Consider the following 57,671-nt stretch of genomic DNA (forward strand, 5'->3'; position numbering starts at 1 on the left):
TTGAACGTGCTGCCATTGCCCAGTGCCACGGTGCCGGTACTGCCGAGGCTGAGCTGGCCGACGTTGCTGTCACCGGTCATCAGCCAGGTGCTGTCGCCGTCGATCTCGGCACGGGTGACATTGATGAAACGGCCGTCGATCTGCGCCTTGTTGCGCAGGGCGACATTCAGCCAGCCATTGGTGACGGACACCGGATCGAAGCTGACGTTGCCGATGAGGCGCGCGTCGTCCACCGCAACGTTGACATCGGTGCGCGCACTGACAATGCCGCCCTCGCGGGCAACCAGCACAAGGTTTCCATCCCCGGCAATCAGATGTGCGCCGTTTGCCACGGTGATGTCGTAGGTATTGTCGGACCTCGGCCTTACCTGGATGGCTGCACCACGGCCCGATTGCAGGGTCGAGTTGTTGACTTCAAGCCTGAGCAGCCCATTGGTGTTGCTGTCGCCCCACAACATTGCGCCTACGTTGGAGGCGACGACGCGGGAACCATTGATGATGTCCATCTGGCCTGTCATCAAGCGGACACCCAGGCCACGGAGATGTGGTCGGTCCGAAACTATGCCGTCGTCAACCTGGATGAGCGTGCCATCGATGCTTGCATGAGGTGAGCTTACCAGCGCACCTTCCTGGCCTGGGTTGAGGTCGACGCCCACCAATTTGCCAGTGGTTGTGCCGTTGCTGCTGTTGACCAGCACAACGCTGTTTTCAAGCAACAACGACGTGCTGGCACCAAGCACCGCAACCTGGCCATTGATCCGTGAATTGCGTGCACTCAGCGATGCCTGGCGTGTGAGCCGGATCGCATCCGGTTGAGTGCCGACGCTGGTGACTTGGGCGCCCTCGAGTATCACCCGGGAAGTATCGCTTGCTTGGATGCGTTGGGTCTGCCCGCCGTTGACCGTCAACTGCGAGCCATTGATGAGACTCCAGGCCTCGATCGGGTCAGCTGCACCCACCTCGGCGGTCTGGTCATCCAGATCGCCTGCCAGTACAGCGCCGGCGGGGAGCGAAGCCAGGGCCAGCAGCAGGCTGCGGAACAGCCGGTGCGGCGTCGGCGGTCGAGGCGAGGAAACGACGGAGCTGAGCTTCATGGGGGGATCCTTGTGTCGGGAATGTGGGAGGCACGCGTCACCACGTAGGCATTCGGATCGGCTCCCGTGTCACGCGGCTTTGCTTGAGTGGCCGTGATGGGGGCTGGATGCGAAGGAACGCGTCTCCTTTGGCCGCAGTCTGTGTGCGCAGGCGCGGCCGTCCCATGCAAAAAGTTGTAAAGCGCACTGGACACCCCGGGTGCCTTCAGCTGGCAGCCAGTAAGGCTCCAACTTCGAAAGCGCTGCAGAATTGCGGCGCGTGCAATATGCGAGGCCAGACGCGCATCAGCACGGCAGGTGCGATATTTCTCGTGGAGCCCAGCCTGTGCTCGGCGCTACAGAAGGCAGAAAGCAGAACGGCGCCGGATCTCACCGGCGCCGTTCGTGCTTACATCACCACTTGTAGGCGACACTCACGTTGGCCGTGGCCTCGCGGCAACCGTGGTCACCGCGCATCACGCCAAACCCACTCGACGCACTCAGCCCGGTGCGGAAGTCAACCCGCGCACCTGCATTCAATTCGTAGCGATTGCGCGGCACGCTGGCGTTCAGTGCTTCCTCGTCAAACGCCATGCCGTTGCTGGCGCCATCGCGGTACCAGTTCGCCACCACGTACGGGCTGACCGAGGCACCGGCGGCGCTGCGGCCTTCACCCTGCAGGCGCAGGCCTGCACGGCCGGACAAACCGCTGTCACCCAGTGCGCGCACCACGGTGCCGTTGGCTTCGCTGTGCACATCCGTGTTCGCATCGGTGTAGACCAGCTGCAGCTCCGGCTGCAGGGTCAGCGCCGTGCTGCCGATCTGGCCGATGTTGAAGCGATAACCCGCTTCCAGTGACGATTGCCAGAGATCCGAGTCATAGCGTTCCTCGGCCAGGCCGTCGCCCTGCACGCGATTGCGGAACTGGCCGCGTTGCGCGCTGGCATCCATATACAGCGCATCGGTGCTCCAGTTGCCGTACACACCCAGCGCGCCGCCTTCCACCTTGCCGCGTGCGCTGTAGCCGGTCAGCTCCGAGTGCGAGGTAGCGCTGGACTGCGCAACGGTACCCATCACACCCACGCGGCCACGGCCGTTGTCGAACACGCCCACGTCTGCACCCAGCTGCAGGCGCGAGCGGTCTACGCGCAGGTACAGCTGGTCTTCCACCGCCGACAGCCTGCTCTGCGTGGCATCCACGCGGGTCCAGCCTCGCACGCCATCGGCGGCGGTGGCGCTACCGCCCTGGCGGTCGCGCAAGCCGTGGCGCAGCAGCTGGTCCAGCGCGAACTGGTTGGCCAGGTACGCGCCTGCTTCCGGGCGCAGCACCGGGCCTGGGTTGATCGGATCGATCGGGTCGATCGGATTGACGGGGTCCACCGGATCGATCGGCCTGCACTCCGGCAGCGTGGGATCGACCACGCACGGGTCCGGCGCGCCGGCCAGCGCCGAGCGCAGGTACCAACCGCCGTCGCTGGCATCCTTGAACAGGAAGTACTCGTACTGCCCGCCCACCGCGCGGCCCTGCAGGTCGAACTGCGCATTGGACGCACCGCCCACGCGGATCAGCTCGATGCCCTTGTCGGTCTTCGCACCGGCGCCACCGGCATTGAGCACGCGCACGTTCGCCTGGCCGTTGGCGTCGCCGTTGATCACCAGCTTGTCGGTCAATGAGCTGTCATCGCCGAGCATGGTGTTGAACAGCAGGGTGCCGCCATTGCCGGTGAAGGTGTCGGCAGTGAGGGTATTGAACGTGCTGCCATTGCCCAGTGCCACGGTGCCGGTACTGCCGAGGCTGAGCCGGCCGACGTTGCTGTCACCGGTCATCAGCCAGTTGCTGTCGCCGTCGATTTCGGCACGGGTGACATTGATGAAACGGCCGTCGATCTGCGCCTTGTTGCGCAGGGCGACATTCAGCGAACCCATGGTGGCGAACAGGGAATCAAGGCGGACATCACCCGACAAGCGCGCATCATCCACGGTGAAGTTCACGTCGGTGAACGAGCCGGAAACGGCGCCATCGCGGCCTACGCGCAGCAGGTTGCCGTCACCTGCAATCAGGTGTGAGCCATTCGCTACGGTGATGTTGTAGGTGCTCGCGAACCGTGGGATGACCTGGATGGCAGCACCGCGGCCGGACTGCAGGGTGGAGTCATTTATGTCGAGCCGCAGCGCGCCGGAGTCAACACGCTCACCCATCAGCAATGCACCCACATTGGCCGCCACCACCTGTGAACCATTGAGGATATCCATCTGGCCCACCACAAGGCGGGCGCCGATCCCTGTGGTGAAGGGACGGGGCGGTGAGTGGAGGTCATCGACGCGAACATATGTGCCATCCAGCACGACCGAGGGAGTGAACTGCGAGTCCCAGGTCGACAGGATCGAGGCATCCACGCCGATGCTCGAATTTGCACCGGGCACCAGCTGGGCAGCGTCAACCACCACGATGCTGTCCTTCAGCGTTACCGAGGTGTTGCCACTGTCAATAAAGACGCTGCCGTCGATCCGGCTTGAGTTGGCCACAAGCGTGGCTTCACCGTACAGATAGATGGCCTCGCGTTCCAAACCGGTGCGGACGACCCGCGCGTTCTGCAGGTTCACCACGGACGTATCCCCCGCGCGAATGTGCTGGGTCTGCCCGCCGTTGACCGTCAACTGCGAGCCATTGATGAGACTCCAGGCCTCGATCGGGTCAGCTGCACCCACCTCGGCGGTCTGGTCATCCAGATCGCCTGCCAGTACAGCGCCGGCGGGGAGCGAAGCCAGGGCCAGCAGCAGGCTGCGGAACAGCCGGTGCGGCGTCGGCGGTCGAGGCGAGGAAACGACGGAGCTGAGCTTCATGGGGGGATCCTTGTGTCGGAAATGTGGGAGGCACGCGGTACCACGTAGGACATTCGGATCGGCTCCCGTGTCAGTCGGCTTTGCTTGAGCGGCCGTGATGGGGGCTGGATGCGAAGGAACGCGTCTCCTTTGGCCGCAGTCTGTGTGCGCAGGCGCGGCCGTCCCATGCAAAAAGTTGTAAAGCGCACTGGACACCCCGGGTGCCTTCAGCTGCCAGCCAGCCCTGCGGCAGCGTCCCGCGGGCGTTTTGCAATGTGTTCGATGGTGCCGGCCGGTAGCAGCGCTGAGCATGGCCCCTCCATTCAGGAGTGCTTTCCATGCAGAGTTCCACCCCGGCGCCCCAGCTGCTGGCTGTTGCCCTGGCCGCTGGCCTGTTCACCAGTGGTCACGCCAGCGCACAGCAGGTCGTGGCCGACGGCGATGACCAGACGCCCCCGCCAGGCGACTACCACACCACCGAGCCGGTACTGCCGGGAGATACCTCGGGGTACGCGTTCCATGCCCTCAACGGCGGCCGCATTCTGCCAACAGGCCCAGTGAATCTATCCACGGAAGGACGTTCAGCGCACGCGGTGCATGTCGAGGGCGCCGGAAGCCTGGTTTCGCTGGAAGGGGGGAAACTGACCACGACGGGCATATCCGCCGCAGGGGCATCGGTCGCCGCAGGCGCGAGCCTGCGCGCCAAGGGAGTGCTCATCGAAACCACCGGCAACAGCGCGCATGGCGTGCAGGTGCAGGATGCCCATGCCGAACTGCAGGATGTGCGGGTGCACAGCAGCGGAGGTGATGCCTTGCGGCTGATGGGTGGCACTTTGCAGGTGCAGGGGGGGCAACTGCAGGTGAGCCGCGCCGGTGCTTCAGGCCTGCATGCAAATGCCGGTACTGCGACGTTGGGCGGTGTCCACATCGAGATGGACGGCAACGGACAGAGCGGTGTGCTGGCGACCGGCTCAGCGGATGTAGTGCTGCGGGATTCGAGTATCCGTCTCGTTGGTAATGCGGGTTACGCCGCTCGGGTGCAACCTGGTGCGACACTGTCAATGCACGCGGTTGACGTCGACGTGCAGGGTGGATCGGTAACCGGCCTGGGACTGGGCGGTACTGCTCATGTCGTCGACAGCAGGATCGCCGTTCAGGGTGCACACGGCATCGCGGTGGAGATGTCCGGTGGCACCCTGGCTGTACAGGGCAGCGTGTTGTCCGGCACCTATGGGCTGAGACTCATGCAGGATAGCGAAGCCGTCCTGCGCGACAGCAGCGTGCGCAGCGAGATATGGGCCTTGGACATCAACGGGCGCGGCAATACGGTGACGGTGGAACGCAGCTCGCTTGCGGCCTCTGCCGGCACTGCCATCTGGATGCCGAACCAGTCCACGCTGGTGCTGCGTGATTCGTCGGTGGCGGCCGAGGGGGATCGCGGGCTCGGGCTGGATGTGCGTGGCGGCGTAGCACAGATTTTCAGCACGACGCTGAGTACAAAGGGCAGCTCTGCCCATGGCCTGTACGCGCAGGACGATGCAAACCGCCGCCCGCGCATCGAGGCGATCGACACCGATGTGCTGACCCAGGGTGATGGATCTGCTGCAGCGATTGCCCGTACTGGTGGCACCGTCACGCTGGCCGACAGCCGTTTGCGCACCTTGGGCCGCTCCTCGCATGGTGTCATTTCGGGTGGACCGGGGCAGATGATCCTGACCAACACCCACGTCCGCACCGAAGGCGAAGACGCGTGGGCAGCGGTGGTCAATGACAACGGCCGCATGAGCATCGACGGTGGCTCGCTGGTCAGCGCACAGCATGGTGGTGTGTGGCTGCGCAGCAGCCGTGACGCGGGCCTGACACTGTCCAACGGAGCGCTGGTATCCGGTGGCAACGGCATCGGCCTGGCACTGGATGCGGCGGTGGCCGGGCGCTTCGACGTGGTGCTGGAAGGGCATTCGCAGATGGTGGGCGACATCGTCACCACGCCCGAGGACGAGAACGCCGGACTGGTGCCACAGTCCGATGTGCATGTGCGTTTGGCCGGCGGCTCGCTGTGGCAGGGGGCTTCCGATCTGGTGCGGACGATGACGATCGAAAACGGCAGCCAGTGGACGTTGGCCGCCGATGCCACGATCAGTGGGCTGCAGGTGCTCAGCAGTGGATTGGCGTTGTCCGACGGCAGCGGCCGCTTCAACACGCTCACCGTGGACGGCGACCTGCACAGCGAAGGTGCCACCTTCCTGTTCCAGGGCGCACTGGCGGGCGATGACAGTGCGATCGATCGCCTGCATGTGCGGGGGAATACCTCGGGTGATGCGAGCATCGTGGTCAACAACATTGGTGGAGTGGGCGCACCTACGGCGGACGGCATCCAGCTGATCGAAGTGGACGGTGCATCGCTGGCGCGCTATGCGCTGGCAGGCCGTGCGGTGGGCGGCTCGTACGAGTACTTCCTGTTCCACGGCGGCCTGGCCGATCCTTCCGATGGCAACTGGTACCTGCGTTCGCAGTGGTTCGATGTGTGCGAGGACGATCCGGCTGCGCCGGGCTGTGCCGTGAATCCCGGCCCGGGGCCAGACCCGGGAGACGGCGGGGAAGGTGGCGTGGGGCCGGTGGACCCGATCCGGCCGCCGCCGGTGCTGCGTCCCGAGGCAGGTGTCTACCTGGCCAACCAGTCGGCCGCCATCAACATGTTTGCCCACCGCATGCATGAGCGCACCGGCGCCATCGGCACCGAGCGCACTGCGTGGGCGCGCGTAGGCCGCAGCAATGCCGATTTCACTGCGGTGGGTGGTCAGCTGTCGGTGGACGGCACTACCTCGGTGCTGCAGGTCGGCAGTGATCTGCTGCGTCGGGGCAACGCCGCCTTCGGGGTGATGTTGGGCAGTGGCCGCGCCGACAACCGCGTCGTTTCGGATCTGACCGGCTACACCGCTACCGGCCGCGTGCGTGGCACTGCGCTGGGTGTTTATGGCACCTGGCTGCAGGACGCCGAGGGCAGTCACGGCGCCTATGTGGATGCGAACGTGCAGTACGGCCGTTTCGACAACCGGGTGCGGGGCGTGGGCCTGGAGCCGGAGCAGTACGATTCGCGCACGACCAGCGCGTCGCTGGAGGCGGGTTACACCTTCAGCGTCTGGCAGGGGGCGTCGAGCCAGCTGTACCTGCAGCCGCAGCTGCAATTGTCGTACGCGGAGTTCCGCGCCGATCGTCATGTGGAGCACAACGGCACGGTGATCGATCGTGCCGATGCCGGTGGCCTGAACGGACGCGTGGGCGTGCGCGTGTTCGGTGGCGGCATCGCGGCGGACAGCGTGGTGCAGCCCTACCTGGGCGTGAACTGGCTACGTGGCAGCGGCACCAGCGCGTTGCAGTTCAACGGCGACACGCTGGGCGCGGATGTGCCGCGCAACCGCTACGAAGTGCAGGCCGGTGCCGAGCTGAAGCTGGACCAGCGCTGGAACGCATGGGGCGGCCTGAGCGTGCAGCGCGGTGACCACGGTTACCGCAACGCGGGTGGCCAGGTGGGCCTGCGCATGGCCTGGTAAACAACGACGCCAGGGCCGATGCCGGGGTCGGAGCCCATTGCCTGGCAATGGGCTCTGACCCCAAGCGATCTGACTGCAGAACAGCCGAGCATGGCTCGGCTTCACCATCGTGCTGAGTTGGGATCGGACATGAACGATGTCCACGTCTGTCGCGATTGTCCATTGAATGACTGCGCCAGCTCTGGCCATGCTGCCGGATCGCTCGCTGACGGTCGCCCGCATGCTTCACCCCGAACGCTCCCACAACGCTGCCATCGATGGCCTGCGTGCACTGGCCGTGCTGGCCGTCATCGTCTTCCATGCGAACGCGGCGTGGCTGCCCGGTGGTTTCACCGGCGTGGACCTGTTCTTCGTGGTCTCCGGCTTCGTGATCAGCCAATCGCTGGCTGCGCGTGCAGGCATGCCACTGGGCGCGCTGCTGCTCGATTTCTACCGGCGCCGCGTACTGCGCCTGTTGCCGGCGCTGCTGGTGATGCTGATGGCCACCTTCGTGCTGTCGGCGCTGTTCATTCCCCGCGCCTGGCGCAACGAGCAGTTCGACCAGACCGGCTGGGCGGCGCTGGTGGGTTTCAGCAACGTGGTACTGGCCGGCCAGCAGGATGACTACTTCTCGCCCGGCGCGGAGCTCAATCCGTTCCTGCACACCTGGACACTGGGCGTGGAGGAGCAGTTCTACCTGGTGTTCCCGCTGCTGTTCTTCGTCTGGTTGCGCGGCCGCGACCGCTGGCCGTGGTCGCGTGTGCTGTTGCCGGCGCTCACGGTGCTGTCGCTGGCGTGGGCGGCCTGGCAGGCGCAGACGGCCCCGGCGGCGGCGTTCTATCTGCTGCCGTCGCGGTTCTGGGAACTGGCGGCCGGTGCGCTGTTGTACCAGTGGATGAGCACGCGCGGTCCCGGCAAGCGCGGGGACGCGCTCGCACTGTCCGGCCTGGCCCTGCTGCTGGCGGGCGTACTTGTCGCGCCGCAACTGGCGATGCCGGTGCCGGGTGTGCTGGCCACGGTGGTCGGCACCCTGCTGCTGTTGGCGGCGGTAGCCGGGCATGGCCAATCGCGGGTCGGCCGCGCCCTGGGCTGGGCACCGCTGTCCTACTTGGGGCGCCTGTCGTATTCGCTGTACCTGTGGCATTGGCCACTGCTGGTGCTGCTGCGCTGGACCTACGGGCTGCAGGGCGCTGCGCTGTGGCTGTATCCGGTGCTGCTGCTGGCCGTGTCGGCCGCTTCCTACCATTGCGTGGAACGTCCGCTGCGCAGTGCCCTGCCGCTGTTGCGGCTGGCGCCGGCGAAGGTGCTGGCAATGGCGCTGCCGGTGGTAGCGCTGTGCGGCGCCGGCGCCTGGGCGACGGTGGAGTACCACGAGCAGATCTCGCTCAGCGTCACCCGTGATGGCTATGCGTGGCAAGCGCGCCGCTACCCGGCGTGGCGACCGCTGGAACCGGTGGACGCACCCGCGCTTGAAGGGCGACGCCTGTTTGTTGTGGGCGACTCGCATGCGGCGGCCTACCGCACGATGACCAGCATGGTCGCGCGACAGACCGGGATGGAGGTCCGCCAGGAGGATCGCGGCGGCTGCAGCTTCGTCAATCTGCTGCGGGCCAGCCCGGCCGACTGCCAGGACTTCATCGAGGACAGCCTGTCGGCCATCGAACGCGATGCGCGCCCGGGTGACATCGTGTTGCTGGCGGCACTGCGCATGCCGGAGCTGCGAGGGTTCGACTGGCAGCAACAGGACGCACAGCAGATTTATCGGCAGTTGCTGGCCGAACGCACGCCCGCGCATGCGCAGGCGGCACATGATGAAGCCGAGCGTGTGCTGGGCCGCCTGCAGCGGTTGGGCGTGCACGTGGTCATCGATGCACCGCTGCCGCTGTTCAAGGCCGGGGCCTACCGCTGCTCGGACTGGTTCAACCGTAGCAATCCGGCGTGCGCCGGTGGCCTGAGCATGTCGCGCGTGGATCTGCAGATGCTGCGTGCACCGCAGATGGCACTGCTGGCCGAGCTGGCCGCGCGCTACCCGTCACTGACCGTGTGGGATCCGCTGCCGCTGCTGTGCGGGCCGGATACCTGCTCAGCCGTGCAGGACGGTGAACCGCTGTTCTTCGACAACGATCACCTGAGCGGCCATGGCAACCGCGTGCTGTTGCCCAGCTTCCGGCAGACCCTGATCGATATTGCGGGCGACAATCCACTGTAGAGCCGGGCCCGCGCTTTGCTGCTCTCCGTTCCGCTCGCGCAAGCCCACGCGGAACGCGGGGAGCCGAGCATGGCTCGGCTCAACACTTGTCCGCGGCCTATGCCGGCGGCAGCACCTTGCCCGGGTTGAGGATGCCATCCGGATCCAGCGCGGCCTTGATCGCGCGCATCGCCGCCAACGTTTCCGCGCTGAACGCCTTCGCCATGAAATCACGCTTGGCCAGGCCGATGCCGTGTTCGCCCGACAGCGTGCCACCCAGCGCCAGCGTCAGTTCGAAGATCTTCGGCAGCGCGGCATGCGCGCGTGCGTTCTCGTCGGCATCGTCCGGGTGGTACAGGATGTTGACGTGCAGGTTGCCGTTGCCGGCATGGCCGAAGGTGACGATGGTCAGCGAATAGTCGCGCGCCAATGCCTGCACGCCGGCCACCAGATCGGGGATGCGCGATACCGGTACCACCACGTCTTCGTTGATCTTGCCCGGGGCGACGCTGCGCAGCGCGGGTGACAAGGCCTTGCGTGCGGCCCACAGCTGGTCGCGCGCGCGGCCTTCCATCGCCACGTCCAGTGCGATCATGCCGTCACCTTCGGCGGCGGTCGCCAATGCCTGCAGCAGATAGGGCAGGGTGTCGTGGTCGCCATCGGCCTCGACCAGCAACATCGCGCCCGCCTCGGGTACGTCTGCGCCATTGAGGCGCAACAGCTCCAGGCTGCGTGCGTCCATGAATTCCAAGCGCGTGGGAACGACCGGCTGCGACATCAGCCGCGAGACGGCAGAGGCGGCCGCGTCGGCATCGCGGTACAGCACACGCAGCCCGGCCTGGCTGACCGGCAGCGGGGTCAGCTTCAGCGTGGCTTCCACGATCAGCGCCAGCGTGCCTTCGCTGCCGACCAGCAGGTGGGTGAGGTCATAGCCGGTGGCGTCCTTGGTGTAGGCACCGCCGCAGCGGATCACCTCGCCAGTACCTGTCACTGCTACCAGGCCCAGCACGTTGTCGCGGCTGGTGCCGTACTTCACCGCGCGCGGACCACCGGCATTGCAGGCGAGGTTGCCGCCGATGCTGCAGATCTCGGCGCTGGACGGGTCCGGTGCCCAGAACAGGCCGTGCGGCGCCAGTGCCTGCTGCAGCGATCCGTTGAGTACACCCGGCTGCACCACCGCGCAGCGGTCACCGGCGCGGATCTCGAGGATGCGATCCATGCGGGTGAACGACAGCACGATGCTGCCGGGCACTGGCACGGCGGCGCCGGTGGTGCCGGTGCCCGCACCGCGCGCGACCAGGGCCACGCCATGCGCGCGGCAGGCACGCACCAGCGCCTGCACCTGTTCGATGTCTGCCGGCAGTGCTACCGCAGCCGGGCGCTGGTGGCGCCATGAGTTGTCCTGCGCGTTCGCCTCCAGTGCGCCGTCATCCATGCGCCAGCCGTCGCTGCCCAGCAGGGCGGACAGTTCGGCAACCAATGCGGAGGGCAGGGCAGTACTCATGACAGATCTCGTGGGGCAGCGGGGGCGGGGTGAATCAGTTTCCAGGCGATGACAGCGCCGGCCAGCGGCAGCCACACCCAGCGCAGTTCCGACAGCAGGGTGGCCAGGCCGCGCGCGCTGAAGAACTGCGGCGCGAACGGCGACACGCGGATCGGCCGCCAGGGTGCGAAGAAGCGGTGTTCGCTCCAGGGCCAGGCCAGCGCAACGCCAAGGCCGCCGGAGGTCAACGCATCCAGCAGCGGATGGCTGGCGGCGCAGACGAACACGAACACCGCCGCTTGTACGGTAGATGCCAACCTTGGCTTTGCCGTGGTAGGTGCCAACCTTGGTTGGCACAGCACCGCCAACCAAGGTTGGCGACTACCGGAGCTGAGCGGCGCCGACCCAGGTCGGCGGCTACCAAAGAACGCCAACACCGCCGCCAACACGGCCAGCACCAGGGCGAACAGCAACGAGTGGCTGGCCCCGCGATGGCCGAACGCATCGGCGTAGGGAATGTGCAGGGCAAACGCGAGTACATCGGCGTCGGGCAGCATCGCCGCGATCACGCCGGCGCCCAGCAGGCGCGGCGGAATGCGGCCGCGATCAGCAGCGCACCACAACGCCAGTGGCACCGCCGCGTGGGTGATGATCGAAGGCATCAGTCACGCACCGTGGTAGTGCCGGCCAGGCTGCGCTCTGGTAGGTGCCAACCTTGGTTGGCACAGGAGCGCCGACCAAGGTCGGCCTCTACCAGAGCGGACGGTAGCCATCAGCAATCATCCAACCGGAACGCATCGCGCAGCCAGTGCAGCTGCGGTGGTTCGCCCGTGGCTTCAACCACGTCGAAGCGGCAGGGCGCATCGGCCACGGCGGGGTGTTCCTGCAGGTACAGCTGCGCCGCGTGGATCAGGCGCCGGCATTTGCGCGGATCGACCGAGGCCGCGCCGCCACCGAAGTCCTGTCGCGCGCGGTAGCGCACTTCCACGAACACCACGGTGCCGGCGTCATCCATCACCAGGTCCAGTTCACCGCCGCGATAACGCACGTTGCGTGCGCGCGGCCGCAACCCGGCCTGCTGCAGATGCTGCTCGGCGGCGGCTTCCACCGCCGAGCCACGTTGCAGGTGCTCAGCGACCACCGGCGATCGGCATCGGCCGGCCACCGCTGAAGGTCGACCATGCCGGCTGGCGCAGGATGTTGCCGTTGCTGTCCAGGTACAGCGTGCCGGTGGCGCCGTCCAGGCCGCCTTCGGTGGCCAGCTTGTCCAGGTAGGCGCTGATCTTCCACGCATCGGCGCCGAAGGCGAACAGGCGGCTGGCGGCGCCGCGCGCGCTGGGCAGGGTCTGCGCGACCTGGGCAGCGGACGGCACGCCGGACACGCTGCGCACGTTCCAGGCTTCGTTCGGATAGATGATGCCGTCCAGCGCCACGTCTTCTTCGACCTTGCCACTGCCGGTGGTCAGCTGCGAGGTACCCACGCGGGTGGCACCACCGGCACCGGCCAGCGCCAGCTGCGGGGCCAGCAGGCGGGCCTGCGGTGCACGTACGGCCAGGAACACGGCATCGACCGCGCCGGCGTTGCGCACCTGCGCGCTGACATCCCCCACCGTTTCGCTGATGGCGATGGTGGCGGCGACGCTGCCGCCGCGCTGGGCGAAGCGCTGGGCGAAGGCGGCAGCGGCGCGGCGGCCGGTGTCGTCGCTGCTGTTGATCACCAGCGCCTTGCTGCGCTCGCGGCCACGCATGTATTCGGCGGCGACGATGCCATCGTCCTCCGGTGCCAGCGAGAAACCGGCGCTGCCGGCGGGCGGTGCATCCTTGCCGCGGTTCAGGCCGAGCACCGGTACCGGCAGCTGCTGGCGGCCGTACACGGCATCCACCTCGTCGCGGCCGAGCGGACCGACCACGAAGTCGGCGCCGGACGCCACGGCCTTGTCATACGCGGCCAGCGCACCGGCCGGGGTACCAGCGGTGTCGAAGAAGTTGACCTCCGGACGACGGCGGGTTTCACCGTAGTAGGCGCTGAGCAGGCCATCGCGCACCGGCTGTGCGGCAGTGGCCAGGCGACCACTGAGCGGCAGCAGCACGGCCAGCTTGGCCGGCGGGCGGTAGCCATCGCTCATCGCCGGCGGGCGCTTGCTGGTGTCGAACTGGGCAGCGCCATCGCGATCGAACGGGCGCGGCAGCGGCAGGCCACGGGCGATCAGTGCACGGCCTGCAAAGTTGTACAGCGGGTCATTGGCCGGCAAGGCGGCCGCGCGGCTGCGCAGGGTGGCATCGTCGAGGGTGCCGAGCAGACCGGAGATGGCGGCCTGGTTCTCACTGCGCGCGGTGCCGGTCAGGCCGGCATGCGCACGGGCGCGTTCGGTGGCGGCGCCAAAGGCATCGCCGGTGGCCTGCAGGGCACTGGCGCGGGCCAGCGACCAGCGCGTGCGCAGGCTTGGGTGCACGTTGTCGGCATGATCCTTCAGCAGGGCCAGTGCCTGCGCCGGCTGCTTGTCGGCCAGTGCCAGCTCGGCGCTGGCCAGCTGGTAACGCTGCAGGCTGGCGCCGGTCAGCTGGCGGGCGGTCACCTGGCCCAGCAGGCTGCGCGCGCGTGCGCTGTCGCCGGCCAGGTGCCAGGCCCAGGCCGCATCGGCCAGTGCGTTGCTGCGGGCACCGCCACGCAGGGTCGCGGCCAGCGCTTCCAGTTGCAGGGCGGCGTCGCGCGGCTTGCCTTGTTCAATCAGCGCCAGCGCCTGGCTCTGGGCCGGCGATTCGGGCGTGCTGACGAGGCTGGTGGTGGCGCAACCGGCCAGCAGCATCAACGACAGCGACAGGGCAGAGATGCGTGCGGCGGGCTTGTTCATGATCGGGTCCATGCGATGAGGGCAGCGGCCTTGGCCAGGTACACGCTAGGATTCTACCCTTGCCCCGTGAGTACCGCTGAAATGAGTGTCCCAACCCTGTATGTCGTCGCCACGCCGATCGGCAACCTGGCCGATCTGAGCCCGCGCGCGCAGGAGGTATTGCGTTCGGTGGCGGCCATCTGCGCCGAGGACACCCGCCGCAGTGGCCAGCTGCTGTCCCATTTCGGCATCCAGCAGCCGCTGGTGCCCCTGCACGAACACAACGAAGAGGCCCTGGCCCAGCGCCTGGTGGCGCGGCTGCAGGCGGGCGAGTCGCTGGCGCTGGTCAGCGATGCCGGCACCCCGCTGGTCAGCGATCCGGGCTTCCGGCTGGTGCGTGCCGCGCGTGCTGCCGGCATCAAGGTCAGCCCGATTCCCGGCGCCTGCGCGGCCATCGCTGCGCTGAGCGTGGCCGGCCTGCCCAGCGACCGCTTCAGTTTCGAGGGATTCCTGCCGGCCAAGGCCAGCGGCCGCCGCGATCGCCTGCAGGGGCTGGCTGGCGAAGTGCGCACGATGGTGTTCTACGAATCCTCGCACCGCATCACCGAGTCGTTGGCCGACATGGCGGCGATCTTTGGCGGCGAGCGCCCGGCCGTGCTCGCGCGCGAGCTGACCAAGCTGTTCGAGACCGTGCTGGATGGCGACCTGGCCGGGTTGCTGGCGCAGGTGGAAGCCGATGACAACCAGCGCAAGGGCGAGTTCGTGGTGATGGTGCAGGGCGCCGGTGACGATGCCGAGGCGCAGCTGGCTCATGGCCGGCACGTCTACGCCAAGCTGAGCGAGCACCTGCCACCGTCGACCGCGGCCAAGCTGGCGGCCGAGTTGACCGGCGCACCGCGCAAGGCGTTGTACGGCAGTTGAGTGGGTGAAGGAGATCCACGCCATGCGTGGATGAAAACACCCCGGAATGCAGTAGATCCACGCCATGCGTGGATGAAGTGGCCCTGGACAAGGATGAGGACGATGTCGGCAAAAGGACTTTCACTGGTGTTGGCTCTGGTCGTTTCCGCCCACGCGTGGGCGGGCGAGGAGATCGACCCATCGGATCTGGGGCGTGGCTTCACCGGCTATGAGCTGTTCGATCCTGGCCTGGTGCAGTTGCGGCAGGGCCCGTATGTGGAAGGCAACCACGCGATCGTCATCTACACCGCCGCACGGGAAGCCGTGGACTTGGCCGAGGGCTGCCCGCAGGTGGACCCCGCTGCGCGCGAAGCGATCGAGCAGGCCTACCAGCAGATGGCGGCCAGCCAGCACCGGTATGTAAGTGCGCGCCAGTGGACGCGGCTGCGCGAGGCGCTGCACGGCAGCTACAAGCAGCCGCCGCTGCGTGGCGTGCTGGAATGTGGCGCGTTTGCCATGCAGGCCCCGCATTTCGATGAACGTATGGCGGGGCGCCTGCTCGCCCACACCGAGATGTCGCGCTCGGCCAACGGTGCCGTCGATGATCGCGCCGACGCGTTGCGGCCCGTGCTGGGGTTGGGGATGGCGGGAGGGACGTTGGTCAATCACGTGCTCAACGGCAGCAACGCCGAGCGGGCCGGCCTGAAGGCAAATGACGAGGTGCTGTCGGTGCAGGGCACCGCCGTGGCGACGACCTACGGCATCGAACAGGTCCTTCGCGCGTACGCGCCCGGTGATCGCATCCAGCTGAAGGTGCGCCGCACGGTGCTGGATCTGGCAACCGGGGCCTCGTCGCAGGAGCTGGATATCGCGCTGGTGCTCCAATCGCGGGCAGCGCTGCTGGCGCGTTGAGCCTGCAGGTACGGTGCGCAGTCACGCGTGTCGTGGCTCTACTGCGGGGGCGGATGAACCGCACGCCGCAATCAAACCGGCAGGGCGGGCCCGCGTACGCTAGAATGCGCGCGGCGGAGTCGGCCAGACAGTCGCGTCATCCCTTCGGGGGTGCCGAGGAAAGTCCGGGCTCCATAGGGCAAGGTGCCAGGTAACGCCTGGGCGGCGCAAGCCGACGGAAAGTGCAACAGAAAGATACCGCCTACGTCTTCTTCGGAAGGCCGGTAAGGGTGAAATGGTGCGGTAAGAGCGCACCGCGAGTCTGGCAACAGACCGGTACGGCAAACCCCACCTGGAGCAAGACCAAATAGGGATCCATTGGCGCGGCCCGCGTTGGATCCGGGTAGGTTGCTTGAGCGTTGCGGCGACGTAACGCCTAGAGGAATGACTGTCCACGACAGAACCCGGCTTATCGGCCGGCTCCGCCCCTTCATTCCATCCACGCATGGCGTGGATCTACCAACGTCCATCCCGCATGGCGTGGATCTACCAACGTCCATCCCGCATGGCGTGGATTTACCTATCGCCGTCCACGCAGGGTGTGTGGACCTGGTAGTGCCGGCCGCTGGCCGGCAACCGCGGGACCTGCCCGAAGATCCAGAAGTTGCCGGCCAGCGGCCGGCACTACCGGGACGATGACCGGGCTCAACCCGGCGTGCGGTACTGCCCGGCGGAAATGAACTGCGAGAAGCGCTCGCACCACACCACCACGGTGGTGAACTGGTCCACGTCCACATTGGCCGGCACGTCCACCAGGAAGCGGTTGAAGGTCTTGACCTCACCGACGCGCTGGGCCTTGTCCTTGATCTTCAGAAAGTCCGCTTTGTTGTCGACGAAGTCCTGGACCAGGTAGACCTTGTAGTCAGGACCCGGGCCCATCTTGCCGTTGAAGGCGACCTGGCGCGCGCTGACGCTGACCTTGCCTTCGGCCCAATGCACCGCGTCACTTCCTTTGAGGTCGCGACGGAAGGTGGTGTGGTAAGTGGCGTCGGCCATCGCCGCCTGCACCTGCGCGAGCGGCGGGTCATCGGGAGCGATCAGGATGGGCAGCAAATACACGCCCAGGCCGAAGCCAAGGCCGAGGGTGAGCAGGTGGGTGGCGAGCAGGATGAGGATGCGGCGCATGGGGCCTCCTTATGGGTGTGGATCGCGCGGCATGGCGCCGGGCAGGGCTACCTTGGGAGGCTGAGGGCGACATTTATAGACACAGTGCCGAAGGCGAAAAGGGCACAGCGGAGTGCCTGTGACGCTGAAGCCCTTGTGGCAGAAGCGGGTATTGGTCGCGCCCGGAAGCTGAATGACGCATTTGACCTGTCCCGTCGACGGCCCATTTGATGGAAAACACGACACGCCGGGCGCCAGAGTGCCGGCCAGCGGCCGGCACTACCGTTCCAGTCAGAAAATGACGTGACCCTGTCCGCTGGGTACGCCCTGCGGACCAAAGCGGCGCTCGTGGATTTCGCCGTGGCCGTTGCCATCAATCAGCAGCACGGTGCTGGCGCGGGTGCCGTAATCGTCACCACGGATGAAAGCGGGGCTGAGCCAGCGTTCGCGTTCCAGGCCGATGCCGGTATCGGGCAGGTCGCTGTCGACCGGGCGATGTTCATCGGCCAGGGCATCCCACAGTGGGGTCAGGTCCGGGGTCAGCGCCCTTTCCCGTTGGGAAAGGGATCCGACCCCGTCTTGCTCCAGCCAGGACGACAGCGCATCCATCAGCCGCCGGGTCTTCGGCCAGGGCGCATCAAGCGCGCCGTTGGACATGCCATGCACGCCCGGGCCAAGCGTCTGCCGCTCGGCCGGGTGGTTGCCCAGATACTCCAGGCTGTGGCCATCGGCCAGCAGCAGGTTGAACGGGGCATAGGCAGTGGAGATCCCGGCCAGACGTTCTATATGCATGCCCGCCGGATCGCGGCCACGCAGGTAGTCGGCCACCAGGGCGCCACGCGATGGCCCGGTCTGGGAAGCCTGCGGATCGCGGACGTTGGTCACCACCCCCATCCGGCCGCCGGCACCCACCCCGGCCCAGCCGCCGCCCGAGCGCAGGTCGCGCCCGCCGATGACCGACATCTCATCCTGCCAGGGGGCCAGGGCCGCGGTCGGGCGGGCGTGGAACTCATCACGGTTGCCGGCCATCACCAGCCGCCAGCGCGGGTGGTGCAACCAGCCAATAGCAAGCAGGCACATGGCGCCATTGTGCCCGGTTTGCGCAGTCCGACGTCGCTTTCGGCCCGTTCCGGATGAATGCGCAGCCCATGTTTCACGCGCCCTCCACACCCCTGAACTTCCGTTCAATCTCAAAAATTGAGACGGATCAGCAACTTGTGGATAAACCTTGAACAACTCTCTAAACATCGGCGCAAACCATTGATGCGGCTGGCGATTTCCCTGCTGAAAAGTTGTTGACAACCCTTGGGCCGCTGCTAAGGTGGGCATCAGAGGGAAATCCGGGTGTTTTGTGGATTTTCGTGGTTCAATGTTTCACCGGGCGAAGGATAAGGTGCAGGCGTCGTGTTCCAGGGCGAGACGGCCATCACAGTTGACGACAAAGGACGCATGGCGGTTCCCACCGCTCACCGCGACCTGGTTGCGCGCGTCAGCAACAACCGTCTCGTGTTGACCTACAACCCCTTCGAATCCGGCTGCCTGTGGCTGTACGCCGAGTCGGAATGGGAGCGGGTACGCGACGACGTCATGTCCAAACCCAACACACAGCGCGTCGTACGTCTGCTGCAGCAGAAGCTGGTCGGTTCAGCCGCCCACCTGGAGCTGGACGGCAACGGTCGCATCAGCATTCCCGCCAGCCACCGCGGTGCGGTGGGCATTGAGAAGAAGGCGGTATTGCTCGGTATGGGCGACAAATTCGAATTGTGGAGCGAGCAGGCGCATCGGGCCCTGATCCAGCAGACGTTGTCTGATGAGGATCTGGGTGATGGGTTGCTCGACCTGAAGTTGTGAGCCGGGGTGCCCGGATGCGCCCAGAAGCGCAGACCGGTCACCTTCCGGTGTCGCAGTCGCCGGCGGTGCATCTGCCGGTCCTGTACACCCAGGTCCTGGAAGGCCTGAGGGTGATCGAAAACGGACGTTATCTGGATGGCACGTTCGGTCGTGGCGGTCATGCACGTGGCGTGCTCACCCAGCTCGGTCCCGAGGGACGCCTGCTGGTCATGGACAAGGATCCGGAAGCCATTGCCGTTGCCGAGCGCGATTTCGCGCCGGACCCGCGCGTGTCGATCTTCCGTGGCAGCTTCGCCCAGCTGCTGCAGTGGAACGAGACCGCCGAAGGCCTGGATGGCGTGCTGTTCGACCTTGGCGTGTCCTCGCCGCAGCTGGATGTGGCCGAGCGTGGTTTCAGCTTCGGCAAGGACGGCCCGCTGGACATGCGCATGGACCCGGACAGTGGCGAAAGCGCTGCGCAGTGGATCAACCGCGTGGAGGATCGCGAGATCGCCGACGTGCTGTGGACCTACGGCGAAGAGCGGCAGAGCCGGCGCATCGCCCGCGCCATCGTGGCCCGCCGCGAGAAGCAGCCGTTCACCCGCACCGCCGAACTGGCCGAGCTGATCGCCTCGGTGATGCCGCGCGGCAAGGACAAGATCCATCCGGCCACGCGCAGCTTCCAGGCCATCCGCATCCACATCAACCGCGAACTGGCCGACCTCGAAGCCGGCCTGGACGCGGCGGTGGAGCGCCTGAAGCCCGGTGGCCGGCTGGCGGTGATCAGCTTCCACTCGCTGGAAGACCGCATCGTCAAGCAGTACATGAACCGCCTGGCCAAGGCACCGCCGGCCAACCGCCGGCTGCCCGAGGCGCAGGCCTTCGTGCCGACCCTGGACCTGATCGGCGGCGCCATCAAGGCCACCGACGAAGAGCTGGCGATGAACCCGCGCGCCCGCAGCGCCGTGCTGCGTGTGGCCCAGAAGCGGGAGGCCGATGCATGAGCCGGCTGCTGCTGATCATCCTGTTGGCCTGCACCGTGGCCTCGGCGATCGGCGTCGTGTTCGTGCGTCACCGTCACCGGCAGACGTTCATCGAGCTGTCGCGCGCCGAGCGTGCACGCGATGACCTGAACATCGAATTCGGCCGCCTGCAGCTGGAGCAGGCGACCCTGGCCGAAGCCAACCGCGTGGACAGCATCGCCCGCGAAAAGCTCGGCATGAAGTTCCCCGAAGCCGCCGACGTGGTGGTGGTGCGCCCATGAGCAAGACCGGCCGCAACCGTCCACGCAACGCCTTCAACCTGCGCCAGCGCCTGCGCTGGGTGGCCCTAGCGCTCGGCCTGTGCTCGGTATCGCTGGTGGGTCGTGCCGCCTACGTGCAGATCATCAACAGCGACTTCTACCAGCGCCAGGGCGAAGCGCGTTACCTGCGCGAACTGCCGATCAAGACCTCGCGCGGCATGATCACCGACCGCAACGGCGAGCCGTTGGCGGTGTCCACCCCGGTCGCCTCGATCTGGGTGAACCCGCAGGACCTGCTGCGTTCGCCCGAGCGCATCCCCGAGCTGGCACAGGCGGTGGGCATGTCGGTGGACGAGCTGAGCAGCCGCCTGTCGCAGAAGTCGGACAAGGAATTCATGTACCTGCGTCGCCGGATCAATCCGGATGAGGCAGAGCGCGTGGTCGCGCTGAAGATTCCGGGCGTGGCGGCACAGCGTGAGTTCCGTCGCTTCTACCCGCAGGGTGAAGCGATGGCGCACGTGCTGGGCTTCACCAACATCGACGACCGTGGCCAGGAAGGCCTGGAGCTGGCCTTCGACGAATGGCTGCGTGGCAAGCCCGGCGGCAAGCGGGTGATCCGCAACCGCAAGGGCGAGACGGTCGAAAGCGATCTGTTGCGTGCGGCCGAGCCGGGCAAGGACCTGACCCTCAGCATCGACCGCCGCATCCAGTACCTGGCCTTCAAGGAACTGCGCAACGCGCTGGTGGCCAACAAGGCGGCCGGCGGCTCGATGGTGATCATGGACGTGACCACCGGCGAGATCCTGGCCATGGTCAACCTGCCGACCTACAACCCGAACTCGCTCAACGGCGCGGTGCCGGACACGCGCCGCAATCGCGCGGTGACCGACCTGGTCGAGCCGGGTTCGACGATGAAGCCGCTGACCATCGCCACCGCGCTGCAGTCCGGGGTGGTGACCAAGGACACCATCATCGATACCAACCCGGGCTACATGCAGGTTGCCCGTTTCACCATCCGCGATGTGCCGCGCAACAACGGCGTGCTGAACGTCACCGGTGTGATCACCCGCAGCTCCAACATCGGCGCGGCCAAGATCGCCGCGAAGATGCCCGACCAGGTGTTCTACGACGGCGTGCGCCGTTTCGGCTACGGCTCGGTGCCGCACAGTGGCTTCCCCGGCGAGTCCGGCGGTGTCGTGCGGCGCCCCGCCAACTGGGACGGCGCGACCAAGACGACCATGTCCTACGGCTATGGCCTGAATGTCACGCCGCTGCAGATCGCCACCGCGTACTCGGCGCTGGCCAACGGCGGCAAGCTGATCGCGCCGACCTTCGTCAAGGGCCAGCGCAACGAAGGCCAGCAGATCATCGACGAGAACGTCGCCAAGCAGGTGGTGGCGATGATGGAAACGGTGGTCACCCAGGGCGGCGCCAAGCAGGCGGCGGTGCTGGGCTACCGCGTGGCCGGCAAGACCGGTACCGCGCGCAAGACCGGCCCCGGTGGCTACGAGCGCGGCCACTACAACGCGCTGTTCGCCGGCGTGGTGCCGGCCACCAATCCGCGTTTTGCCACCGTCATCGTCATCAACGATCCGCAGGGCGGCAAGTTCTACGGCGGCCTGGTGTCGGCGCCGGTCTATCACAACGTGATGGAAGGCACCCTGCGCCTGATGGACGTGCCGCTGGATGACCTGCAGTCGTGGCTGGCTGCCCAGCAGTCCGGAAAGATCGGGCATTCGGCCTCGGTGCTGCCGGTGCCGCCGGCCGAAGCCGCACTGCCGGTGGATGCCGCCGCTGAATTCGATGCCGCGCTGCCCAGCGCGCACCCCCATGTGCCGCCCGCCACGGGAGGCACGCAATGAGCCCTTCGATGTTGCTTTCGCAGTTGCTTCCAGACGTGGCCCTGGCGGGCCATGATCCCGTTCTGACCGGCCTGGTGCTGGACAGCCGTGCCGTGCGCCCCGGCAATGCCTTCGTTGCCATCGCCGGTTTCGGCGCGCATGGCCTGGGTTTTGTCGAGCAGGCGCGTGCTGCCGGTGCCGGCGCGATCCTGTTCGAAGCGCCGGCGCCTGCCGAGCTGCCTGCACCGGCCGATGCCATCGCCGTGCCGGACCTGCGTGCGCGTCTGGGGGCAATGGCCGACCAGTTCCATGGCGCGCCTTCGCGGGCGATGACCATGGTTGGCGTGACCGGCACCAACGGCAAGACCTCCACCGTGCAGCTGCTGGCCCAGGCCTGGCACCTGCTCGGTACGCCCAGTGGCAGTATCGGCACGTTGGGCGCCGGACTTTATGGTGCGGTCGAGCCGACCGGTTTCACCACCCCGCTGGTGCTGCAGATGCATGCACTGCTGGCGCAGCTGCGCGACGATGGCGCGCGCGCGGTGGCGATGGAAGTCAGCTCGCATGCGCTGGACCAGGGCCGCGTGGATGCGGTGCACTACGACGTGGCGGTGTTCACCAATCTCACCCGCGATCACCTTGACTACCACGGTGACATGGCCAGCTACGGCGCGGCCAAGGCGCGGCTGTTCCATCGCCCGGGCCTGAAGGCGGCGGTCATCAATCTTGACGATGCGTTCGGTCGCCAGCTGTTCGCCGGCCTGCCGGCGGGCGTGCAGGCCATCGGCCTGAGCTCGCGTGGTGCCGACGGTGCCAGCGTGCGCGCCGAAGCGCTGCAGCTGAATGGCCGCGGCATCGGTTTCGAACTGGTCATCGACGGCCAGCGCGCTGCGGTGCAGTCGCCGCTGCTGGGCCGCTTCAACGTGGACAACCTGTTGGCCGTGGCTGGCAGCCTGCATGCGCTGGGGCATCCGCTGCCGCGCATCGCCGAGGTGCTGTCGGCACTGCAGCCGATCCGTGGCCGCATGAACCGCTTGGGCGGCGAAGATGGCCTGCCGACCGTGGTGGTTGATTACGCACACACCCCCGACGCGCTGGAACAGGCGCTGGACAGCCTGCACGGCCACCTGCAGGGCACGCTGTTCTGCGTGTTCGGCTGCGGTGGCGAGCGCGATACCGGCAAGCGCCCGCAGATGGCTGCCATTGCCGAGCGCCTGGCCAACCAGGTCATCGTCACCGACGACAACCCGCGTGGCGAAGACGGCGACGTGATCGTGGCCGACATCCTGGCTGGCTTCACCGATGCCTCGGCCGTGACCGTGCAGCGCAACCGCGCGCGTGCGATCGGCCTGGCGGTGAAGCGCGCTGGTGCCGGCGACATCATCCTGATCGCCGGCAAGGGCCACGAGCCCTATCAGGAAGTGAATGGCGTGCGGCATGACTTCGACGACACCGAAGTATCGGCCGCCGCGCTGGCTGCGAAGGCCGGTGTGTTGGCCGCTCAGGCCGGGGAGGGCGCCGCATGAAGCGCACCCTGCTTTCGCTGATCGCACACTGGGCCGGTGGCGAGATCCACGGCGACGACGTGGCCATCGACGCGGTCAGCAACGATACCCGCAGCCTTGGTCCGGGCAGCCTGTACGTGGCGCTGCGTGGCGAACGCTTCGACGGCCACGATTTTGCTGCCGACGCACAGGCGCGTGGCGCCAGCGCGTTGCTGGTCGAGCGCCTGCTGCCGCTGGACCTGCCGCAGGTGCTGGTGGCCGACAGCGAGCGCGCGCTGGCGAAGATCGCCGCCGGCATGCAGCGCGACCGCGCGACCGAACTGTTCGCCATCACCGGCAGCAACGGCAAGACCAGCGTCAAGAGCCTGCTGCTGGCGATCCTGCAGCAGGTGGCCCAGCACGCGCACAAGGTGGTCTACGCCAACCCGGGCAACCGCAACAACGAGATCGGCCTGCCGCTGGCGGTGATCGACGCACCGGAAGATGCCGACTACGCCGTCTACGAGATGGGCGCCGGCAAGCCGGGCGACATCGCCTACCTGACCGACATCGCGCGCCCGCGCTATGCCCTGGTCAACAACATCGCCCCGGCCCACCTGGAGCGGATGGGCAGCCTGCTCGGCGTGGCGGTGACCAAGGGCGCGATCTACGCCGCGCTGCCGGCCGATGGCGTGGCCGTGATCAACGCCGACGATGCCTACGGGCGCTGGTTCGAACAGCATTTCATCGGTACCCCGGCACGTTGCCGGGTGCTGCGCTATGGCCTGGAACACACCGCCGACGTCACCGCGCGCGACATCCGCGCCGGTGCGCAGGGCAGCCGCTTCACCCTGGTCACGCCGATGGGCGAGGCGGGCGTGGTGCTGGGCCTGCCGGGCCGCCACAACATCAGCAATGCGCTGGCCGCCGCCAGCCTGGCGCTTGCCGCCGGCATCGAGCTGTCACTGGTGGCCACCGGCCTGGCGGAAGCGCAGCCGGTGCCGGGCCGCCAGATCGCCCATCAGCTGCACAACGGCGCGGTGCTGGTGGATGACAGCTACAACGCCAACCCTGGTTCGCTGGCCGCCGCCATCGACGCACTGGCCGCCGCCCCGGAAGAGGGCTGGCTGGTGCTGGGCGACATGCGCGAGCTGGGCGCCGACGCCGAGGCGCTGCATGCACAGGCGGGCATCCGCGCGCGTGCCGCCGGCCTCAAGCGCCTGTATGCGCTGGGCCCGCTCAGCGCCGCTGCCGCCGCTGCGTTTGGCGAGGGCGGACATCATTTCACCACCCATGACGCGCTGTCGCAGGCGCTGAAGGAAGCGCTGCACGCCGGCGTGCGCTGCCTGGTCAAGGGTTCCCGTGGCAGCGCCATGGACACGATTGTCAAAGCGCTGCTGGCGCAAGGAGAGGAATCCCCGCATGTTGTATGAACTGGCTCGATGGTTGCAGCAGTTGGAGAGCCTGTTCGGGCTGTTCAACTACCAGACGTTCCGCGCCATCCTTGCCGCGTTGACGGCGCTGTTCCTGTCGCTGTGGCTCGGCCCGGCGATGATCCGCAAGCTTGCCCAGTTCAAGGGCGGCCAGCCGATCCGGACCGATGGTCCGCAGACCCATTTCTCCAAGGCCGGCACGCCGACCATGGGTGGTTCGCTGATCCTGCTCACCGTCACCCTGTCGGTGCTGATGTGGGCCGACCTGCGCAACCGCTACGTGTGGCTGGTGCTGGCGGTGATGCTGTGCTTCGGCGCCATCGGCTGGTACGACGACTGGATCAAGATCGTCCGTCGCGACCCGAACGGCCTGAAGTCGCGCTGGAAGTACCTGCTGCAGTCGATCTTCGGCCTGGCTGCGGGCATCTTCCTGTTCCAGACCGCCGACGTACCGGCGGCGCTGACCTTCTACATCCCGATGTTCAAGTCGGTGGCGCTGCCGCTGGCCGGCATCGGCTTCGTGGCCATCGCCTATTTCTGGATCGTCGGCTTCTCCAACGCGGTCAACCTGACCGACGGCCTGGACGGGCTGGCGATCATGCCGACGGTGCTGGTGGCCTGCGCGCTGGGCGTGTTCGCCTATGCGTCGGGCAACGCGGTGTTCGCCAACTACCTGCAGATCCCGCAGATTCCAGGCGCCGGTGAGCTGGTCATCATCTGTGCGGCGATCGCCGGCGCGGGGCTGGGCTTCCTGTGGTTCAACACCTATCCGGCCATGGTGTTCATGGGCGATATCGGCGCGCTGTCGCTGGGCGCGGTGCTGGGCACCATCGCGGTGATCACCCGCCAGGAACTGGTGCTGGTGATCATGGGCGGCGTGTTCGTCATCGAGACGCTGTCGGTGATGATCCAGGTCGCCTCGTTCAAGCTGACCGGCAAGCGCGTGTTCCGCATGGCGCCGATCCACCACCACTTCGAACTGAAGGGCTGGCCGGAGCCGCGCGTGATCGTGCGCTTCTGGATCATCTCCGTCGTGCTGGTGCTGATCGGCCTGGCCACGTTGAAGGTACGCTGATGAATGACCTGTCGCACCAGGCAACACGCCTCGAGGCCATCGGTGGCAGCTACGACAAGTGGCTGCTCGGCGCGATGATCGCGCTCACCGGGCTGGGCGTGGTGATGGTGGCGTCCAGCTCGATCGCGTTGATGAGCAGCCCGTTCTATTACCTCAACCGCCACCTGATCTTCCTGGCGGTCGGCATCGTATTGGCCATCTTCGCCGCGCGTACCGAGCTGAAGACCATCGAGCAGTACAACCAGATGCTGCTGCTGGGCTGCTTCGCGCTGCTGGTGGTGGTGTTCGTGCCCGGCCTGGGCAGCAGCGTCAACGGTGCCCGCCGCTGGATCAACCTGGGCATCTCCAAGTTCCAGACGGTCGAAGCGGTGAAGGTGCTCTACATCGTCTGGCTGTCCAGCTACCTGGTGCGCTTCCGCGACGAGGTCAACGCGACCTGGCCGGCGATGCTCAAGCCGCTGGGCGTGGCCGGTGCGCTGGTGGTGCTGCTGCTGCTGCAGCCCGACTTCGGCTCGTCCACCCTGCTGCTGGCGATCACCGCCGGCATGCTGGTGCTGGGCGGGGTGAACATGCCGCGCATGTCGATGCCGGTGGTGATCGGTCTGGTCGGCATGAGCGCGCTGGCGATCATCGAGCCGTACCGCATGCGCCGCATCACCTCCTTCCTCGACCCGTGGGCCGACCAGCAGGGCGACGGCTACCAGCTGTCCAACGCGCTGATGGCGGTGGGCCGCGGCGAGTGGACCGGCGTTGGCCTGGGCAATTCGGTGCAGAAGCTGTACTACCTGCCCGAGGCGCACACCGACTTCATCTTCTCGGTCACCGCCGAGGAATTCGGTTTCCTGGGCACCTGCGTGATCGTGGCCCTGTACGCACTGCTGGTCGGCCGCACCTTCTGGCTGGGCATGCGCTGCGTGGAAATGAAGCGCCACTTCTCCGGTTACATCGCCTTCGGCATCGGCCTGTGGATCAGCATGCAGACCTTCGTTTCGATCGGCGTGAACCTGGGCATCCTGCCGACCAAGGGCCTGACCCTGCCGCTGATTTCGTCGGGTGGTTCGTCGGTGCTGATGACCTGCGTGGCGATGGGCCTGCTGCTGCGCGTGTCCTATGAACTCAAGCGCGCCGAGCGCCGCCAGGCCGTGCGCATGGGCGCCGCCGACGATGTAGCCGGGCCTGCCGCCGCCGAGCCTTCTGCTGCACCGGTGGCGAAGAACGTGCCGATGGCTGCCGAACCGGCCGCGGCCGAGCCGGCCGCCGTGCGTGGCACCAGCCGCCTGCAGTCGCGCGTCGAACCCACCTTCGGGAGGCTCGGATGAGCGCGGCCCAGAACAACAACCGGCCGGTGATGATCCTGGCCGGTGGTACTGGCGGGCACATCTTCCCGGGCCTGGCCGTGGCCCGCGTGCTGCGCGCGCGTGGCGTGCCGGTCACCTGGATGGGTGCCGATGGCGCCATGGAAACCCGCCTGGTTCCGCAGCACGACATCGCCATCGATACGCTGGCCATCACCGGCCTGCGTGGCAAGGGCAAGCTGGCTCTGCTGGCCGCGCCGTGGCGCCTGATGCGCGCGCTGCGTGCGGCCGGCCTGATCATCCGTGATCGCCAGCCGCGTGCGGTGGTCGCCTTCGGTGGCTTCGCTTCCGGCCCCGGTGGCATGGCCGCGCGCCTGCACGGCCTGCCGCTGATCGTGCACGAACAGAACCGCGCGCCGGGCCTGACCAACCGCATCCTGTCGCGCTACGCGCGCCGCCTGCTGACCGGTTTCCCGGGCACCTTCGCTGCACGCGAGGAGTTCGTGGGCAATCCGGTGCGCGCCGAAATCGCCGCCGTCGCGCCGCCGCAGCAGCGGCTGGCCGATCGCAGCGGTCCGCTGCGCCTGCTGGTGCTGGGCGGAAGCCAGGGTGCCCGCGCGCTCAACAGTGGCGTGCCGCAGGCACTGGCCAGCCTGGGTGCGCAGGTGCCGGTGGTGGTGCGTCACCAGAGCGGCGAGAAGCTGCATGCCGAAGCAGTCGAGGCCTATGCCAAGGCCGGCGTGCAGGGCGAGGTCACACCGTTCATCGCCGACATGGCCGAAGCCTTCGCCTGGGCCGACCTGGTGGTATGCCGTTCCGGCGCGTCCACGCTGGCCGAACTCTGCGCGGTCGGCATCGGCAGCGTGCTGGTGCCATTCCCCGCTGCTGTCGACGATCACCAGACCCGCAATGCGGAGTACCTGGTCGAGCGCGATGCAGCCGTATTGCTGAAGCAGGACGAAACGCTGGCAGACGGCATTGCCGCGCTGCTGCGTGATCTGTCCGAAAATCCCGCCCGCCGCATGCAGATGGCGCAAGCCGCGCGTGCCCTGGCCAAGGTCGATGCCGCCGAGCGCATCGCCGATATCATTCTCGAGGAAGCTGTATGAAGAAGGCACGCTCCAGCGCCTGCCCTGCGCGAGGCCGCGCATGATCCGCCGCCTGCATGACACCAACGATCTGGTGCGCGCGTTCCCGCGCGTGCATTTCGTCGGCATCGGCGGCACCGGCATGAGCGGCATCGCCGAAGTGATGCTGACGCTGGGCTACGAAGTGTCCGGTTCGGACAACGCCGACAACGTCGCGACCCGCCGCTTGGCCGGCCTGGGCGCGCGCATCATGCGCGGCCACTCGGCCGCCAACGTGCTGGGCACCGACTGCGTGGTGGTCTCCAGCGCGATCCGCGAAGACAACCCGGAGCTGATGGAAGCGCGCAGCCAGCGCATTCCGATCATGCCGCGCGCGGCGATGCTGGCCGAACTGATGCGCTTCCGTCGCGGCATCGCCGTGGCCGGCACCCACGGCAAGACCACCACCACCAGCCTGACCGCTGCGGTGCTGAGCGAGGGTGGGCTGGACCCGACCTTCGTGATCGGTGGCCAGCTGCTGGCTGCCGGTGCCAACGCCAAGCTCGGTGGTGGCCAGTGGCTGGTGGCCGAGGCCGACGAGAGCGACGGCAGCTTCCTGCGCCTGAATCCGTTGATGTCGATCATCACCAACATCGATTCCGATCATCTGGAGAACTACGGCAACGATTTCGCCCGCGTGCAGGCAGCGTTCGCCGAGTTCCTGCAGCGCCTGCCGTTCTACGGCCTGGCAGTGCTGTGCATCGACGATCCGGAAGTGGCCGCACTGGCCGCCAAGACCCCGCGCCACGTGATGAGCTACGGCATGAGCCCGCAGGCCGACGTGCGCGCCGAGAACGTGGTGCAGGAAGGTTCGCGCATGCGCTTCACCCTGCGCCTGCCGCAGGGCACCAGCCAGGAAGTGGTACTGGCGCTGCCGGGCAAGCACAACGTGCTCAACGCGCTGGCCGCTGCGGCGGTGGGCTGGCAGCTGGGCGTGGCCCCGGACACGATCGCGCGTGCGCTGGCCAGCTTCGCTGGCGTCGGTCGCCGCTTCAATGACCTGGGCGAAGTGACTACCGCCAGCGGTGCCAAGGTCCGCATCATCGACGACTACGGCCACCATCCGAGCGAGCTGGAAGCGGTGTTCGCCGCCGCGCGTGGCGGCTGGGCCGACAAGCGCCTGGTGGTCGCCTTCCAGCCGCACCGCTACAGCCGTACCCGTGATCAGTTCGACAAGTTCGCCGCGGTGCTGTCCAGTGTCGATGCACTGGTGCTGAGCGAGGTCTACCCGGCCGGTGAAGAGCCGATCGCTGGCGCCGATTCGCATGCACTGGCCCGCGCCATCCGTGCACGTGGCCGCAGCGAGCCGGTGGTGGTCGGCAAGGCATCCGAGCTGGCCACCGTGCTGCCGGACGTGCTGCAGGACGGTGACCTGCTGCTGATGATGGGTGCCGGCGACATCGGCGCCGTCGCCAGCCACATTGCCGTGGAAGGCTTCAAGGCGGAGGGCGAGGCGTGAGCACGCTGACCTTCCCGCCGCTGCGCAGCACCGACCCGGCCGCGTTCGGTCGCGTCGCCGTGCTGCTCGGTGGCAGCTCCAGCGAACGCGAAGTGTCGCTGGATTCGGGCCGCAACGTGCTCGAAGCCCTGCAGTCGCGCGGCGTCGATGCCATCGCCATCGACGGCATTCCGGCGCTGGCCAAGGCGCTGGCGGCCGGCGGCATCGATCGCGTGTTCAACATCCTGCACGGCCACAATGGTGGCGGTGAGGACGGCATCGTGCAGGGCCTGATGGAGGCCTTCGGCGTGCCGTACACCGGCTCCAACGTGCTGGGCTCGGCGTTGAGCATGGACAAGATCCGCACCAAGCAGGTGTGGCTGTCACTGGGCCTGCCGACCCCGCAGTACCGCGAAGTACACGGAGGTACGAGTGCCGCGGGAGGCGGGATGCCGGGAGCGGCCGAAAAGAATGTCCACGCGCTGGCGGCCGAGCTCGGCCTGCCGGTGGTGGTCAAGCCGGCCAACGAGGGTTCCAGCGTGGGCATCAGCCGGGTCACCGACGACGCCGGCCTGGACGAAGCCGTGGCCCTGGCCGCGCGTTACGACGGCCAGCTGCTGATGGAACAGATGGTGGTGGGCGACGAACTGACCGTGGCCATCCTCGGCGACGTTGCGCTGCCGTCGATCCGCATCGTGCCCAAGGGCCAGTGGTACGACTACAACGCCAAGTACATCGCCGAAGACACCCAGTACCTGTGCCCGGGCCTGGACGGTGATGACGAAGACGAGATCCGCCGCATCGCGCTGGCTGCCTTCCGCGCGGCCGGTTGCCGTGGCTGGGGTCGCGTCGACGTGATGCGTGACCGCACCAGCGGCCGCTTCTTCCTGCTGGAAGTGAACACCGCGCCGGGCATGACCAGCCACTCGCTGGTGCCCAAGGCGGCCGGGCAGGCCGGTATCAGCTTCGAAGAGCTGGTGTGGCGCGTGCTGGAACAGACCCTGGAGGCATCGCACGCATGAACGCGGTGCTGCGCATCTTCGTCTGGCTGTTGGCACTGTCGGTGGTTGCACTGCCGGTGGTGGCCGTGGTCAATGGCTGGGTCGGCGCCGAGCGCTGGCCGCTGGCGAAGCTGCGCGTGCACGGTGAGTTCAAGCGGGTGCCGCCGGAACAGCTGCAGCAGGTGCTGCTGCCGTATGCACATGCCGGCTTCTTCGCGGTCAAGCTGCAGGACGCGCAGGACGCACTGGAGAAACTGCCGTGGGTGGAAAGCGCGCAGGTGCGCAAGCAGTGGCCGGACGTGCTGGAAGTGACGCTGGTCGAGCACAAGCCGTTCGCGCGCTGGGGCGAAGATCGCCTGCTGTCCGAGCAGGGCAAGCTGTTCCCCACGCCGAAGAAGCTGGCCGACCTGCAGCTGCCCGAGCTGGATGGCCCGGACAGCCAGACCGAGGAAGTGGTCAAGCTGTACAACGATTCGCGCGCGCTGTTCGCGCCGGCAGGCGTCGACGTGCGCCGGCTGACGATGGACGCGCGCGGCAGCTGGTCGCTGCTGCTGAGCAACGGCACTGAAGTGGTGGTCGGCCGCGACGATGCCCGCTCGCGCCTGCAGCGCTTCGTGCGCGTGCTGCCGCAGCTGGCCAACCAGGCCGCGCCGATCGAGCGCGCCGACCTCCGATATACCAATGGTTTCACGCTGAGCTGGGGCACTCCGGCCGCCCCCGCCAATGCACCGGGCACCCCGGCAAGAAGGACGCAGGAAAGAACATGAATCGCAAGGGTGACAAATCGCTGATCGTCGGCCTGGATATCGGCACCTCCAAGGTGGTGGCGCTGGTGGGCGAGTATTCGCCGGGCAACCCGATCGAAGTGATCGGCATCGGCTCCCATGAGTCGCGCGGCCTCAAGCGCGGCGTGGTGGTGGATATCGAATCGACCGTGCAGTCGATCCAGCGTGCGGTCGAAGAAGCCGAGCTGATGGCCGGCTGCGAGATCCGCTCGGTGTATGCCTCCATTTCCGGCAACCACGTGCAGTGCAAGAACTCGCCCGGCATCGTGCCGATCCGCGACGGCGAAGTGACCTGGGGCGACCTGGATCGCGTGCTCGATGCGGCCAAGGCAGTGGCGATTCCGGCCGACCAGAAGATCCTGCATGCGATCCCGCGCGAGTACGTGCTGGATGATTCGCAGGAAGGCATCCGCAACCCCGTCGGCATGACCGGCGTGCGCCTGGAGGTGCATGCGCACCTGGTGGTGTGCGCGCAGTCGGCTGCGGCCAACATCAGCAAGTGCGTGCAGCGCTGCGGCCTGCAGGTGGACGATCTGGTGCTGTCCTCGCTGGCGTCCAGCGTGGCGGTGCTGACCGCCGACGAGCGCGAACTGGGCGTGGTGCTGGTCGACATGGGCGCCGGCACCACCGACATCGCAGTGTTCGTGCAGGGCGCGATCTGTCATACCGCCTCGCTGCCGATCGCCGGCGACCACGTGACCAACGACATCGCGCACATGCTGCGCACGCCGACCCCGGAAGCCGAGCAGATCAAGGTGCGCTATGCATGCGCCCTGGCCCAGCTGGCTACCGCCGAGGAAAGCATCCAGGTGCCGTCGGTCGGTGATCGTCCGCCGCGCCGCATGCCGCGCCACGCGCTGGCGCAGGCAGTGCAGGGCCGCTACGAAGAGATCTTCGAAATGGTGCAGGCCGAACTGCGCCGCTCCGGGTTCGAGGAACTGGTGCGCGCCGGCATGGTGCTGACCGGTGGTGCCTCGAAGATGGAAGGCGTGGTCGAACTGGCCGAGGAAATGCTGCAGATGCCGGTACGCGTGGGCATCCCGCAGCACGTTACCGGCCTGGGCGAAGTGGTGGGCAACCCGGTGCATGCCACCGGCGTGGGCCTGCTGCTGATGGGCAGCCAGATCGAGCATCCGCGCCGGCCGTCGCTGCCGACCGGCCGCGCCGGAAGCATGTTCAAGAAACTCAAGACCTGGTTCCGCGGCGAATTCTGACGCGGCACCTGTACCACCCGGGCGCAGCCCGGCTGCAACACCGGCAACACGACGCTACACCGGCAACACACATAACCCACACAGCCGCAACGACGGCATGCAGCACGAAGGCAGGACGCCCGAACGCCCATGCAATCGAAAGCGGATACAACGAGGACACGGACATGGCGCATTTTGAACTGATCGAAAAGATGGCACCCAATGCGGTGATCAAGGTGGTTGGCGTGGGCGGCGGCGGCGGCAATGCCGTGGCGCACATGGTCAACTCGGCAGTGGATGGCGTGGAATTCATCACTGCCAACACCGACTCGCAGGCCATCAAGAATTGTGGTGCCAAGCTGCAGCTGCAGCTGGGTACCAATGTCACCAAGGGCCTGGGCGCAGGCGCGAATCCGGAAGTCGGCCGCCAGGCTGCGCTGGAAGACCGTGAGCGCATCATGGACGCGCTGCAGGGCGCGGACATGGTGTTCATCACCGCTGGCATGGGCGGTGGCACCGGTACCGGCGCTGCGCCGGTGGTGGCACAGCTGGCCAAGGAAATGGGCATCCTGACCGTGGCCGTGGTCACCAAGCCGTTCCCGTTCGAAGGCCGCCGCCGCATGCAGGTCGCGCTGAAGGGCATTGAAGAACTGAGCCAGCACTGCGACTCGCTGATCACCATCCCCAACGAGAAGCTGATCACCGTGCTGGGTCGCAACGCGACCATGATCCAGGCCTTCCGTGCCGCCAACGACGTGCTGCAGGGCGCCGTGCAGGGCATCGCCGACCTGATCGTGCGTCCGGGCCTGATCAACGTCGACTTCGCCGACGTGCGCACCGTCATGTCCGAAATGGGCCTGGCGATGATGGGTACCGGTACCGCCCGCGGCGATGACCGCGCGCAGGCCGCGGCCGAGTCGGCCATCCAGAACCCGCTGCTGGACGATGTGAACCTGGCTGGCGCCAACGGCATCCTGGTCAACATCACCGCCGGTGCCGACTTCACCATGGCCGAGTTCGACGAGATCGGCCGCACCATCGACGGCTTCGCTTCGGAAGACGCGACCGTGGTGGTGGGTACCGTGCTCGATCCGGACATGCAGGACGAAGTGCGCGTGACCGTGGTCGCCACGGGCCTGAACCGCGTCTCGGCCAGCAAGACCCAGCGTCCGGGCGAGCGTGCACCGATCAAGCTGGTCCGCAACGCCACCACCGGCCAGCCGGAGTTCGGCGAGTTCGACAACGGCGGCGATGCGGTGTCCAAGGCCGTCGGCGGCATGGGCCTGGGTCTGCGTCGTGCCAGCAGCGACAGCGTGGCAGCTTCCACCCCGTCGGCTCCGGCCTCCTCGGCCCCGGCCGCGGCGGAACTGCCGAACGATTACCTGGACATCCCGGCGTTCCTGCGCCGCCAGGCGGACTGATCGACGCTGCCCGGGGCTTGTCCCCCCCGGGTTGCGCCACCATGTCCTGAAAACGCGGGCGCCGGGCCAGGATGGGCCCGGCCGCCCTGCTTCACGCGCGTCCCACCGGCGTTTCAGCCGGGGTAGGGGACCCTGCGTGTTAATCTACTGTGTCACTTCCGGTCGTCCCCCATGATCCAGCAACGCACCCTCAAGAACACGATCCGCGCCACCGGTGTAGGCCTGCACAGCGGCGACAAGGTCTACATGACCCTGCGCCCGGCGCCGGTCAACCATGGCATCGTGTTCCGGCGCGTGGACCTGGACCCGGTAGTGGAAGTGCCTGCGAAGGCCGAACTGGTCACCGAAGTGACCCTGTGCACCGGCCTGACCTGCAACGACGCCAAGATCCAGACCGTCGAGCACCTGATGTCGGCCCTGGCCGGCCTGGGTGTGGACAACATCATCGTCGAACTGTCCTCGGCCGAGCTGCCGATCATGGACGGTTCGTCCGGCCCGTTCGTGTTCCTGCTGCAGTCGGCAGGCATCGTCGAACAGGATGCGCCCAAGCGCTTCATCCGCGTGCTGAAGACCGTGGAAGTGACCGAGGGCGACAAGATGGCCCGCTTTACCCCGTACGAGGGGTACAAGCTGGGCTTCACCATCCAGTTCGACCACCCGATGATCCCGGCCAAGCAGTCGCGCCAGGAAATCGAGTTCTCGACGATGGCCTACACCAAGGAAATCTCCCGCGCGCGCACCTTCGGCTTCATGCGCGACCTGGAATACATGCGCGAGCGCAATCTCGGCCTGGGCGGTTCGATGGACAACGCCATCGTGCTCGACGAGTTCCGCGTGCTCAACGAAGACGGCCTGCGCTACGCCGACGAATTCGTGCGCCACAAGATTCTTGACGCGATCGGCGACCTCTATCTGGCCGGCGGCCAGGTGCTGGGTGCCTACGAGGGCTTCAAGTCCGGCCACGCGCTCAACAACAAGCTGGTGCGGGCGCTGATGGCCGATGCCACCGCCTGGGAATGGGTCACTTACGACTCGCCGGCCGTGCCGGACCCGGTGGTGTACGCCACGCCGGCCTATGCCTGATTTCACAAGCTGTTGAATTTCAATGCAAAAACGCCGCCTTCCAGGGCGGCGTCTGCGTTTCCGGCGTTGTTTGACGCACTGGCGCAGTTGGTGACGCGACGGCCGGGCCGAGGTCACGGTTTTGTGAACCTGTTGGATCCGAAGCCTGAATTTAACGTTGTTTTAACAACAATCTAACGACTGGCCCACCGGGGCCAGCTAGGATGCGACCCGGCCCCCGAAATGTTTCACGCTGCGGTGACACGCGCGACGGGGAGTGGAGCAGGACGCTCCGCTGCTTTCAGGTTTCCCGCTTCGGTTTCGAAGGAAGGTCCTGCAGAGCTGCCAAGGCGTCGCGTAGCCCTTTGTGCGTGGCGGCTGAAACTGCGTGGGGTCCATTCCGGTTGTCGAGCGCTGGGGAGCGCGTGGGAGTGGGAGACGCAGTCTTGACGGTCACCTTGGTGGCCTTCAGCCCGATGGACCGGGCCGCGTCGAGCAACTGGGCTTCGGCAAGCCGCAACTTGGCATGCCAGACCGGGGACTCGACGAGAAAAACGAGGTGTTCCCCGTCCACATTGGCCAGCCGGCAACGGCTGCGCAGAGGTGGCGGCAACTGGGGGCGCAACTGACGGTCCAGCGCGTCGAGCCATAGGGCACGCCGCAGCGGGTTCCCGCTTTTGTCCGCCATCACTGCATCCAGGGCCGGTTTCGGTCGGGATGCGGGACGAACGCTGGATTTCGGCTCAGACATGAAAACTCACTGATGGCATTCAAAAAGATCGTAATCAAAACGCGTGAAGGACAGGCCAAATCGGCGCTCACGCGTTTGCGGTTCTACTTCGAGGACCGCCCCCGAGCCCTGCTGGGCAGCGTGCTCGGCGCAGGTTGCATTATCGGCCTTGCCGGTGGAATTGGCGTCAGCGCGCTCAATGACTCGCGCCTGCAGGCCAAGGTCGACCGCCAGGAGGCCGAACTGGCCAAGGTCCAGCGTGATGCGCAGACCCAGGTCAACGCGCTGGCTGCCCGCCTCGGCGAGCTGCAGGCGCAGGCCACCCGCCTGAACGCCCTGGGCGAGCGACTGACCCAGATGGGCAAGCTGGAAGACGGCGAATTCGATTTCAACGAGACCCCCGGCCTCGGTGACGGCGATGCCGGCGGCCCGACCGCCGACATCCCGGTGAAGGACGTCAACGCCGACTTACAGGTGCTGGAGCAGCGCTTCGCTGCTTCAGGCCGCCAGTTGTCGGTGATGGAATCGCTGATGTTCGACCACCAGCTGCAGCAGAACGCCGTGCCTTCGCGCATGCCGATCCGCAACAGCTACGTCACGTCCGGCTTCGGTACCCGTGCCGACCCGTTCGGTCGCGGTGCCGCCACCCACAAGGGCATGGACTTCCACGCCCGCGTCGGTGACCCGGTGATGTCGGTGGCCGACGGCGTGGTCAGCTTCTCCGGGGTCAAGGGCGGCTACGGCAACGTGGTCGATGTGGACCACGGCAACGGCTACGTCACCCGCTACGCGCACAATTCGCGCCTGGTGGTGAAGGTCGGCGACCTCGTCCGTGCCGGCCAGGAAGTGGCCAAGGCCGGTTCCACCGGTCGTTCGACCGGCGCCCACGTGCACTTCGAGGTGTGGGAGAACGGCAACGTGGTCAACCCGCGCAAGTTCCTCGGCGATGGCGGCAATACCCCGGTCGGGCGCATCACCCGCGGTTGAATCGGGCCCCCGTACTCCGGGGGCGGTAGTGCCGGCCGCTGGCCGGCAACCTCATGATCTTCGGCAACATCGCGGATTGCCGGCCAGCGGCCGGCACTACCGGAATGTTCGGATGCCAATGCCGCCACAGGGTTGAAACCCCAGCGGCCCATCCCAAGCTACAATGGGTGTTGCCATCGACAGGGCGCCAGGCGCCCTGATTCGTTTGCGGCGGACGGATCCTTCCCGGAGCCGTGCGGCATTTCCATCCAACCCGGTTCCCTCAATGATCAACAGCCTGCTTACCCGCGTATTTGGCAGTCGTAATGAACGACAGCTGCGCCAGCTCAACCGCATCGTCGCCAAGATCAATGCGCTGGAGCCGGAGATCGAGAAGCTTTCCGACGAGCAGCTGCAGGCCAAGACGCCGGAATTCAAGCAGCGCATCGCCGGTGGTGAAGCCCTGGACAAGGTGTTGCCCGAAGCGTTCGCGGTCTGCCGCGAGGCCGGTCGCCGCGTGCTGGGCATGCGCCACTACGACGTGCAGCTGATCGGCGGCATGGTGCTTCACCTGGGCAAGATCGCAGAAATGCGCACCGGTGAAGGCAAGACCCTGGTGGCGACCCTGCCGGTGTACCTCAACGCGCTGGAAGGCAAGGGCGTGCACGTGGTCACCGTGAACGACTACCTGGCCCGCCGCGATGCCGCGCAGATGGGCAAGCTGTACAACTGGCTGGGCCTGAGCGTGGGCGTGGTCTACCCGGGCATGCCGCACAGCGACAAGCGCGAAGCCTATGGTTCGGACATCACCTACGGCACCAACAACGAATTCGGTTTCGACTACCTGCGCGACAACATGGCGCTGTCCAAGGCTGACCGCTACCAGCGCGGCCTGCACTACGCCATCGTCGACGAAGTCGACTCCATCCTGATCGACGAAGCGCGTACCCCGCTGATCATCTCCGGCCCGGCCGACGATTCCCCGGAGCTGTACATCCGCGTCAACCGCATCGTGCCGAACCTGGTCAAGCAGGAAGCGGAAGACGGCGAAGGCGACTTCTGGGTCGATGAGAAGGGCAAGCAGGTGCACCTGTCCGAGGCGGGCATGGAGCACGCCGAACAGCTGCTGGTGGAAGCGGGCATCCTCGATGCCGAGACCGAAGGCCTGTACGCGGCGCAGAACCTGACCGTGGTCCACCACCTCAACGCCGCCCTGCGCGCGCACGCCATCTACCAGCGCGATGTGGACTACATCGTGCGCGATGGCGAAGTGGTCATCGTCGACGAATTCACCGGCCGTACCCTGGCCGGCCGCCGCTGGTCCGATGGCCTGCACCAGGCGGTGGAAGCGAAGGAAGGCGTGCCGGTCCAGCGCGAGAACCAGACGCTGGCCAGCATCACCTTCCAGAACCTGTTCCGCATGTACAAGAAGCTGTCCGGCATGACCGGTACGGCCGATACCGAAGCGTTCGAATTCCAGAGCATCTATGGCCTGGAAGTGGTGGTGATCCCGACCAACCGCCCGACCATCCGCAAGGACAGCCCGGACCAGGTGTTCCTCAACCGCAAAGGCAAGTTCAATGCGGTGCTGGCCGACATCGAAGAGTGCGCCAAGCGCGGCCAGCCGGTGCTGGTGGGTACCACCTCGATCGAAACCTCGGAAATGCTGTCCGAGCACCTGCGCAAGGCGGGTGTGAAGCACGAAGTGCTCAACGCCAAGCAGCACGACCGCGAAGCGACCATCGTTGCCAACGCCGGTCGTCCGGCCGCCGTGACCATCGCCACCAACATGGCCGGTCGTGGTACCGACATCGTGCTGGGCGGTTCGCTGGAAGCGGAAATCCACGAGCTGGGTGAAGGCGCGACCGACGAGCAGAAGGCCGCGATCAAGGCCGAGTGGCAGAAGCGCCATGACGCGGTCAAGGCGGCCGGCGGCCTGCACATCGTCGGCACCGAACGCCACGAATCGCGTCGTATCGACAACCAGCTGCGTGGCCGTTCGGGCCGCCAGGGTGATCCGGGCTCGTCCCGTTTCTACCTGTCGCTGGAAGACAACCTGATGCGCATCTTCGCCTCCGACTGGGTGCAGAAGGCCATGCGCATGATGGGCATGAAGGAAGACGACGTCATCGAAGACCGCTTGGTCAGCCGCCAGATTGAAAAGGCGCAGCGCAAGGTCGAGGCCCACAACTTCGACATCCGCAAGAACCTGCTGGATTTCGACGACGTCAACAACGACCAGCGCAAGGTGATCTACGCCCAGCGCGACGAACTGCTGGACGCCGAGTCGGTGAAGGACAACGTCGATGGCATCCGCGACGACGTGATCTTCGACATCGTTGCCCGCTTCGTGCCGCCGAACTCGGTGGACGAGCAGTGGGACCTGCGTGGCCTGGAAGCTACCCTGCAGTCGGACTTCGGTGTGGACATGTCGCTGACCGATCTGGTCAAGTCGCACGAGGAACTGGACGCCGAAGGCATCACCGCCAAGGTGCAGGAGCGCATCAACCAGCACTTCGCCGAGAAGGAAGCGGGCGTGGGCGAAGAGACCATGCGCGCGCTGGAGAAGCACGTGATGCTGACCGTGCTCGACCAGAGCTGGAAAGAGCACCTGGCGCGCATGGATTACCTGCGCCAGGGCATCTACCTGCGCGGTTATGCGCAGAAGCAGCCGAAGCAGGAATACAAGAAGGAAGCCTTCGAGCTGTTCTCGGACATGCTGGAGAACGTCAAGCGCGAAGTGGTGACCCTGCTGGCCCGCGTGCGCATCCGCAGCGACGAGGAAGTGCAGGCACTGGAAGCGGCCGAGCGCCAGCAGGTGGAAGCCCGCCTGAGCCAGTCGCAGTTCCAGCACCAGGACGCTGGCGGCTACGGCGCCGACGAAGAGGCGGCGCAGGTGGAGGCCGCCCAGCAGGGCGTGGCGCAGCTGCAGCGTGACGAGCCCAAGATCGGTCGCAACGATCCGTGCCCGTGCGGCAGCGGCAAGAAGTACAAGCACTGCCACGGCCAGCTGAGCTGATCCCCCGGAGAGCCCCGCGAAAGCGGGGCTTTCCTGTTCTGGGCCTTGAAGCGCCCGGCGATTGCGCCGGTGCCCCGCTTTTCGGCATGCTTCGGCCATGCCTTCCCCGAAACGATCGATCCACGTCGTAGCCGCCGTCATCACCGACGCCCGCGGCCGCATCCTGCTCAACCGCCGTACCGAAAGCCGCGACATGGCCGGCCTCTGGGAATTCCCGGGCGGCAAGCGCGAGCCCGGTGAGACCTCCGAACAGGCACTGGTGCGCGAGCTGCACGAGGAGCTGGGCATCGAGGCCGAGGTGGGCGAGTGGATCATGGACGTGCCGCAGCGCTACCCGGACAAGGACCTGACCCTGGAAGTGCGCCACGTGCGCAGCTGGAAGGGCGCCCCGCGTGGACGCGAGGGCCAGGCCATCACCTGGGTGACGCCGGACAAGCTGGCCCGTTATTCAATGCCGCCGGCCGACCTGCCGGTGGTGGCCGCACTGCGCCAGCCGGACTGCTACCTGATCACCCCTGCGCCGGACATCGATGAGGGTGGCCTGCAGCGTTGGCACGGCCAGCTGCAGCAGGCGGTGGCTTCGGGGCAGCAACGCATCCAGCTGCGCCTGCCCGCCGAGCATCCGCAGCGTCAGGGCGTGATCGAGCAGGCCGTGCGCGCGCATCGGCGCGGTGTGCAGTGGCTGCTCAACCGCGATATCGAACTGGCGCGCACCCTCGGCGTTGGCGTGCACCTGGGCAGCGAGCAGCTGCAGTCGCTGCAGGAACGGCCGCTGCCGCCCGGGCAGCTGGTGGCCGCCTCCTGCCACGGGCTTGAGCAGCTGCTGGCCGCACAGCGGCTGGGCTGCGACTTCGCCGTGCTGGGGCCGGTGCAGGCCACTGCGAGCCATCCCGATGCAATGCCGTTGGGGTGGGAGGCCTTCGCCGCGCTGCGCGCCCAGGTCTCGCTGCCGATCTATGCGCTCGGCGGCATGACACCGCAGCATGTGGCCGAGGCACGCCGGCATGGCGGGCAGGGTATCGCCGCCATCCGCGGACTATGGCCGGTGTAGCGCGATACACAGGGGCGCAAGCAAGTAGATCCACGCCATGCGTGGATGAGCAGACCCACGCCACGCAGCGACCAGTAGATCCACGCCATGCGTGGATGGCGGTTCAGCAGCACCCGCTCACAACGTAATCCAGAAACACCCATACTGCCGCCGCAGCCCAAGCACGGTCGCCGCGCGCGTGGCGCTGCCCGGCAGGGTCTGCTCCAACCGCAACCCGATCGGATGGCGCCGTGCAGCCGGCATCGGCACCGTTTCCGGATCCTGTGAGGCGATGCCCTGGCCCTCATCCAGATCCTGGCGCGGATACACCGGCACCACGTCCACCAGCGGCCGCCGCACCACCGATTCCAGCTGGCCAAGAATCCGCTGTGCGCCGGCATCGGACACCGCGCCCCACAGGTACAGCGAAGAAAGCCGGTTCACATCACCGATGCCGACCGCCGTGTGCAAAGCCTGCACCAGTTCGCTCAGCCGGCGCGGGCAGCTGCTGCCGAGGCTGTCGCGCTGCAGGGTATTGCCGGAAGGCGCCGGCGGTGGCCGCCGGGACTGCGCGCCCAGGCTGTCGCAGGGGCGGTCGGTATAGACACTTTGCCCCTGCGGATCGGTGCAGCGGTTCAAGCGCGTGGTCTGCGCCTGCACACCGGCGCAGACACCGGGCAGCAGCAGGACCAGCAACAGGGACGGGACGAGCTTCATCGACGCAGCGTAGCGCCGATTGCGATAACGCAGCGTACTTTTCAGCCTTGCAGCAGCTTCAGTACCGAGACCGTCGGCTTGGCCAGGTTCAAGGTGTAGAAGTGCAGGCCCGGTGCGCCGCCTTCGACCAGGCGCTGGCACAGCTTGGCCACCACTTCGGCGCCGAAGGCGCGCACCGATTCGGCGTCGTCACCGTAGGCCTGCATCTTGCGGCTGATCCAGCGCGGGATTTCCGCGCCGCACTGTTCGGAGAAACGGCGCAGCTGGCTGAAGTTGGAGATCGGCATGATGCCCGGGGTGATCGGCACCTGCACGCCGAGCCGCTGCACTTCGTCGACGAAGTGGAAGTAGGCATCCGGGTTGAAGAAGTACTGGGTGATGGCGGCATCGGCACCGGCGTCGATCTTGGCCTTGAAGTGCTTCAGGTCGAGCAGGGCGTCCTGCGCTTGCGGATGCGTTTCCGGATACGCGCCCACTTCGATGCGGAAGGCGTCACCGTGCTCGGCACGGATGAAGGCGATCAGTTCGGAGGCATAGCGCATGTCACCGGGAAAACCCATGCCCGACGGCAGGTCGCCGCGCAGGGCGACGATGCGCTGGCAGCCGATGGCGCGGTACAGCGTCAGCAGCTCGCGGATCTCCTGGCGGGTACCGCCCACGCAGGACAGGTGCGGTGCCGCGTCGAAGCCGTGGTGCTGGTTGAGATGGCGCACGGTCTCGGAGGTGTAGCTGAGGGTCGAGCCACCGGCGCCGAAGGTACAGGACACGTACTCGGGGGCATACGTCTTCAGCTTGGCCGCGGCACGGTCCAGCTGGGTGCGCTGTTCGTCGGTCTTGGGCGGATAGAACTCGAAGCTGATGGTGGTCATGGCACGGGCGGCGGCGTCGGGTGCGGAGAATTATATCTCTCCATCGAGATGGATGTAAAACAAGGCAGTCGCTACAGTTCCGCGCTGACCGGGCTTGTCACGAATCCCCACAGCAGCCGCGCCATCACCGCAGGTGAGCGTGCCTGCGCGCGGGAGTAGGCCAGCAGTGCATCCAGCCTTGGACGGTCGTAGAGGTGGCCGGCCAGCAGCACCGCATGCACGCGCCGGCTGTTGCCGATGTCCAGCAGAGGATTGCCGTCCAGCAGCACCAGGTCGGCCGCTTTGCCGACCTCGACACTGCCATGCCGGGCCTGCAGGCGAAGGTGCTGTGCGGCGTGCAACGTGGCTGCGCGCAGCACGTCGGCCTGGCTGAGTCCGGCCTGGTGCAGCAGTTGCAGTTCATCGTGATAACGGAAGCCGCCAAGCCCGGTGTCGGTGCCCACCAGCACCGGAACACCGGCGCGGTGCGCAGCGCCGGTCAGTGCCAGGCCATGATTGAAATAGGCGTGCAGTGCGCGCTCGCCACGTTGGCCTGGATGGCGGGTGACCGTGGCCTGCAGGTCGTCGCGCCAGGCCCAGCGCGAAAGCGGATCGAGGTACGCCAGTCGCGGATCATCGATGAAGCCCGGATCGCGCGCGCGGGCATCCTCCTCGCGGGTGACATGAGTGGGCACGAAGGCGCTGCCGCTGGCCTGCATCAGCGCGAAGGCGGCCTTGCACCTTGCAGGCGCATAGCTGTCCACCAAGTGCTCGGCCAAGGCTGTCGGGTCTTCACCGTCCAGCGTCCCGCTGCGCCATGCAGCTGCGGAGCCGGAGCAGTGGCGAACGAACAGATGCGCGTGTTCAAAGCTGTGCTGTCCGGCCTGCAGTGCCTCTTCCAGCGCCACCGCCCTGGGCAGGTGGCCCACCAGCGGACGATGCAGTTGCCGCGCCTCGGCAGCCAGCCGTTGGTAGGTATCCGGGCGCAGCCGGTTGTAGACCTTCAGTGCATCCACGCCGCGCTCGGCGTACTCACGCGCGCGACGGACGGCGTCCTGTGGTGCCAGCGCAGGGTCTTCGAAGTAGAAGCTTGCCACCTGCACGAATCGCGGCGCGGTCAACGTGCCAGCGATGGCCTGTGCGTTCCAGCGACGCTTGTCAGCGACGCAGGCGATCAGTGGATCGGTCGGCTGCGGGCAGTCCATCATGTCGCGGGTGCCGGTGATGCCGTTGGCCAGCATCAACGGGAACTGCAGTTGCGGAGACAGCTGCAGTGCATGGGTATGCATGTCCCAGAAGCCAGGCAGCAGCCAGCGGCCACCGGCGTCGAATACGTGCAAGGTGGCGTCGTGGGGGCCATTGCCGATGGCGATGATGGTGCCGTTGCGCACCGTTACAGTGGTGGGCGCGCTGGCAACGCCGTTCTGCACGTCCACCACCCGCGCATTGATGATCACCCGGCTGTTGCCGACATCGGGTGGCGGCGGCGCTGGCAACGGCCAGATCAGGGCGGCAGCGAACAGCAGGGGCGGAGCGAGAAGCACAGCCGCTACTGCCTTCAGCAGAGGCCGTTGGTGTGATCGAGGGGAAGGGGACAACGCGCGTGCTGCATCCATGAGCCTGCAATCCCTACGGTGGGTCGAAGGCAGGGTGGGGCAAGTCCGGTTCGGATGCCAGTGACTCTCGGCCTGCTCCCCTTGCACCGCCGGTGGCGGTTACCCTGTGCAGCGGATTCTTCGATCACGTCGCGCCATGTCCATCGTCCTCACCGATTTCGCCCGCCCCCGCCTGTTCCCGCGCGTACCGCGCGGCAACACCATCCAGGACTGCAGCGCCGAGCAGTTCCAGGCGCATCTCAACGCGCACCCGCCGCTGAAGGTGCTCGATGGCTATGCACCGTTCTGCAAGCTGTTCGTCTATGAGAACTGGACCAGCACGCGCTGCCTGACCGTGCCGGTCACCGATGCCAACCGGCACCTGCTGCGCAGCGGCTACGAGGCGCGCAACCGTGAGGAACTGCCGGTGCTGGTGCGCTGGTTCGAGGGCGTGGAATCGCCACGGGCCAATTACCTGGTGGTGATCCTGTACAGCGCCGAGCAGCTGGCCAAGGAAGGTTCACCCATCGATGCGGACTGGGGCATCGTCGGCTGCATCTATACCGCCGAGCCGGAAGAAGTGCCGATGGCGCCGATCACCATGATGCGCAATGCGCTGGGCGTGGAGGAGGGTGGTTCGGGCGTGCCGCTGGACCGCGAAGCCTATCAGCGCGCGGTGGCGTTCTGGGAGAACAACGCCAACTGGCGGCCCTGAGAACACAGCATCGCGATGCGCGTCAGCGCACTGCGATGTGAAATCCGCTGCGGCCACCGCGGGATACGATGCTGTTTCCATCACAGCAGGAAGCAACGATGACGATCAGAACGTGGATGCCGTTGGCGGTGGCGCTGGGCGCCTTGCTGGGTTCAGCCGAGAGTTCAGCCCAGCGTTACGATGCCAACGCCGCATGCGGTGGATTGAGCAACGCGGCATCGATCCAGGATGTGGGCGTCAGCAGCATGGAGGCGCGTGCCCATCAAGGGCGCTGCACGCTGCACGTCGTGGCTGCGGATGCGGAAGCGCTGGTGCGCCAGCAACGCATGCTGGAAGCGGTGTCGATGGCGGTATGCAAGGCCGCTGCGGAACCTCAGCCGTCCGCGCAGCCGCTGTCACTGGTGCTGCGATTCCCTGCGCGCTGCCCGCTGTCGTCCAAGGCGACACTGTTCCCTGCGGCCAGCGGCAACTGGAGGCGTGAATTCCCCGAGTACCCCTCTGCGGCTGTACGTGACGGGTTGCAGGGCAAAGTGCAGCTGAAGGCGCTGGTGAACGAGGACGGCAGGATTGTCGCGGCCGTGGTACGCGTGTCCAGTGGTCACGCGGTGCTGGACGCGGCAGCGGCCAAGGGGCTCCGCTCGTGGGCCATGCAACGCGACGCGCAACAGCCCGCGTTGCCCGCCATGAGTGTGATGGACGTGCCGGTGACCTTTGCTCTCAACGAATGAAGGACGTGCTCTCCTGGCTTTCGTAGCGGGAGCCGGCACAACCAGGCTTGGCGTGGATCCGCCTTCGCAGTAGAGCCACGCCACGCGTGGCTTCAATCAATGGCGAGCAAGGTCCACTCCCACCACGGGTAGTGGTACTCACGGTCGGTGGCATCCCAGTGCTGGCCGCAGCAGGTGCAGGCCACCCGATGGCGGTCGCCCCAGCCATCCTCGGCCACGCCCTGTTCCAGCAGCCGCACATGGCTCTGCTCGATGAGCCGGCGTGGGTCGAAGAACAGGTAATCCGGATACAGCGCGCACAGGCAGCCTTTGCGCTCACGCCAATAACGCAGGCGGCGCAGTGCGGCTTGCAGGTGAACATCGTTGCTGACCAGCGCACCGCCAAGCTGCACGCCCTGGCAGGCCTGCTCGATCCGCTCGGTCTGCGGCGTCAGCGCATCCAGCGTCGTAGCGCTGAACAACCGCGCCAGGCTGCTGCTGGCGGCATGGATACGACTGGCATCGCGCGACAGCAGGTCCTGCAGCAGCACATCGGCCTGCGGGTCGGCCAGCCGCGGTGGCGGCGATGTGGACCAGGGCCAGCGCATCAACGGGGCCTGCCGATCGCGGCGTAGTGGCCGCCGGTCAGGTGCAGCAGGTCGGCCGGTGCCAGCTCCACTTCCAGGCCACGCCGTCCCGCGCTGACGTGCAGGGTGGGCAGTGCCTGCGCGCTGGCGTCGAGAAAACTGCGCAGGCGCTTCTTCTGCCCAAGCGGGCTGATGCCGCCGACCAGATAGCCGGTTGCGCGCTGCGCGGCATCGACGGCGGCCATCTCGCACTTCTTGCAGCCGGCCGCCTCGGCCAGTGCTTTCAGATCAAGCTGGCCGGCCACCGGCACGATGGCAACGAGCAGTTCGTGCGTTTCGGTGCTGGCCAGCAGGGTCTTGAATACCTGTGCCGGGTCCAGGCCCAGCTTTTCGACGGCTTCGCCGCCGTAGGATTCGGCATGGGCATCGTGCACGTAGCTGTGCACGGTATGGGCGATCTTCTCGCGCTTGAGCAGGTTGATGGCCGGGGTCATGGGCATATCGTAGCGCCGCGCGCGGGCATTGCCTTGACCGAGGCTATTGCCGCACCCTGCGATACTGCACGTCGGCTTTCCCAGGCTCCAGCATGCGCGCACCCGCTCACCTCCACGACCTGACCTTTGACACCGAAGTGGCAGCGGGCCCGTATCCACCGCAGGGTTTTCTGCCGATCGCCGAAGGCGCGTTGGGCAACGGCGATTGTTTCGGGCTGTACTGGCCATTGGGGCGCGAAGGCGCATTGCCGCTGGTCTGCGAGATGTCCCATGACGAGGGCAGGATGGTCTACAGCCATTCTTCGCTGGACGTGTTCGTGCACTGGTTGGGCATCAATCGCGCGCTGGACGAGGATGCGTGGGATGACGACGAGTGGGATCCGCGCGCGCATGATGTGGACGACGCAGACTCGCCTCTGCGGCTTGTCGAGTTGGCGCAGGGACATGTAGCAGCGGGCGAGCCCGCCGCTGCGATCCCACTGCTCGACGCCGCAACCGCGGCTTTTCCAGACCTGCAGAAGGGCTGGGCCATGCTCGCTGGCCAGCACATGCGGTTGCGCAATGCCGAGCTGGCGGTGCGCGCGGCGCGCTCGGCCGTGCTGGCCAACTGGGCCTTTGGCGTGCCCGAAGCAGGCGTGCTGCGCATCCTGAAATCGGCGCATGCTGGTGAGGATCCGGTGGTGGCGATGGCGCAGCAGATGGGCTTCGCCTTTGGCGGTGCCAGGAACAACCCGGACTATGCGTTGATGCAGGCCTGCATCGATCGGTGTTGGCGGATCGGCGATAGGGAGGCGGCACTACGGTTGTCGCACAACCGCTGTTACGTGCTGGCCGCCGAGACGGTGTCATTCCAGGAGCGCGAGCGCTTTGATCTGCCCGCGTGGCAGCTTGCGTTCCGCGAACAGTGCCGCCTCGCCCTCGGCGACGACCGCCAGCGCATGCAGTAGAGCCACGCCGCGCGTGGATACCGAACCGGATGACAGGATCCACGCTGTGCGTGGATCCGATCCATCGCAGATCAGCGCGACAGCGGCTGCTGTGCCTGTGCCTGTTCCTGCGCCTGTCGTTGTGTCTGTTCGGCGTTCAACGCTTCGCTCTGGCGAGTGCTGGATGGCAGATCCTGGCTGACCGCCTGCGCAAGGTCGATGTAGGTGCGATGCGCGGCAGGATCGCCCAGCTGGCCCTGCACCGCGAATACACCCTGGCCGTCGGGGCGCGCCACCACGGTGTCCACCTGTGACATGCCGACAAGCTTGGACTCGTAGGCGACCTGTCCAGCGGCATTCTCCAGCTGGCCGCGGTCATGGAACAGCGGCGATAGTCCACCTTGGCTGCGCTGCTGTTCCAACGTTTCCAGCTTTTCCACGACCTGCTGGTATCGCGGATTGTCGGCGTGCCCGGGCGTGGCCATGCTCGGTGCTGCTGATTCGGCCTGCTGATGCTGCTGGCTTGCCGCCTCCAGCGCACCCAAGGTGCCGCTGCCGGCTTTGCCGTCCACCGTCAGCTGATGATCGCGCTGGAACTGCTGGACCGCCTGCAGGGTGCCCGGGCCAAAGTGACCGTCGGCCACCAGCGGTGCACCGTCCTTGCCCGTGTAGCCGAGGTCGGCCAGCTTCTGCTGCATGGCCTGCACCTCATCGCCCTTTGCGCCGTTCACCAGCACGCCACTGCCAGCCGACGCACCGGGTGTGCTGGGCGAGCCGTGCGAGGGGGCATGGGTTGGGGTGATGCCCAGCTGGGTCATGGCCGTGTCGAAGCGTTGATCGCGGCTGGTCACGGCCGCAGGCGACTGGATGCCGAATTTGGTCGCATCGACGAAGGTCTGCACGTCGGCCCGGCTTGGTGGATCGCCGGCCTGGACGGTACCGCCCTGCAGCTTCTCCGCGTTGCCGGCCAGATAGTTGATGAACTGCGGGCCCATGCTGCCGAACTGGTTGTCATAGTCGGCCATGGCCAGCTGCAGTTCCGGGTTTGCCACGATGGCATCGGCGGCGGCCGGGTTGGTCGCACGCACCTTGGCGATGGCCTCGTCGACGCGCTCGATGGCGCTGTCCAGCTTGGCGTTGGTGAGCTGGTCGATGTTGGCCTGCGGAATGGCCTGCAGCTTGGCGTCGAGCGCGGCCAGCTGCTGTGTGCTCAGCCCCCCGTGCTGGGACAGCAGTTCGATGTCACCGTTGGTGAAGCCGTTGTCGCGCAGGAAGCGCCTGGCCTGGGGGTTGCCGCCGACGTCGAACTGCACCAGGCCGAACGAGTAGGCGCTGGTGCCCTCCTGGGCGTATGAGAAATGGTCCAGGTGGCGGGTGTTGCCGCCCAGTTCGGTGTTGAGGAACAGCGTGGACAGCTGTTCGCGGGTGAGAGTGGAATCCGTTGCCATGGTCATCGTCCTTCAATGAGGAAAAGGGAGCCGTGCCCGCCCGGCTGATGTCAGCCGGCGCAGTGCTGCTGGGTGAAGCCGAGCAGCTGGCGGGTGGCCTCGGTGCCGTAGGCAGCCGGTGCCGGTTCGATGGCGAACTGGCCGACCATCTGGTTGCTGCATAGCTGCACGTTGCGCTTGCCGGTGGCTGTTTCCAGGGTGCAGTTGGCCGCCAGCAGGGCGTTGTGGCCGGCGCCGATGTTGGTTGCCGCCGTGCAGCCCAGCAGGCTGCCTTTTTGGCCGTTTTCACCCAGCAGCGTGTTGAAGGTCGCCAGCTGGCTGTTGGGGTCGCGCAGCACCAGCATGTCCACGCACTGCTGCTGGCCGTCGGGCACTTCGCAGGCGTCCTGGTCGACCAGACCGTCGCGCGTGGCCGACAGTACCTTGAGGCGGTCGGCAGATACCTGTTGCAGGCAGTGCGCGTCGCTGCACAGGTCGCGCGTGTGCTGGATCCAGCGCTGCTGCTCGGCCTGCAGCTTGGCCTTGCCGGCGGCATCGAGGGTTTGGCTTGCGGCGGCTTCGGCCTTGGCCAGCTCGCCTTCCTGCTTCAACAGGGCGGGGTCGTTGCAGATCAGGGTCTGCACCGGCGATGCCGGATTGGCGCAGGCGGTGCTGCCGGCGGCCGCTGCCGGGGCGCTGGCCGCCTTGCCGTCGGTGTTGGCCTGTTCGGTGGCGGCTGCAGGCGTCGTGGCCTGGGCTTCACCGGAGGGCGGGGTGCAGGCGGCCAGCAGGGCCACCCAGCACAGGGTCATGAGGGGCTTGATGGCCCGGGTCATACGTTCACTGCTGCGCTGCATGTCTATCCTTTGATGTCTGCGTCCTGGCGCATGGCCTGCGGGCGGCAGGCATGGGGCGAACCATGGAACGGGGGGGCCGTGGCGGCCGCGCGGCGGGCTGGGCATTGCAACATCCCGCGCCGGGGCCGTTGGCGGGAACAGAGCGTAGCAAGCGACTGCTTAGGGCTCTGTGACAGGACGCGCGGAACGCGGCGGCGGGTGCCCGGATGCAGAACGGGCGCCCGAAGGCGCCCGTCCGTGTGCATCCGTTGCTGGGGTCAGAGCCCTTTCCTGCGGAAAGGAATCCGACCCCGCGCACGGCATCAGTAGCGGTAATGATCCGGCTTGAACGGACCTTCCACCGGCACGCCGATGTAGTCGGCCTGTTCCTGGCTCAGGGTGGTCAGCTTCACGCCGATCTTTTCCAGGTGCAGACGGGCCACTTCTTCGTCCAGCTTCTTCGGCAGCAGGTACACCTTGTTCTCGTAGGTGCCCTTGTTGGCCCACAGGTCGATCTGGGCCAGGGTCTGGTTGGCGAACGAGTTGGACATCACGAAGCTCGGGTGGCCGGTGGCGCAGCCGAGGTTGACCAGGCGGCCTTCGGCCAGCAGGAAGATCGCATTGCCGTTGGGGAAGATGTACTTGTCCACCTGCGGCTTGATGTTGACGTGCTTCACGCCCGGGAAGTCGACCAGCGCATCGACCTGGATCTCGTTGTCGAAGTGGCCGATGTTGCAGACGATGGCCTGGTCCTTCATCGCGCTCAGGTGCTCGATGCGGATGATGTCCTTGTTGCCGGTGGTGGTGACGTACAGGTCGGCACGGCCCAGGGTGGATTCGATGGTGTTGACCTCGAAGCCTTCCATCGCCGCCTGCAGGGCGCAGATCGGATCGATCTCGGTGACCACCACGCGCGCGCCGTAGGCACGCAGCGACGCGGCGCAGCCCTTGCCGACGTCACCGTAGCCGCAGACCACGGCGACCTTGCCGGCCAGCATCACGTCCATCGCGCGCTTGAGGCCATCGGCCAGCGACTCGCGGCAGCCGTACAGGTTGTCGAACTTGCTCTTGGTGACCGAGTCGTTGACGTTGATCGCCGGGATCAGCAGGGTGCCGGCCTGGGCCAGCTGGTACAGGCGGTGCACGCCGGTGGTGGTTTCTTCCGAAACGCCCTTCCAGTCCTTGACCACGCGGCCCCAGTAACCCGGGCGCTCCTTGGCCACGCGCTTGAGCAGGTTCTTGATGACCTGCTCTTCGTGCGAAGCGGCCTTTTCGTCGACCCAGGTGCTGCCGTTTTCCAGTTCGTAGCCCTTGTGGATCAGCAGGGTCACGTCACCGCCGTCGTCGACCACCAGCTCCGGGCCGGTCAGGGTGCCGTCGGGCAGGGTGAAGGTCAGCGCGTCCAGGGTGCAGTCCCAGTACTCTTCCAGCGACTCGCCCTTCCAGGCGAACACGGGAGTGCCGGTGGCGGCGATCGCCGCAGCGGCGTGGTCCTGGGTCGAGAAGATGTTGCACGAAGCCCAGCGCACGTCGGCGCCGATGTCCTTCAGGGTCTCGATCAGCACCGCGGTCTGGATGGTCATGTGCAGCGAGCCGGTCACGCGCACGCCCTTCAGCGGCAGCTCGGTCTGGTACTTGCGGCGGATGGACATCAGGCCCGGCATCTCGTGCTCGGCGATGTCCAGTTCCTTGCGGCCCCAGTCGGCCAGGGTGATGTCGCGGATCTTGTAATCGCCTTCGGTGGAGAAGGTCTTGGCAACAGCATTCATGCAGTAGCTCCGGTTGTGGGCGAGCGGATGCTCGCATCTGGCCGGGCGCCGTTGTTGCAAAGCCACCTGGCCGAGCCTGGCCGGTCTCAGGGATCCGGTCGCAGCGCCCCTCGGCAGGGGAGGATGCCCATTATATCGCGCCTCCGCTGTGACACGGCGATGACCCAACCATCGGCAGATGGGCGGAGGTGCATGGCCTGTTAAGGTCGAGGGCTTCACGCAGCGAACAGGTGGAACAATGATGAGCACGCACGCACGCCGCAACCGGCGCTTGACTGGCCTGGTCCTGTCGATGGCCCTGCTGGCGGTGGTCCCGCAGGCCTGGGCTGCCGCACCGCAGGCGGCCGCGGCGCAGGCGCAGGGCGTGGCCGGTTACGAGCTGCCCTCGGCCGCACTGCAGGCCGTGGTCGACGCGCCGCGGGCGCCGTCGCTGTTCCTGTCGCCGCGCCGGGATGTCGCCGCGCTGATGCAGATGCCGTCGCTGCCGTCGATCCAGGTGGTGGCGCAGCCGGAGCTGAAACTCGCGGGCCTGCGCATCAATCCGAAAACCTTCTCTGACAGCCGCTTCAGCTTCGGCCAGAAGCTGTGGTTGATGAATGTGGCTGACGGCAAGGAGCGGCAGATCAGCGGGTTGCCGGCCTCGCTGTCGATCGCCAGCCTGACGTGGTCGCCGGACCAGAAGTGGCTGGCCTTCAACCAGGTCGATGCCGCTACCGGGGCCAATGAGCTGTGGCTGGTGGACGTGGCTGGCGGCAGCGCCCGTCGCCTGGTCGCCGGCCTGAACACCGTTCTGGGCAGTGGCTACCAGTGGTTGCCGGACAGCCGAGGCCTGGTGGTGTTCACCCGCCCGGCCAACCTTGGCGCCGCCCCGGCTGCAGATGGCATCCCGACCGGCCCGGCCGTGCAGCAGACCAGCCAGGGCGGTGGCGTGGTGTCCATCCGCACCTACCAGGACCTGCTGAAGAACGAGGCCGACGCGCGCCAGTTCGATTACTACGCCACCACCCAACCGATGGAAGTGGGCCTGGACGGGCAGAGCCGTGCCATCGGTGCGGCCGGCATCTTCATGGGTTTTGCGGTGTCGCCCGACGGCCGCTTCGTGCTCAGCCAGCCGGTGCAGCGTCCGTACTCCTACGTGGTGCCGCTGAGCAGCTTCCCGCGCCGTATCGAAGTGCTCGACCGCAGCACCGGCAAGCTGGTGCATACCGTGGCCGTACGGCCGCTGGTGGAAGGCCTGCCGACCGGCAACGATGCCGAAGTGACCGGCGTGCGTGACATCAGCTGGCGTGGCGATGCCGATGCCACCCTGGTCTGGGCCGAAGCGCAGGATGGTGGCGACCCGAACAGGGAAGCCAAGGTGCGCGATGCGGTGTTCATGCAGGCCGCACCGTTCGACACGCCGCCGGTGACCCTGGCCCAGCTCGGCAGCCGCTATGCCGGCATCAGCTGGGGCCGCGGCGACCTGGCCCTGCTCAACGAATCGTGGTGGAAGACCCGCCGCAGCAAGACCTGGCTGATCGCACCGGACAACGCCAGCGCCGATGCCAGGCTGCTGTGGGATCGCGACGCGCAGGACCGCTACGCCGATCCGGGCCGCCCGCTGATGGCCAGTGATGACCGCGGCCGCTCGCTGCTGCAGACCACCGCTGATGGCGGCAGCCTGTACCTGGCCGGTGCCGGTGCATCGCCGGAAGGCGACCGTCCGTTCGTTGATCGCTTCGACGTGGCCAGCGGCAAGGCAACCCGCCTGTTCCATTCGCAGGCACCGACCTACGCCGCGCCGGTAACGCTGCTGGATGCGCAGGCCAGTTCGCTGCTGATCAGCCGCGAGAGCCCGGACGAGCCGACCAACTTCTACGTGCAGTCGCTGGCCGACACCAACGCCGCACCGCGTGCGCTGACTCATTTCGCCCATCCGCTGCCGCAGCTGAAGGGCGTGCAGAAGGAGCAGATCCGCTACAAGCGCAAGGACGGCGTGGACCTGACCGCGACCCTGCTGCTGCCGCCGGGCTATGACCCCAAGCGCGATGGTCCGCGGCCGCTGCTGATGTGGGCCTACCCGGGTGAGTTCAAGAGCGCGGCGGCCGCCAGCCAGGTGACCGATTCGCCGTACCGCTTCAACGCGATCAGCTACTGGGGCCCGCAGGCGTTCCTGGCCAAGGGCTATGTGGTGCTGGCCAGCCCGTCGATGCCGATCATCGGCGAAGGCGACAAGGAACCCAACGACACCTACATCGAACAGTTGGTGGCCAATGCGCAGGCCGCAGTGGACGAGGTGGTGCGGCGTGGCGTGACCGACCGCGAGCACATCGCCATCGGTGGCCACTCCTACGGTGCGTTCATGACCGCCAACCTGCTCGCGCACACCCGCCTGTTCAAGGCCGGTATCGCGCGCAGTGGCGCCTACAACCGCACGCTCACCCCGTTTGGTTTCCAGGCCGAAGAGCGCAACTACTGGCAGGCGCAGGACGTGTACCAGAAGATGGCGCCGTTCAATTACGCCGACAGGATCAAGGATCCGATCCTCTTCATCCACGGCGTGGACGACAACAACTCGGGCACCTTCCCGATGCAGAGCGAACGCATGTTTGCCGCAGTGAAGGGGCTGGGCGGCACCGCCCGCCTGGTGATGCTGCCGAACGAGTCGCATGCCTACCGCGCACGCGAATCGATCATGACGATGCTGGCCGAAAGCGAACGCTGGCTGGAGCAGAACCTCGGCCCGGTGCAGCAGGGCAAGGCGAAGAAGACGCGCTGACCAGTGCTGGTAGTGCCGGCCGCTGGCCGGCAACCTCATGGACCTGCGCAACGTGAGGTTGCCGGCCAGCGGCCGGCACTACCAGATGAAACCATTTCTGCAGCGCAGCACGGCACGCGTTCTGGTTTAGGCTTGGGGTCTGGATCCGTTGACCGAGGCCTGTGCGTCGCCGATGAACGAGTACCGCAGCAGTATCGAATTCGCTTCCCCTGATCTTCCCCTGCGTGACGACGTGCGCCGTCTGGGTGCACTGGTCGGTGACCTGCTGGTCGAGCAGGTATCGGCCGCCTTTCTCGATGACGTCGAAGACGTGCGCACGCGTGCCATTGCCCGCCGCGAGAACCAGGCCCCGCTGTCCGTGCTGGCCGACGGCCTGGCCGGGCGTGAACCGCAGCAGGCCGAGACCATGGTGCGTGCGTTCAGCACCTACTTCCAGGTGGTCAACATCGCCGAGCGTGTGCATCGCATCCGCCGCCGCCGCGACTACCAGCGCGCCGTTGCCGCCGCGCCGCAACCCGATGGCCTGCAGGATGCCCTGCAGCACCTGAAGGCGCAGGGCGTTGGCCTGGATGAACTGGCACAGTGGCTGCCACGCATCGATATCGAGCCGGTGTTCACCGCGCACCCGACCGAGGCGGTGCGCCGCGCGCTGCTGGAGAAAGAGCAGCTGATGGTGGCCAGCCTGGTCGACAACCTCGACGGCCAGCGCACGCCGGGTGAAGCAGCCGCAGACGCCGCGCGCTTCCGCATGGCGTTGACCGCCTCGTGGCAGACCACCGATTCCTCGCCGGTGCGCCCGACCGTGGACGACGAACGCGAGCACGTCGGCTTCTATCTGGTGCAGGTGCTGTACCGGGTGATCCCGGTGCTGTACGAATCGCTGCAACAGGCACTGCGCGATACCTATGGCGCGGAACTGCCGCTGCCGCGCCTGCTGCGTTTCGGCACGTGGGTGGGCGGCGACATGGACGGCAATCCCAATGTGGATGCGCACACCATCCGCAATACGCTGGATGCACAGCGCGTTGCCGTGCTGGGCCGTTACCAGAAGGAACTGCTGCAGCTGGCCAGCCTGCTCAGCCAATCCACCGAGCGGGTGGGGGTGAGCGACGCACTGCAGGCGCGCGTCGCGCATTACCAGCAGTTGCTGCCGCAGGTGCAGTCGCGGCCACGCCATGCCGACATGCCGTATCGGTTGCTCAATGACCGCATGCGTGCACGCCTGCAGGCCACGCTGGATGATGCCGACGGCGCCTATGCCGGCCCGGACGAGCTGATCGACGACCTGCAGCTGATCCTCGACAGCCTGCGCGCGAACCGGGGCGAGCATGCCGGCGGCTTCGCGGTGCAGCGCCTGTTGTGGCGGGTGAAGACCTTCGGTTTCCATCTGGCGCGGCTGGATGTGCGCCAGGAATCGAGCGTGCATGCGCGCGCGCTGGCGGCAGTGCTGGGGGGCGATGCGGCATGGGACGCATTGGATACAGCGGGTCGCGCACGCCTGCTGGCACCGCATGCCAGTGGTGAAACACCATTGCCTGTTGGCGATGATGAGGGCAACCAGCGCTTGGATGCAGTGTTCGCGGCCTTGGCCGATGCCCGTGCGCGGCATGGTGGCGACGCCCTGGGCAGCTACATCATCTCGATGGCGCACGACCGTGGCGATGTGCTGGCGGTGCTGGCGCTGGCGCGTCGTGGCGGCCTGGTCGATGACGCCGGCCACGTGCCGCTGGATATCGCGCCGCTGTTCGAAACCGTGGACGACCTCAAGCGCGGCACCGCGACGCTGCGCGATCTGCTGGCCGATCCGGTGTACCGCGCGCACCTGCGTGCACGCGAGGACGTGCAGATGGTGATGCTCGGCTATTCGGACAGCAGCAAGGATGGTGGCATTGCCGCATCACGCTGGGGCCTGCAGCGCGCACAGGTGGAGCTGCTGGAAGTGGCTGCCGAAGCGGGCCTGCGCCTGACCTTCTTCCATGGCCGCGGTGGCTCGATCAGCCGCGGTGGTGGCAAGACCACGCACGCGGTCGATGCCTCGCCACGCGGCAGCATCGATGGCCGCCTGCGGGTGACCGAGCAGGGCGAGGTGATCCACCGCAAGTACGGCATCCGCGCGCTGGCATTGCGTTCGCTGGAGCAGGCCACCGGTGCGGTGCTGCGCGCCAGCCTGCGCCCGCGTGCCGCCGAACCGCGCGAGGATGATTGGCGGCCGGTGATGGACGTGGTCGCCGGTTCCAGCAGCGAGGTCTATCGGGCGTTCGTCGGCCAACCGCGTTTCATGGACTACTTCCGTACCGCCACGCCGATCGATGTGATTGAACGGATGACGCTGGGATCGCGGCCGTCGCGCCGGCTCGGCCAGGATGCGGCCTTGACCAACCTGCGCGCGATTCCGTGGGTGTTCGCCTGGAGCCAGGCGCGCGCGGTGATTCCGGGCTGGTATGGGGTCGGCAGCGGCCTGCAGGCGGCCGCCGACGCCGGCCATGAAGCCACGTTGCGTGAAATGGCGCGGGACTGGCCGTTCTTCCGCACGTTCCTGGATGACATCGCGATGGTGCTGTCCAAGGGGGATATCACCATCGCCGAACAGTTCTCGCGCCTGTCCGGCGAGCTGCACGATGCGTTCTTCCCGCAGGTCGAGCGCGAACTGGAGCTGACCCGGCACTGGCTGCTGGCGCTGATGGAGCAGCAGACCCTGCTGGACCACGACGCGCGGCTGGCGCTGTCGATCCGCCTGCGCAATCCCTATGTGGACCCGATCAGCGTGCTGCAGGTGGACCTGCTGCAGCGCTGGCGCGAAAGCGGGCGCGAGGACGACGATCTGCTGCGCGCGCTGGTGGCCTGCGTGAATGGTGTCTCGCAGGGCGTGCAGAACACCGGCTGAAATGCATCGGCCGGGCATGGCCCGGCGAATTCGCAATGGTATTGCCGGCCGCTGGCCGGCAACCTCGCAGCAGGCAGGCTACTGCAGTTGCCGGCCAGCGGCCGGCACTACCGGTTTGCCAGGTGCCGAGCCCGGTCGGCGCGCTTTCATTCTTCCGGTGACGGCGGATTGGACGCCAGCAGTTCCAGATGCCGCTGCTCCATTTCCTGCCGAAGTTGGCGGCGGATCAGCGCCGCGGCCTGCCGGCGCTTTTCATCCGAACTGGCCGGCTGCAGCGATGGAACCGGCGTCGGCCGGCCGTCCTCGTCCACCGCCACCATGGTGAAGAAGCAGCTGTTGGCGTGGCGCACGCTGCGCTTGAGGATGTCCTCGGCCACCACCTTGACGCCGATTTCCATCGACGAGGTACCGGTGTAGTTCACCGAGGCAAGGAAGGTGACCAGTTCGCCCACCGCGATCGGCTGGCGGAACACTACCTGGTCCACCGACAGGGTGACCACGTAGCGGCCGGCATAGCGGCTGGCGCAGGCATAGGCGACCTGGTCGAGCAGG

General features: G+C 66.9%; 43 protein-coding genes, 1 other RNA gene, 2 pseudogenes and 1 riboswitch (1 of these 47 running past the window's edge). Of the genes and pseudogenes, 28 read left to right on the forward strand and 18 right to left on the reverse strand.

The window, feature by feature from the left end:
• Together BW38_RS0120430 and BW38_RS18580 are read right to left on the reverse strand one after the other, a co-directional pair.
• A pseudogene (locus BW38_RS0120430) lies at positions 1-1,094 on the reverse strand (autotransporter outer membrane beta-barrel domain-containing protein); the annotation flags it as partial.
• Between the two features lie 393 nt (positions 1,095-1,487).
• Entirely contained in the window at positions 1,488-3,917 is a 2,430-nt protein-coding gene (locus tag BW38_RS18580) for an autotransporter outer membrane beta-barrel domain-containing protein (protein ID WP_032974896.1), read from the reverse strand.
• A gap of 317 nt (positions 3,918-4,234) precedes the next feature.
• On the opposite strand from BW38_RS18580, the gene BW38_RS18575 reads away from it, so the two are divergent.
• Together BW38_RS18575 and BW38_RS18570 are read left to right on the forward strand one after the other, a co-directional pair.
• Positions 4,235-7,447 carry an autotransporter outer membrane beta-barrel domain-containing protein gene (locus BW38_RS18575; RefSeq protein ID WP_032974897.1) on the forward strand — a complete coding sequence of 1,071 codons (3,213 nt, stop codon included), beginning with the start codon at positions 4,235-4,237 and terminating at the stop codon, positions 7,445-7,447.
• 166 nt (positions 7,448-7,613) lie between these two features.
• Positions 7,614-9,635 carry an acyltransferase family protein gene (locus BW38_RS18570; RefSeq protein ID WP_032974898.1) on the forward strand — a complete coding sequence of 674 codons (2,022 nt, stop codon included), beginning with the start codon at positions 7,614-7,616 and terminating at the stop codon, positions 9,633-9,635.
• 97 nt (positions 9,636-9,732) lie between these two features.
• On the opposite strand, the gene BW38_RS18565 is transcribed toward BW38_RS18570, so the two are convergent.
• The 4 genes from BW38_RS18565 to BW38_RS18550 all read right to left on the reverse strand — a co-directional run bounded on the left by BW38_RS18565 (position 9,733) and on the right by BW38_RS18550 (position 13,949).
• Positions 9,733-11,118, reverse strand: a complete 1,386-nt coding sequence (locus BW38_RS18565; protein WP_032974899.1) for an FAD-linked oxidase C-terminal domain-containing protein — start codon at positions 11,116-11,118, stop codon at positions 9,733-9,735.
• Positions 11,115-11,759: a metal-dependent hydrolase gene (locus BW38_RS18560; RefSeq protein WP_032974900.1), complete on the reverse strand. Its 645-nt coding sequence runs from the start codon at positions 11,757-11,759 to the stop codon at positions 11,115-11,117. Before BW38_RS18560 ends, BW38_RS18565 begins: the two co-directional genes overlap by 4 nt.
• A gap of 110 nt (positions 11,760-11,869) precedes the next feature.
• Entirely contained in the window at positions 11,870-12,238 is a 369-nt protein-coding gene (locus BW38_RS18555; protein WP_032974901.1) for a YraN family protein, read from the reverse strand.
• On the reverse strand, positions 12,228-13,949 hold the full coding sequence (locus BW38_RS18550; protein WP_032974902.1) for a penicillin-binding protein activator: 1,722 nt from the start codon (positions 13,947-13,949) through the stop codon (positions 12,228-12,230). Before BW38_RS18550 ends, BW38_RS18555 begins: the two co-directional genes overlap by 11 nt.
• 81 nt (positions 13,950-14,030) lie before the next feature.
• Here BW38_RS18550 and rsmI point away from each other — a divergent pair, with 81 nt between their 5' ends.
• From rsmI to rnpB, 3 genes are all read left to right on the forward strand, one after another.
• Entirely contained in the window at positions 14,031-14,849 is an 819-nt protein-coding gene (gene rsmI, locus BW38_RS18545) for a 16S rRNA (cytidine(1402)-2'-O)-methyltransferase (protein WP_032974903.1), read from the forward strand.
• Positions 14,850-14,975: 126 nt separating this feature from the next.
• Positions 14,976-15,740 carry a PDZ domain-containing protein gene (locus tag BW38_RS18540; RefSeq protein WP_152543264.1) on the forward strand — a complete coding sequence of 255 codons (765 nt, stop codon included), beginning with the start codon at positions 14,976-14,978 and terminating at the stop codon, positions 15,738-15,740.
• A gap of 115 nt (positions 15,741-15,855) precedes the next feature.
• Positions 15,856-16,207, forward strand: an RNA gene (gene rnpB, locus BW38_RS21160) — RNase P RNA component class A.
• A gap of 217 nt (positions 16,208-16,424) precedes the next feature.
• Here the strand turns inward: rnpB and BW38_RS18535 are convergent.
• Together BW38_RS18535 and BW38_RS18530 are read right to left on the reverse strand one after the other, a co-directional pair.
• Positions 16,425-16,904, reverse strand: a complete 480-nt coding sequence (locus BW38_RS18535; protein WP_032974905.1) for a DM13 domain-containing protein — start codon at positions 16,902-16,904, stop codon at positions 16,425-16,427.
• Between the two features lie 270 nt (positions 16,905-17,174).
• Positions 17,175-17,963, reverse strand: coding sequence for an NRDE family protein (locus BW38_RS18530; RefSeq protein ID WP_032974906.1), 789 nt, complete (start codon positions 17,961-17,963; stop codon positions 17,175-17,177).
• A gap of 324 nt (positions 17,964-18,287) precedes the next feature.
• On the opposite strand from BW38_RS18530, the gene mraZ reads away from it, so the two are divergent.
• From mraZ to lpxC, 15 genes and pseudogenes are all read left to right on the forward strand, one after another.
• Positions 18,288-18,734 carry a division/cell wall cluster transcriptional repressor MraZ gene (gene mraZ / locus BW38_RS18525; RefSeq protein WP_025876601.1) on the forward strand — a complete coding sequence of 149 codons (447 nt, stop codon included), beginning with the start codon at positions 18,288-18,290 and terminating at the stop codon, positions 18,732-18,734.
• Between the two features lie 14 nt (positions 18,735-18,748).
• Positions 18,749-19,717, forward strand: coding sequence for a 16S rRNA (cytosine(1402)-N(4))-methyltransferase RsmH (rsmH, locus tag BW38_RS18520; RefSeq protein ID WP_025876600.1), 969 nt, complete (start codon positions 18,749-18,751; stop codon positions 19,715-19,717).
• A complete protein-coding gene (ftsL, locus tag BW38_RS18515) occupies positions 19,714-19,977 on the forward strand; it encodes a cell division protein FtsL (protein WP_025876599.1) in 264 nt (87 codons plus the stop codon). The genes rsmH and ftsL overlap by 4 nt, the downstream gene beginning before the upstream one ends.
• Complete coding sequence (locus BW38_RS18510) at positions 19,974-21,818, forward strand: penicillin-binding protein 2 (protein WP_025876598.1); 1,845 nt, start codon at positions 19,974-19,976, stop codon at positions 21,816-21,818. The genes ftsL and BW38_RS18510 overlap by 4 nt, the downstream gene beginning before the upstream one ends.
• Complete coding sequence (locus BW38_RS18505; protein ID WP_032974907.1) at positions 21,815-23,323, forward strand: UDP-N-acetylmuramoyl-L-alanyl-D-glutamate--2,6-diaminopimelate ligase; 1,509 nt, start codon at positions 21,815-21,817, stop codon at positions 23,321-23,323. Before BW38_RS18510 ends, BW38_RS18505 begins: the two co-directional genes overlap by 4 nt.
• Positions 23,320-24,714, forward strand: a complete 1,395-nt coding sequence (gene murF, locus BW38_RS18500) for a UDP-N-acetylmuramoyl-tripeptide--D-alanyl-D-alanine ligase (RefSeq protein ID WP_032974908.1) — start codon at positions 23,320-23,322, stop codon at positions 24,712-24,714. The genes BW38_RS18505 and murF overlap by 4 nt, the downstream gene beginning before the upstream one ends.
• Positions 24,704-25,789, forward strand: coding sequence for a phospho-N-acetylmuramoyl-pentapeptide-transferase (gene mraY, locus BW38_RS18495; protein WP_025876592.1), 1,086 nt, complete (start codon positions 24,704-24,706; stop codon positions 25,787-25,789). Before murF ends, mraY begins: the two co-directional genes overlap by 11 nt.
• On the forward strand, positions 25,789-27,108 hold the full coding sequence (ftsW, locus tag BW38_RS18490) for a putative lipid II flippase FtsW (protein ID WP_025876590.1): 1,320 nt from the start codon (positions 25,789-25,791) through the stop codon (positions 27,106-27,108). The genes mraY and ftsW overlap by 1 nt, the downstream gene beginning before the upstream one ends.
• Positions 27,105-28,193: an undecaprenyldiphospho-muramoylpentapeptide beta-N-acetylglucosaminyltransferase gene (gene murG, locus BW38_RS18485; protein ID WP_032974909.1), complete on the forward strand. Its 1,089-nt coding sequence runs from the start codon at positions 27,105-27,107 to the stop codon at positions 28,191-28,193. The genes ftsW and murG overlap by 4 nt, the downstream gene beginning before the upstream one ends.
• A gap of 40 nt (positions 28,194-28,233) precedes the next feature.
• Entirely contained in the window at positions 28,234-29,670 is a 1,437-nt protein-coding gene (murC, locus tag BW38_RS18480) for a UDP-N-acetylmuramate--L-alanine ligase (RefSeq protein ID WP_025876586.1), read from the forward strand.
• On the forward strand, positions 29,667-30,671 hold the full coding sequence (locus BW38_RS18475; RefSeq protein ID WP_032974910.1) for a D-alanine--D-alanine ligase: 1,005 nt from the start codon (positions 29,667-29,669) through the stop codon (positions 30,669-30,671). Before murC ends, BW38_RS18475 begins: the two co-directional genes overlap by 4 nt.
• Positions 30,668-31,345 (forward strand): annotated as a pseudogene (locus BW38_RS18470) (cell division protein FtsQ/DivIB); the annotation flags it as partial. The gene BW38_RS18475 and the pseudogene BW38_RS18470, both read left to right, overlap by 4 nt.
• Positions 31,346-31,413: 68 nt before the next feature.
• Positions 31,414-32,649 carry a cell division protein FtsA gene (gene ftsA, locus BW38_RS18465; protein WP_025876580.1) on the forward strand — a complete coding sequence of 412 codons (1,236 nt, stop codon included), beginning with the start codon at positions 31,414-31,416 and terminating at the stop codon, positions 32,647-32,649.
• A gap of 164 nt (positions 32,650-32,813) precedes the next feature.
• Positions 32,814-34,049 (forward strand): cell division protein FtsZ, encoded by a 1,236-nt coding sequence (gene ftsZ, locus BW38_RS18460; protein WP_025876577.1) that lies wholly within the window; start codon positions 32,814-32,816, stop codon positions 34,047-34,049.
• Positions 34,050-34,220: 171 nt separating this feature from the next.
• The gene (lpxC, locus tag BW38_RS18455; protein WP_025876575.1) at positions 34,221-35,132 is read left to right on the forward strand and encodes a UDP-3-O-acyl-N-acetylglucosamine deacetylase; all 912 of its coding nucleotides are present in this window, start codon (positions 34,221-34,223) and stop codon (positions 35,130-35,132) included.
• A gap of 280 nt (positions 35,133-35,412) precedes the next feature.
• Here the strand turns inward: lpxC and BW38_RS18450 are convergent, their stop codons facing one another.
• On the reverse strand, positions 35,413-35,862 hold the full coding sequence (locus BW38_RS18450) for a DUF721 domain-containing protein (RefSeq protein ID WP_025876573.1): 450 nt from the start codon (positions 35,860-35,862) through the stop codon (positions 35,413-35,415).
• A gap of 12 nt (positions 35,863-35,874) precedes the next feature.
• On the opposite strand from BW38_RS18450, the gene BW38_RS18445 reads away from it, so the two are divergent.
• The 3 genes from BW38_RS18445 (at position 35,875) to BW38_RS18435 (ending at position 40,877) form a co-directional block, all read left to right on the forward strand.
• Positions 35,875-36,828 carry a M23 family metallopeptidase gene (locus BW38_RS18445; RefSeq protein WP_025876571.1) on the forward strand — a complete coding sequence of 318 codons (954 nt, stop codon included), beginning with the start codon at positions 35,875-35,877 and terminating at the stop codon, positions 36,826-36,828.
• A gap of 265 nt (positions 36,829-37,093) precedes the next feature.
• Positions 37,094-39,826 carry a preprotein translocase subunit SecA gene (secA, locus tag BW38_RS18440; RefSeq protein ID WP_025876568.1) on the forward strand — a complete coding sequence of 911 codons (2,733 nt, stop codon included), beginning with the start codon at positions 37,094-37,096 and terminating at the stop codon, positions 39,824-39,826.
• A gap of 97 nt (positions 39,827-39,923) precedes the next feature.
• Complete coding sequence (locus tag BW38_RS18435) at positions 39,924-40,877, forward strand: Nudix family hydrolase (RefSeq protein WP_032974911.1); 954 nt, start codon at positions 39,924-39,926, stop codon at positions 40,875-40,877.
• A 117-nt stretch (positions 40,878-40,994) separates the two neighbouring features.
• On the opposite strand, the gene BW38_RS18430 is transcribed toward BW38_RS18435, so the two are convergent.
• The 3 genes from BW38_RS18430 to BW38_RS18420 form a co-directional block, all read right to left on the reverse strand.
• Entirely contained in the window at positions 40,995-41,573 is a 579-nt protein-coding gene (locus tag BW38_RS18430; RefSeq protein ID WP_032974912.1) for a DUF4124 domain-containing protein, read from the reverse strand.
• Positions 41,574-41,614: 41 nt separating this feature from the next.
• Positions 41,615-42,442: a methylenetetrahydrofolate reductase [NAD(P)H] gene (gene metF / locus BW38_RS18425; protein WP_032974913.1), complete on the reverse strand. Its 828-nt coding sequence runs from the start codon at positions 42,440-42,442 to the stop codon at positions 41,615-41,617.
• A gap of 71 nt (positions 42,443-42,513) precedes the next feature.
• The gene (locus tag BW38_RS18420) at positions 42,514-44,037 is read right to left on the reverse strand and encodes an amidohydrolase family protein (protein WP_032974915.1); all 1,524 of its coding nucleotides are present in this window, start codon (positions 44,035-44,037) and stop codon (positions 42,514-42,516) included.
• 136 nt (positions 44,038-44,173) lie between these two features.
• Between BW38_RS18420 and BW38_RS18415 the strand changes: the two genes are divergently transcribed.
• Positions 44,174-44,731 (forward strand): DUF3228 family protein, encoded by a 558-nt coding sequence (locus BW38_RS18415; RefSeq protein ID WP_025876554.1) that lies wholly within the window; start codon positions 44,174-44,176, stop codon positions 44,729-44,731.
• A 98-nt stretch (positions 44,732-44,829) separates the two neighbouring features.
• On the forward strand, positions 44,830-45,459 hold the full coding sequence (locus tag BW38_RS21155; protein ID WP_161763225.1) for an energy transducer TonB: 630 nt from the start codon (positions 44,830-44,832) through the stop codon (positions 45,457-45,459).
• Between the two features lie 92 nt (positions 45,460-45,551).
• Here the strand turns inward: BW38_RS21155 and BW38_RS18410 are convergent, their stop codons facing one another.
• Together BW38_RS18410 and ybaK are read right to left on the reverse strand one after the other, a co-directional pair.
• Positions 45,552-46,046, reverse strand: a complete 495-nt coding sequence (locus BW38_RS18410; protein WP_032974916.1) for a hypothetical protein — start codon at positions 46,044-46,046, stop codon at positions 45,552-45,554.
• Positions 46,046-46,519 (reverse strand): Cys-tRNA(Pro) deacylase, encoded by a 474-nt coding sequence (gene ybaK / locus BW38_RS18405; RefSeq protein ID WP_025876549.1) that lies wholly within the window; start codon positions 46,517-46,519, stop codon positions 46,046-46,048. The genes BW38_RS18410 and ybaK overlap by 1 nt, the downstream gene beginning before the upstream one ends.
• A 92-nt stretch (positions 46,520-46,611) precedes the next feature.
• On the opposite strand from ybaK, the gene BW38_RS18400 reads away from it, so the two are divergent.
• Positions 46,612-47,466 carry a hypothetical protein gene (locus BW38_RS18400; protein ID WP_032974917.1) on the forward strand — a complete coding sequence of 285 codons (855 nt, stop codon included), beginning with the start codon at positions 46,612-46,614 and terminating at the stop codon, positions 47,464-47,466.
• Positions 47,467-47,537: 71 nt separating this feature from the next.
• On the opposite strand, the gene BW38_RS18395 is transcribed toward BW38_RS18400, so the two are convergent.
• The 3 genes from BW38_RS18395 to ahcY form a co-directional block, all read right to left on the reverse strand.
• Entirely contained in the window at positions 47,538-48,893 is a 1,356-nt protein-coding gene (locus BW38_RS18395; protein WP_235189884.1) for a peptidoglycan-binding domain-containing protein, read from the reverse strand.
• 50 nt (positions 48,894-48,943) lie between these two features.
• Positions 48,944-49,729 (reverse strand): lysozyme inhibitor LprI family protein, encoded by a 786-nt coding sequence (locus BW38_RS18390; RefSeq protein WP_032974919.1) that lies wholly within the window; start codon positions 49,727-49,729, stop codon positions 48,944-48,946.
• A 302-nt stretch (positions 49,730-50,031) separates the two neighbouring features.
• Positions 50,032-51,477, reverse strand: a complete 1,446-nt coding sequence (gene ahcY, locus BW38_RS18385; protein WP_032974920.1) for an adenosylhomocysteinase — start codon at positions 51,475-51,477, stop codon at positions 50,032-50,034.
• Between the two features lie 36 nt (positions 51,478-51,513).
• Positions 51,514-51,595, reverse strand: a riboswitch (S-adenosyl-L-homocysteine riboswitch).
• A gap of 123 nt (positions 51,596-51,718) precedes the next feature.
• Between ahcY and BW38_RS18380 the strand changes: the two genes are divergently transcribed.
• Positions 51,719-54,235 carry a prolyl oligopeptidase family serine peptidase gene (locus BW38_RS18380; RefSeq protein WP_025876539.1) on the forward strand — a complete coding sequence of 839 codons (2,517 nt, stop codon included), beginning with the start codon at positions 51,719-51,721 and terminating at the stop codon, positions 54,233-54,235.
• A gap of 172 nt (positions 54,236-54,407) precedes the next feature.
• The gene (gene ppc / locus BW38_RS18375) at positions 54,408-57,119 is read left to right on the forward strand and encodes a phosphoenolpyruvate carboxylase (RefSeq protein ID WP_025876537.1); all 2,712 of its coding nucleotides are present in this window, start codon (positions 54,408-54,410) and stop codon (positions 57,117-57,119) included.
• Positions 57,120-57,265: 146 nt separating this feature from the next.
• On the opposite strand, the gene BW38_RS18370 is transcribed toward ppc, so the two are convergent.
• Positions 57,266-57,671 carry the 3' portion of an acyl-CoA thioesterase gene (locus tag BW38_RS18370; protein ID WP_025876535.1) on the reverse strand. Its footprint extends 101 nt past the window's final position, so 406 of the gene's 507 nt are visible here — the last part of the coding sequence; its start codon lies beyond the right edge, outside the window; its stop codon occupies positions 57,266-57,268.

The sequence above is a fragment of the Stenotrophomonas sp. RIT309 genome, from assembly GCF_000632045.1.
In the GTDB taxonomy this organism is placed as follows: Bacteria; Pseudomonadota; Gammaproteobacteria; order Xanthomonadales; family Xanthomonadaceae; genus Stenotrophomonas; species Stenotrophomonas indicatrix.

What these genes read in the sequence shown, in the direction of transcription:
- murG (WP_032974909.1), top strand. Translation starts at nt 27,105, where the DNA reads ATGAGCGCGGCCCAGAACAACAACCGGCCGGTGATGATCCTGGCCGGT.
- ftsL (WP_025876599.1), top strand. Translation starts at nt 19,714, where the DNA reads ATGAGCCGGCTGCTGCTGATCATCCTGTTGGCCTGCACCGTGGCCTCG.
- BW38_RS18575 (WP_032974897.1), top strand. Translation starts at nt 4,235, where the DNA reads ATGCAGAGTTCCACCCCGGCGCCCCAGCTGCTGGCTGTTGCCCTGGCC.
- BW38_RS18445 (WP_025876571.1), top strand. Translation starts at nt 35,875, where the DNA reads ATGGCATTCAAAAAGATCGTAATCAAAACGCGTGAAGGACAGGCCAAA.
- BW38_RS18510 (WP_025876598.1), top strand. Translation starts at nt 19,974, where the DNA reads ATGAGCAAGACCGGCCGCAACCGTCCACGCAACGCCTTCAACCTGCGC.
- BW38_RS18550 (WP_032974902.1), bottom strand. Translation starts at nt 13,949, where the DNA reads ATGAACAAGCCCGCCGCACGCATCTCTGCCCTGTCGCTGTCGTTGATG.
- secA (WP_025876568.1), top strand. Translation starts at nt 37,094, where the DNA reads ATGATCAACAGCCTGCTTACCCGCGTATTTGGCAGTCGTAATGAACGA.
- ahcY (WP_032974920.1), bottom strand. Translation starts at nt 51,477, where the DNA reads ATGAATGCTGTTGCCAAGACCTTCTCCACCGAAGGCGATTACAAGATC.
- rsmH (WP_025876600.1), top strand. Translation starts at nt 18,749, where the DNA reads ATGCGCCCAGAAGCGCAGACCGGTCACCTTCCGGTGTCGCAGTCGCCG.
- rsmI (WP_032974903.1), top strand. Translation starts at nt 14,031, where the DNA reads ATGAGTGTCCCAACCCTGTATGTCGTCGCCACGCCGATCGGCAACCTG.
- BW38_RS18390 (WP_032974919.1), bottom strand. Translation starts at nt 49,729, where the DNA reads ATGCAGCGCAGCAGTGAACGTATGACCCGGGCCATCAAGCCCCTCATG.
- ppc (WP_025876537.1), top strand. Translation starts at nt 54,408, where the DNA reads ATGAACGAGTACCGCAGCAGTATCGAATTCGCTTCCCCTGATCTTCCC.
- BW38_RS18570 (WP_032974898.1), top strand. Translation starts at nt 7,614, where the DNA reads ATGACTGCGCCAGCTCTGGCCATGCTGCCGGATCGCTCGCTGACGGTC.
- ftsA (WP_025876580.1), top strand. Translation starts at nt 31,414, where the DNA reads ATGAATCGCAAGGGTGACAAATCGCTGATCGTCGGCCTGGATATCGGC.
- murC (WP_025876586.1), top strand. Translation starts at nt 28,234, where the DNA reads ATGATCCGCCGCCTGCATGACACCAACGATCTGGTGCGCGCGTTCCCG.
- BW38_RS18530 (WP_032974906.1), bottom strand. Translation starts at nt 17,963, where the DNA reads ATGTGCCTGCTTGCTATTGGCTGGTTGCACCACCCGCGCTGGCGGCTG.
- ftsW (WP_025876590.1), top strand. Translation starts at nt 25,789, where the DNA reads ATGAATGACCTGTCGCACCAGGCAACACGCCTCGAGGCCATCGGTGGC.
- lpxC (WP_025876575.1), top strand. Translation starts at nt 34,221, where the DNA reads ATGATCCAGCAACGCACCCTCAAGAACACGATCCGCGCCACCGGTGTA.
- BW38_RS18400 (WP_032974917.1), top strand. Translation starts at nt 46,612, where the DNA reads ATGCGCGCACCCGCTCACCTCCACGACCTGACCTTTGACACCGAAGTG.
- BW38_RS18415 (WP_025876554.1), top strand. Translation starts at nt 44,174, where the DNA reads ATGTCCATCGTCCTCACCGATTTCGCCCGCCCCCGCCTGTTCCCGCGC.
- BW38_RS18435 (WP_032974911.1), top strand. Translation starts at nt 39,924, where the DNA reads ATGCCTTCCCCGAAACGATCGATCCACGTCGTAGCCGCCGTCATCACC.
- BW38_RS21155 (WP_161763225.1), top strand. Translation starts at nt 44,830, where the DNA reads ATGACGATCAGAACGTGGATGCCGTTGGCGGTGGCGCTGGGCGCCTTG.
- mraY (WP_025876592.1), top strand. Translation starts at nt 24,704, where the DNA reads ATGTTGTATGAACTGGCTCGATGGTTGCAGCAGTTGGAGAGCCTGTTC.
- BW38_RS18580 (WP_032974896.1), bottom strand. Translation starts at nt 3,917, where the DNA reads ATGAAGCTCAGCTCCGTCGTTTCCTCGCCTCGACCGCCGACGCCGCAC.
- BW38_RS18560 (WP_032974900.1), bottom strand. Translation starts at nt 11,759, where the DNA reads ATGCCTTCGATCATCACCCACGCGGCGGTGCCACTGGCGTTGTGGTGC.
- BW38_RS18380 (WP_025876539.1), top strand. Translation starts at nt 51,719, where the DNA reads ATGAGCACGCACGCACGCCGCAACCGGCGCTTGACTGGCCTGGTCCTG.
- BW38_RS18505 (WP_032974907.1), top strand. Translation starts at nt 21,815, where the DNA reads ATGAGCCCTTCGATGTTGCTTTCGCAGTTGCTTCCAGACGTGGCCCTG.
- ftsZ (WP_025876577.1), top strand. Translation starts at nt 32,814, where the DNA reads ATGGCGCATTTTGAACTGATCGAAAAGATGGCACCCAATGCGGTGATC.
- ybaK (WP_025876549.1), bottom strand. Translation starts at nt 46,519, where the DNA reads ATGACCCCGGCCATCAACCTGCTCAAGCGCGAGAAGATCGCCCATACC.
- murF (WP_032974908.1), top strand. Translation starts at nt 23,320, where the DNA reads ATGAAGCGCACCCTGCTTTCGCTGATCGCACACTGGGCCGGTGGCGAG.
- BW38_RS18450 (WP_025876573.1), bottom strand. Translation starts at nt 35,862, where the DNA reads ATGTCTGAGCCGAAATCCAGCGTTCGTCCCGCATCCCGACCGAAACCG.
- BW38_RS18410 (WP_032974916.1), bottom strand. Translation starts at nt 46,046, where the DNA reads ATGCGCTGGCCCTGGTCCACATCGCCGCCACCGCGGCTGGCCGACCCG.
- metF (WP_032974913.1), bottom strand. Translation starts at nt 42,442, where the DNA reads ATGACCACCATCAGCTTCGAGTTCTATCCGCCCAAGACCGACGAACAG.
- BW38_RS18535 (WP_032974905.1), bottom strand. Translation starts at nt 16,904, where the DNA reads ATGCGCCGCATCCTCATCCTGCTCGCCACCCACCTGCTCACCCTCGGC.
- BW38_RS18395 (WP_235189884.1), bottom strand. Translation starts at nt 48,893, where the DNA reads ATGGCAACGGATTCCACTCTCACCCGCGAACAGCTGTCCACGCTGTTC.
- BW38_RS18565 (WP_032974899.1), bottom strand. Translation starts at nt 11,118, where the DNA reads ATGAGTACTGCCCTGCCCTCCGCATTGGTTGCCGAACTGTCCGCCCTG.
- BW38_RS18420 (WP_032974915.1), bottom strand. Translation starts at nt 44,037, where the DNA reads ATGGATGCAGCACGCGCGTTGTCCCCTTCCCCTCGATCACACCAACGG.
- BW38_RS18430 (WP_032974912.1), bottom strand. Translation starts at nt 41,573, where the DNA reads ATGAAGCTCGTCCCGTCCCTGTTGCTGGTCCTGCTGCTGCCCGGTGTC.